58 protein-coding genes and 1 tRNA gene (1 of these 59 only partly in view) are annotated in these 57671 nt (G+C 42.1%); 28 read left to right on the forward strand and 31 right to left on the reverse strand.

Going from position 1 to position 57671, the window contains the following annotated elements; genetic code table 11:
- Positions 1-1025, forward strand: the 3' portion of a protein-coding gene (locus QTA56_RS15820; RefSeq protein WP_267981956.1) for an acyl-CoA dehydrogenase C-terminal domain-containing protein. It extends 757 nt beyond the left edge of the window; only the last 1025 of its 1782 coding nucleotides appear in the window; its start codon lies beyond the left edge, outside the window; the stop codon is at positions 1023-1025.
- A gap of 122 nt (positions 1026-1147) precedes the next feature.
- Complete coding sequence (locus tag QTA56_RS15825) at positions 1148-1645, forward strand: phosphate-starvation-inducible protein PsiE (RefSeq protein ID WP_267981957.1); 498 nt, start codon at positions 1148-1150, stop codon at positions 1643-1645.
- A gap of 41 nt (positions 1646-1686) precedes the next feature.
- On the opposite strand, the gene QTA56_RS15830 is transcribed toward QTA56_RS15825, so the two are convergent.
- Together QTA56_RS15830 and QTA56_RS15835 are read right to left on the reverse strand one after the other, a co-directional pair.
- Positions 1687-2046: an RcnB family protein gene (locus QTA56_RS15830; RefSeq protein WP_267981958.1), complete on the reverse strand. Its 360-nt coding sequence runs from the start codon at positions 2044-2046 to the stop codon at positions 1687-1689.
- Between the two features lie 149 nt (positions 2047-2195).
- Positions 2196-2687, reverse strand: a complete 492-nt coding sequence (locus QTA56_RS15835; RefSeq protein WP_267981959.1) for an RcnB family protein — start codon at positions 2685-2687, stop codon at positions 2196-2198.
- Positions 2688-2855: 168 nt separating this feature from the next.
- Here QTA56_RS15835 and QTA56_RS15840 point away from each other — a divergent pair, with 168 nt between their 5' ends.
- The gene (locus tag QTA56_RS15840; protein WP_267981960.1) at positions 2856-3302 is read left to right on the forward strand and encodes a hypothetical protein; all 447 of its coding nucleotides are present in this window, start codon (positions 2856-2858) and stop codon (positions 3300-3302) included.
- A gap of 104 nt (positions 3303-3406) precedes the next feature.
- Positions 3407-3922: a transposase gene (locus tag QTA56_RS15845; RefSeq protein ID WP_267981961.1), complete on the forward strand. Its 516-nt coding sequence runs from the start codon at positions 3407-3409 to the stop codon at positions 3920-3922.
- 96 nt (positions 3923-4018) lie between these two features.
- Here the strand turns inward: QTA56_RS15845 and QTA56_RS15850 are convergent, their stop codons facing one another.
- A complete protein-coding gene (locus QTA56_RS15850; protein WP_267981962.1) occupies positions 4019-5482 on the reverse strand; it encodes a phospholipase D family protein in 1464 nt (487 codons plus the stop codon).
- A gap of 79 nt (positions 5483-5561) precedes the next feature.
- A complete protein-coding gene (znuD, locus tag QTA56_RS15855; RefSeq protein WP_267981963.1) occupies positions 5562-7622 on the reverse strand; it encodes a zinc piracy TonB-dependent receptor ZnuD in 2061 nt (686 codons plus the stop codon).
- Between the two features lie 137 nt (positions 7623-7759).
- Here znuD and QTA56_RS15860 point away from each other — a divergent pair, with 137 nt between their 5' ends.
- The 4 genes from QTA56_RS15860 to QTA56_RS15875 all read left to right on the forward strand — a co-directional run bounded on the left by QTA56_RS15860 (position 7760) and on the right by QTA56_RS15875 (position 11681).
- Entirely contained in the window at positions 7760-8530 is a 771-nt protein-coding gene (locus tag QTA56_RS15860; RefSeq protein ID WP_267981964.1) for a DUF4184 family protein, read from the forward strand.
- A 143-nt stretch (positions 8531-8673) separates the two neighbouring features.
- Positions 8674-10455, forward strand: coding sequence for an aspartate--tRNA ligase (aspS, locus tag QTA56_RS15865; protein WP_267981965.1), 1782 nt, complete (start codon positions 8674-8676; stop codon positions 10453-10455).
- A gap of 138 nt (positions 10456-10593) precedes the next feature.
- The gene (locus tag QTA56_RS15870; protein WP_004675553.1) at positions 10594-10815 is read left to right on the forward strand and encodes a hypothetical protein; all 222 of its coding nucleotides are present in this window, start codon (positions 10594-10596) and stop codon (positions 10813-10815) included.
- A gap of 5 nt (positions 10816-10820) precedes the next feature.
- On the forward strand, positions 10821-11681 hold the full coding sequence (locus QTA56_RS15875; RefSeq protein WP_267981966.1) for a lysophospholipid acyltransferase family protein: 861 nt from the start codon (positions 10821-10823) through the stop codon (positions 11679-11681).
- A 1281-nt stretch (positions 11682-12962) separates the two neighbouring features.
- Here QTA56_RS15875 and QTA56_RS15880 read toward each other — a convergent pair.
- Positions 12963-13772 carry an acyl esterase gene (locus QTA56_RS15880; protein WP_267981967.1) on the reverse strand — a complete coding sequence of 270 codons (810 nt, stop codon included), beginning with the start codon at positions 13770-13772 and terminating at the stop codon, positions 12963-12965.
- Between the two features lie 162 nt (positions 13773-13934).
- Between QTA56_RS15880 and QTA56_RS15885 the strand changes: the two genes are divergently transcribed.
- Positions 13935-14822, forward strand: a complete 888-nt coding sequence (locus tag QTA56_RS15885) for a glycosyltransferase family 2 protein (RefSeq protein ID WP_267981968.1) — start codon at positions 13935-13937, stop codon at positions 14820-14822.
- A gap of 59 nt (positions 14823-14881) precedes the next feature.
- Here QTA56_RS15885 and QTA56_RS15890 read toward each other — a convergent pair whose 3' ends face one another.
- From QTA56_RS15890 to QTA56_RS15905, 4 genes are read right to left on the reverse strand one after another with little or no spacing between them, the layout of a single operon-like run.
- Positions 14882-15673: a glycosyltransferase family 25 protein gene (locus QTA56_RS15890; RefSeq protein WP_267981969.1), complete on the reverse strand. Its 792-nt coding sequence runs from the start codon at positions 15671-15673 to the stop codon at positions 14882-14884.
- A 2-nt stretch (positions 15674-15675) separates the two neighbouring features.
- Positions 15676-16446, reverse strand: a complete 771-nt coding sequence (locus tag QTA56_RS15895) for a glycosyltransferase family 25 protein (protein WP_267981970.1) — start codon at positions 16444-16446, stop codon at positions 15676-15678.
- Positions 16447-16451: 5 nt separating this feature from the next.
- Positions 16452-17459, reverse strand: coding sequence for a Stealth CR1 domain-containing protein (locus QTA56_RS15900; RefSeq protein ID WP_267982025.1), 1008 nt, complete (start codon positions 17457-17459; stop codon positions 16452-16454).
- Positions 17460-17484: 25 nt separating this feature from the next.
- Complete coding sequence (locus tag QTA56_RS15905) at positions 17485-18243, reverse strand: glycosyltransferase (RefSeq protein WP_267981971.1); 759 nt, start codon at positions 18241-18243, stop codon at positions 17485-17487.
- Positions 18244-18421: 178 nt separating this feature from the next.
- On the opposite strand from QTA56_RS15905, the gene QTA56_RS15910 reads away from it, so the two are divergent.
- Entirely contained in the window at positions 18422-19378 is a 957-nt protein-coding gene (locus QTA56_RS15910; protein ID WP_267981972.1) for a PIG-L family deacetylase, read from the forward strand.
- A gap of 49 nt (positions 19379-19427) precedes the next feature.
- Here the strand turns inward: QTA56_RS15910 and QTA56_RS15915 are convergent, their stop codons facing one another.
- The 4 genes from QTA56_RS15915 to QTA56_RS15930 all read right to left on the reverse strand — a co-directional run bounded on the left by QTA56_RS15915 (position 19428) and on the right by QTA56_RS15930 (position 25772).
- The gene (locus QTA56_RS15915; protein ID WP_267981973.1) at positions 19428-20588 is read right to left on the reverse strand and encodes a nucleotide sugar dehydrogenase; all 1161 of its coding nucleotides are present in this window, start codon (positions 20586-20588) and stop codon (positions 19428-19430) included.
- Between the two features lie 138 nt (positions 20589-20726).
- Positions 20727-21653 carry a branched-chain amino acid transaminase gene (locus QTA56_RS15920; protein WP_267981974.1) on the reverse strand — a complete coding sequence of 309 codons (927 nt, stop codon included), beginning with the start codon at positions 21651-21653 and terminating at the stop codon, positions 20727-20729.
- A 26-nt stretch (positions 21654-21679) separates the two neighbouring features.
- Positions 21680-24427, reverse strand: a complete 2748-nt coding sequence (gene glnE / locus QTA56_RS15925) for a bifunctional [glutamate--ammonia ligase]-adenylyl-L-tyrosine phosphorylase/[glutamate--ammonia-ligase] adenylyltransferase (RefSeq protein WP_267981975.1) — start codon at positions 24425-24427, stop codon at positions 21680-21682.
- A gap of 73 nt (positions 24428-24500) precedes the next feature.
- Positions 24501-25772 (reverse strand): sensor histidine kinase, encoded by a 1272-nt coding sequence (locus QTA56_RS15930; RefSeq protein WP_267981976.1) that lies wholly within the window; start codon positions 25770-25772, stop codon positions 24501-24503.
- 314 nt (positions 25773-26086) lie between these two features.
- On the opposite strand from QTA56_RS15930, the gene QTA56_RS15935 reads away from it, so the two are divergent.
- The 8 genes from QTA56_RS15935 to secF all read left to right on the forward strand — a co-directional run bounded on the left by QTA56_RS15935 (position 26087) and on the right by secF (position 34041).
- Positions 26087-26173, forward strand: a tRNA-Leu gene (locus tag QTA56_RS15935).
- Between the two features lie 102 nt (positions 26174-26275).
- Positions 26276-27313 (forward strand): tRNA preQ1(34) S-adenosylmethionine ribosyltransferase-isomerase QueA, encoded by a 1038-nt coding sequence (gene queA / locus QTA56_RS15940; protein WP_267981977.1) that lies wholly within the window; start codon positions 26276-26278, stop codon positions 27311-27313.
- Positions 27314-27490: 177 nt separating this feature from the next.
- Positions 27491-28519, forward strand: coding sequence for a hypothetical protein (locus QTA56_RS15945; RefSeq protein WP_267981978.1), 1029 nt, complete (start codon positions 27491-27493; stop codon positions 28517-28519).
- A gap of 63 nt (positions 28520-28582) precedes the next feature.
- Entirely contained in the window at positions 28583-29152 is a 570-nt protein-coding gene (locus QTA56_RS15950) for a LemA family protein (RefSeq protein ID WP_267981979.1), read from the forward strand.
- A gap of 387 nt (positions 29153-29539) precedes the next feature.
- The gene (gene tgt, locus QTA56_RS15955; protein WP_267981980.1) at positions 29540-30670 is read left to right on the forward strand and encodes a tRNA guanosine(34) transglycosylase Tgt; all 1131 of its coding nucleotides are present in this window, start codon (positions 29540-29542) and stop codon (positions 30668-30670) included.
- A 109-nt stretch (positions 30671-30779) separates the two neighbouring features.
- Complete coding sequence (yajC, locus tag QTA56_RS15960; protein WP_004675516.1) at positions 30780-31109, forward strand: preprotein translocase subunit YajC; 330 nt, start codon at positions 30780-30782, stop codon at positions 31107-31109.
- Positions 31110-31160: 51 nt separating this feature from the next.
- On the forward strand, positions 31161-33062 hold the full coding sequence (gene secD, locus QTA56_RS15965) for a protein translocase subunit SecD (RefSeq protein WP_267981981.1): 1902 nt from the start codon (positions 31161-31163) through the stop codon (positions 33060-33062).
- Between the two features lie 10 nt (positions 33063-33072).
- Entirely contained in the window at positions 33073-34041 is a 969-nt protein-coding gene (gene secF, locus QTA56_RS15970; protein ID WP_267981982.1) for a protein translocase subunit SecF, read from the forward strand.
- 60 nt (positions 34042-34101) lie between these two features.
- Here the strand turns inward: secF and QTA56_RS15975 are convergent, their stop codons facing one another.
- The 14 genes from QTA56_RS15975 to QTA56_RS16040 form a co-directional block, all read right to left on the reverse strand.
- Positions 34102-35070, reverse strand: a complete 969-nt coding sequence (locus QTA56_RS15975; protein ID WP_267981983.1) for a hypothetical protein — start codon at positions 35068-35070, stop codon at positions 34102-34104.
- 68 nt (positions 35071-35138) lie between these two features.
- Positions 35139-35786, reverse strand: a complete 648-nt coding sequence (locus QTA56_RS15980) for a 4'-phosphopantetheinyl transferase family protein (RefSeq protein WP_267982026.1) — start codon at positions 35784-35786, stop codon at positions 35139-35141.
- A gap of 64 nt (positions 35787-35850) precedes the next feature.
- Positions 35851-37260: a ribosome biogenesis GTPase Der gene (gene der, locus QTA56_RS15985; RefSeq protein ID WP_267981984.1), complete on the reverse strand. Its 1410-nt coding sequence runs from the start codon at positions 37258-37260 to the stop codon at positions 35851-35853.
- 175 nt (positions 37261-37435) lie between these two features.
- Positions 37436-38578 carry an outer membrane protein assembly factor BamB gene (gene bamB / locus QTA56_RS15990; protein WP_267981985.1) on the reverse strand — a complete coding sequence of 381 codons (1143 nt, stop codon included), beginning with the start codon at positions 38576-38578 and terminating at the stop codon, positions 37436-37438.
- Positions 38578-39276 (reverse strand): YfgM family protein, encoded by a 699-nt coding sequence (locus tag QTA56_RS15995; RefSeq protein WP_267981986.1) that lies wholly within the window; start codon positions 39274-39276, stop codon positions 38578-38580. Before QTA56_RS15995 ends, bamB begins: the two co-directional genes overlap by 1 nt.
- A 31-nt stretch (positions 39277-39307) precedes the next feature.
- Positions 39308-40600, reverse strand: a complete 1293-nt coding sequence (gene hisS, locus QTA56_RS16000) for a histidine--tRNA ligase (RefSeq protein WP_267981987.1) — start codon at positions 40598-40600, stop codon at positions 39308-39310.
- Between the two features lie 7 nt (positions 40601-40607).
- Positions 40608-41723, reverse strand: a complete 1116-nt coding sequence (gene ispG / locus QTA56_RS16005; RefSeq protein ID WP_267981988.1) for a flavodoxin-dependent (E)-4-hydroxy-3-methylbut-2-enyl-diphosphate synthase — start codon at positions 41721-41723, stop codon at positions 40608-40610.
- A 22-nt stretch (positions 41724-41745) separates the two neighbouring features.
- Positions 41746-42537 (reverse strand): helix-turn-helix domain-containing protein, encoded by a 792-nt coding sequence (locus QTA56_RS16010; protein WP_267981989.1) that lies wholly within the window; start codon positions 42535-42537, stop codon positions 41746-41748.
- Positions 42528-43328, reverse strand: coding sequence for a type IV pilus biogenesis/stability protein PilW (gene pilW, locus QTA56_RS16015; protein WP_267981990.1), 801 nt, complete (start codon positions 43326-43328; stop codon positions 42528-42530). The genes QTA56_RS16010 and pilW overlap by 10 nt, the downstream gene beginning before the upstream one ends.
- Before the next feature lie 17 nt (positions 43329-43345).
- The gene (gene rlmN, locus QTA56_RS16020) at positions 43346-44581 is read right to left on the reverse strand and encodes a dual-specificity RNA methyltransferase RlmN (RefSeq protein WP_267981991.1); all 1236 of its coding nucleotides are present in this window, start codon (positions 44579-44581) and stop codon (positions 43346-43348) included.
- 122 nt (positions 44582-44703) lie between these two features.
- Positions 44704-45135, reverse strand: coding sequence for a nucleoside-diphosphate kinase (gene ndk, locus QTA56_RS16025; protein WP_267981992.1), 432 nt, complete (start codon positions 45133-45135; stop codon positions 44704-44706).
- Positions 45136-45247: 112 nt separating this feature from the next.
- Positions 45248-45448: a Fe-S cluster assembly protein IscX gene (iscX, locus tag QTA56_RS16030; protein ID WP_005269171.1), complete on the reverse strand. Its 201-nt coding sequence runs from the start codon at positions 45446-45448 to the stop codon at positions 45248-45250.
- A 105-nt stretch (positions 45449-45553) separates the two neighbouring features.
- Positions 45554-46105, reverse strand: coding sequence for a phosphatase PAP2 family protein (locus tag QTA56_RS16035; protein ID WP_267981993.1), 552 nt, complete (start codon positions 46103-46105; stop codon positions 45554-45556).
- Positions 46106-46132: 27 nt separating this feature from the next.
- The gene (locus QTA56_RS16040) at positions 46133-47419 is read right to left on the reverse strand and encodes a glycosyltransferase family 4 protein (protein ID WP_267981994.1); all 1287 of its coding nucleotides are present in this window, start codon (positions 47417-47419) and stop codon (positions 46133-46135) included.
- Between the two features lie 141 nt (positions 47420-47560).
- Between QTA56_RS16040 and QTA56_RS16045 the strand changes: the two genes are divergently transcribed.
- Positions 47561-48466, forward strand: coding sequence for a hypothetical protein (locus tag QTA56_RS16045; RefSeq protein ID WP_267981995.1), 906 nt, complete (start codon positions 47561-47563; stop codon positions 48464-48466).
- On the opposite strand, the gene QTA56_RS16050 is transcribed toward QTA56_RS16045, so the two are convergent.
- Genes QTA56_RS16050 through QTA56_RS16065 form a run of 4 tightly spaced genes read right to left on the reverse strand, consistent with a single transcriptional unit; the run spans position 48463 to position 51792 of the window.
- On the reverse strand, positions 48463-49302 hold the full coding sequence (locus QTA56_RS16050) for a symmetrical bis(5'-nucleosyl)-tetraphosphatase (protein ID WP_267981996.1): 840 nt from the start codon (positions 49300-49302) through the stop codon (positions 48463-48465). The two genes, QTA56_RS16045 and QTA56_RS16050, sit on opposite strands and share 4 nt — an antisense overlap.
- Before the next feature lies 1 nt (position 49303).
- Entirely contained in the window at positions 49304-50116 is an 813-nt protein-coding gene (gene rsmA, locus QTA56_RS16055; protein WP_267981997.1) for a 16S rRNA (adenine(1518)-N(6)/adenine(1519)-N(6))-dimethyltransferase RsmA, read from the reverse strand.
- 32 nt (positions 50117-50148) lie between these two features.
- Positions 50149-51123 carry a 4-hydroxythreonine-4-phosphate dehydrogenase PdxA gene (gene pdxA / locus QTA56_RS16060; RefSeq protein WP_411956111.1) on the reverse strand — a complete coding sequence of 325 codons (975 nt, stop codon included), beginning with the start codon at positions 51121-51123 and terminating at the stop codon, positions 50149-50151.
- Positions 51124-51159: 36 nt separating this feature from the next.
- Positions 51160-51792: a hypothetical protein gene (locus QTA56_RS16065; protein WP_267981998.1), complete on the reverse strand. Its 633-nt coding sequence runs from the start codon at positions 51790-51792 to the stop codon at positions 51160-51162.
- 261 nt (positions 51793-52053) lie between these two features.
- Here QTA56_RS16065 and rplM point away from each other — a divergent pair, with 261 nt between their 5' ends.
- The 9 genes from rplM (at position 52054) to QTA56_RS16110 (ending at position 57657) form a co-directional block, all read left to right on the forward strand.
- Positions 52054-52482, forward strand: a complete 429-nt coding sequence (rplM, locus tag QTA56_RS16070; protein ID WP_004675486.1) for a 50S ribosomal protein L13 — start codon at positions 52054-52056, stop codon at positions 52480-52482.
- Positions 52483-52494: 12 nt separating this feature from the next.
- Entirely contained in the window at positions 52495-52881 is a 387-nt protein-coding gene (gene rpsI, locus QTA56_RS16075; RefSeq protein WP_004675485.1) for a 30S ribosomal protein S9, read from the forward strand.
- A 132-nt stretch (positions 52882-53013) separates the two neighbouring features.
- Positions 53014-53670 carry a glutathione S-transferase N-terminal domain-containing protein gene (locus QTA56_RS16080; protein ID WP_267981999.1) on the forward strand — a complete coding sequence of 219 codons (657 nt, stop codon included), beginning with the start codon at positions 53014-53016 and terminating at the stop codon, positions 53668-53670.
- Positions 53671-53684: 14 nt separating this feature from the next.
- Positions 53685-54110 (forward strand): ClpXP protease specificity-enhancing factor, encoded by a 426-nt coding sequence (locus QTA56_RS16085; RefSeq protein ID WP_267982000.1) that lies wholly within the window; start codon positions 53685-53687, stop codon positions 54108-54110.
- A 15-nt stretch (positions 54111-54125) separates the two neighbouring features.
- Positions 54126-54785: a hypothetical protein gene (locus tag QTA56_RS16090; RefSeq protein WP_267982001.1), complete on the forward strand. Its 660-nt coding sequence runs from the start codon at positions 54126-54128 to the stop codon at positions 54783-54785.
- A 385-nt stretch (positions 54786-55170) separates the two neighbouring features.
- Positions 55171-55530: a roadblock/LC7 domain-containing protein gene (locus QTA56_RS16095; RefSeq protein ID WP_004652550.1), complete on the forward strand. Its 360-nt coding sequence runs from the start codon at positions 55171-55173 to the stop codon at positions 55528-55530.
- Between the two features lie 165 nt (positions 55531-55695).
- A complete protein-coding gene (locus tag QTA56_RS16100) occupies positions 55696-56664 on the forward strand; it encodes a hypothetical protein (protein WP_267982002.1) in 969 nt (322 codons plus the stop codon).
- 8 nt (positions 56665-56672) lie between these two features.
- Positions 56673-57215 carry a GTP-binding protein gene (locus QTA56_RS16105; RefSeq protein ID WP_004800075.1) on the forward strand — a complete coding sequence of 181 codons (543 nt, stop codon included), beginning with the start codon at positions 56673-56675 and terminating at the stop codon, positions 57213-57215.
- Positions 57216-57237: 22 nt separating this feature from the next.
- Entirely contained in the window at positions 57238-57657 is a 420-nt protein-coding gene (locus QTA56_RS16110) for a roadblock/LC7 domain-containing protein (protein ID WP_249571255.1), read from the forward strand.
- Positions 57658-57671 lie beyond the last annotated feature (14 nt).

Genomic DNA, 57671 nt, shown 5'->3' on the forward strand with positions numbered 1-57671 from the left:
CAATTGAACACAAAATGGGCATCAAGGCATCTGCGACTTGCGTCATGAACTTTGACGGTGCCAAAGGCTACCTCGTAGGTAAAGAAAATGAAGGTCTTGCGGCCATGTTCGTGATGATGAACTACGAACGTTTGTCTATGGGTATTCAAGGTCTAGGTGCTTCTGAATTTGCTTACCAAAATGCGGCACAATATGCAACTGACCGTCTACAGGGTCGTAGTGCAGCAGGTGTGCAATCACCAAACAAACCAGCGGACAGTATTTTAGTGCATGGTGATGTGCGCCGTATGTTGCTCAACGTACGTGCCAACAATGAAGCATCTCGTGCCTTTGCAGTGTATGTAGGGCAACAACTGGACATCACCAAGTTCTCAACTGATGCAGAAGCAGTGAAAAAAGCCAATGACCGTGTTGCGCTATTAACACCGATTGCAAAAGCATACCTTACAGATACTGCATTCCAAGCAACTCTGGATGCGCAAATGGTGTTCGGTGGTCACGGCTATATCCGTGAGTGGGGTATGGAACAATGTATCCGTGATCTTCGTATTGCACAGATTTATGAAGGTACCAACGGCGTTCAGTCTCAAGACTTGATTGGTCGTAAAACCATTAAGTGTGGCGGTGCGTTCATTGCTCAATATATCGCTGAAATCCGTGACTTTGCCAATGCACTGGACACAGACTTGAACTTCATTAAAGATGCAACCTTAGATGCTGCAACTGAAATTGAAGCCATTACCCAGTTCATCATTGAACAAGCTGCTGAAAATGTAGATTTCCCGAATGCTGCTGCGGTGGATTATCTACATGCAGTTGGTCTACTGAGCTTTAGCTATATGTTCGCGAAGATCGCTGCTGCTGCAAAAGACAAGTCTGGTGATTTCTACCAAAACAAATTGGCTTTGGCGCAGTACTATGTTGAGCGTATCTTGCCAGAACTTGATTCTCGTCTTGCGAAAATCAAGGCAGGTTCTGACTTGATCATGAACTTTAGCGAAGATTACTTCACTAATCAGGCTTAATTTTAGTCTGGTTATGCAAACTGCCTAGACCAATTGGTTTAGGCAGTTTTTTTATGACCTTTGTAAAATCAGCATAAAAATTGCATCCATTTTTATGATCATGTTGAGTACATTAAATTTCCATGTCTAGTTCAAAAGAGAAACTTGAAGACCTACAACGTCTATTCGACCGTTTAGGTCACTATGCGGTTGAAGCCTTTCATTATTTGGCGCTGTTTATTATCGGCTGTATGATCGCATGGTCAGCCGTGCATACGGTGATTGAAATCCTGACCGTTAAGCAGTACGCAAGCATCGACGATATTTTGCTGTTATTTATCTATCTTGAACTGGGGGCAATGGTTGGGATTTATTTCAAGACCAATCACATGCCCGTGCGCTTTCTGATCTATGTGGCAATTACCGCACTGACCCGTTTACTGATTGCTGATATTCAGCACAATCATAAGGCCTCAATGGATCAGGTGATTATTACGGGTTCTATTTTAATCCTCGCCCTAGCCATTTTAGTGGTGCGTTTTGCTTCGTGGAACTATCCATCGGTGATTCGTAGCAAAGATCAGGAAAAGCAAATTCCTGCCAATAAAACACCTCAACCCCAAGATGATGAACTGGCATAAATAAAAAAAGCAGGCTTGATGCCTGCTTTTGATCACTCATGTTATGCAACCCGATAGACACGGTATTTTGAATCCACCAGTACATATTTGCCCTGTACCTGCATCCAGTTATAACCACGTGGTGGTTCATACAAGCGATGTAGGCGGTAGTTTGACACCACATAGCGGTTGCTACGGAATGCCGATGGTAACTGGTCACCACGTTTAAAAACAACACGCTGACCATATTTGTTGCCCCTGTCATTTGACCAGCGGGCTTCACGATGGTCATGGCGGTCATAACGATGGTCGTAACGATCTTTATAATCGTGATGATTGTTCCAGCGATTTGAATCTGCCATCGCAGATGCAGAAACACCAAGCATTAAGGTTGATACAAGTAATATTGCCGTCTTTTTCATTGTTTGATCCTCTGTTTGACCTGAATCCAGATTAAGAGAAACTCAAGGAGAAACCATGAACAAATCCAGCGACATTGCAAAGCTTTGTAATGAAATCCAAGAAATTATGGAGGTCATCATCAAGGAACAATTTCAAAAACACCCAAAAATCAGCGAATAATTTCAATGGTGAAATTATCATCAGTTACCAAGAGATAACGTCCATCCACCATGACCCAGTGTCGACCACGTGGCGGCTCACGTAAGGAATAATAGTCCCAGTCACGAACCACATAACGCTCACTACGAAACTCACCTGGCAGCTCATTCCCCACTACAAAAGACTCACGGCGATAACTGCCCTCATATTGGGTATCTGGATAATATTCAATCCGAACACCTGGTCGATGGTTGGGGTAAGGGTGGTTATTATTTTGATAGGGCTGATAATAATAGCCTTTTGGTGGCGCAGTGGGGGTATAGCGCTGGTTTGAAAAGGCAAAGGGGTCCTGTGCAGGTTGTTGATAAGATGGCGAAGCCTGATGCGAGGAGCGGCGCTCCACCCCACTATAACCACTCCAGGCATTATCGGCATAAACCATTGCGGGGAGACAGCTCAACACACCAATAAAAGCATAAACATCGTATTTAGATCGCAACATTGCCCTCTCCCATCATCAAATCCTAATTTTTATTTTAGAGCAAAAAAACAGCAATGACTGTTACCATTCGATACCATTCAGGGCAAATCAAGGATGAAATAAGGAGGGATTTTCTTGCTCAGATTAAGAATATGCTAGAATCCATTTTTCAATTTTGAGGCAATGTCAGTGTCTGAAATGAATTTTGATCGTCTCTATCAATTTTTCTGTAAGGTTCCAAGTGTGCAGGAATCCAGAATCGTGGCGCATGGTACAGATGGTCAACATGCATGGTGGTTTAAGTTCAATATTGATGTTGAACATCCTCTGGCATGGCAGACCGTTCAGGAACTTGGGCATGTACTGAATTATTTATCCACCAATGAACGCCTGCCAACCCAGTTCTTTCCTGTTTCACCGCCACCCTACATGAATGGTGAAGCCAAAGACTTTCTGGCCTGGGTGATCCAGTGTAATCATGCTGAGTTTAGTCCCGATGTGGTCTGTGACTGGCTAGAAGCACGACTTCCAACACCTGTGGAAGATGAAAGCCAGTGGAAAATCAAAACGGATCTTAGTGAACTCGATCAGTTGGCAGGTAAGGATTTAGATCAGTTGATTCCACCGAATCTGTAAATTTAAGAGTAGGGGCGAACTGTGTTCGCCTAAATAAGCAATAAACAGAAATATCATAATTTTTATAATAAGGCGAACACAGTTCGCCCCTACAGACCAATAATATGAATATTGCTAAACAACGTAAATCTAATCGTTTAATGGGCTATGACTATAGTCAAAATGGTGCTTATTTTATTACAGTCTGTATTCAAGATCGGCAAACTTTATTGGGGGAAATTTCTGTAAAATCAAATCCAACCCATCCAGAAGATACTGCTGTTTTAATTCCCTCCGAACTAGGTAGATTGGTGATCCAAGAAACAGAAAAATTAATGACGATTTATTCACATATAACTTTAGATTGTTATGTCATCATGCCAAATCATGTACATATGATCATTGCGATTGATAATGTGGCATACCATGAACAAATGCCTTACGAAACTCTAGTGCTCCCTACAGTGTCACGGATTATTAAACAATGGAAAGGTGTCATTACGAAAAAGGCAGGGTTTTCACCTTGGCAGAAATCCTTTCATGATCATATTATCCGTAATACAAGAGATTATATGCACATTCGTGAATATATTGAAAATAATCCCGCTCAATGGGAATTAGACTGTTTCTACAAAAAGTAGGGGCGAACTGTGTTCGCCCGAATGAGCAATAAACATCAATATGATGATTTCTATAACAAGGCGAACACAGTTCGCCCCTACAATTTCATCCTACAATTAAAAAGTCGACAATCCCGACCATTCCATAAAACGATATAGCCAGTATTTTGTTTTCGATTCATCTGCATATTTTGCATAATCAACCGTCACCTGACGAGCATTGGCATTGCTCCATGCCGCATCAAAATATTGTCCTGCATCTCTAAATACCTGCGCCTGTGCTGAGCCAACCACTCGCATATCAGTTTCAAGGTTATAGTTTTTCAGGTTACGTGCAGTGAGGTTCGCTGAACCCAAAATTAGCTCAGCTTGCTGGGCATTGTATTTGACCAGCATTTTGCTATGACACTGTTCGCCATGCGTATCACACCAACGGATCGGGATGCCTGCGGCATGTAGCTCCGAAGCCACCTGACGATTTGGAATGCCATTTTTTTGACGACCAAAGGCATCCTTGTTTGGGTCAATCATTAAACGAATATTCACACCACGTTGCTGTGCCTGTTTCAGTGCGTCAATAATGTTGCGCTCAGACAGATAGAACATGGCCATATCCAGATGTTCTTTAGGCTTAGCCTCATGAATCATGTTGAGTACAGCATCATAAATGGCTTTTTCAGTCAGCACCTGAATTTGTGGCAAGCTTTTATCTTCAGTGAATCCACCCATAATCACAAAGGGACTGGAACCCTGCGACATTTGTGCAACCGCCTGCTCCGTTTTCAGCACATCAATTGCTGTTGACCCATCAACTACCAATGCCACATTACTATGATGCGAGCTGCCATCGTGTGGATTGGCGGAAGTCACCAGACTTTTCCAGCCTTGCTCTGTATCCACCACCAATGTTTTACGGTGATTCGCCTTAAAGTTAAACAGTTCCAGATAACTGCGCAGAGTAATCTTTTCATCGCCAAATGGATTGCTTAGCCAGCCTTTTTCTGGGTTATTGCCCAGACTTTGGCAGCAGATATACCAGAAGCCCGACCACAATGGATTCGATGCACGCAATGGTTTTAAATCGGTTTCAATGACTTCCACGCCTGCCTGACGTAGCTGACGGTAATGCTTTGGTGCAATCCCACCATAAACAGAATTGATTGGATCAGTAATGACAACCACCTGAATATTTGGGTCTTGACGACGCTTTGCGATCAATGCATCAGTCAGTTGTTGCATTAAAGGAAACTGTTTAACTTTGGATTTTCCAACTTCCTGATTAAACAGGAACATATCCAGCACAATCGTGGTCTGTGCCTGATCAATCAGTTGAAAGACTTCCCTGAAAATATGCTGGTCTACCTGTTGCTGACCCTGCGCATCCATATAGGTTTGATCTGCCAGAAATTTCACATTGGCATGGCGCAGTTGTCCCGTAAAATCCAGCCCTTGTGGGAGCGGTTTTACAGTGTGGTAAATTGCCGAAGCAATGTACCCCATCACCACAATACTCAATATGACTGCCATGTAACGCCGACCTGACCAGTTTAATTTTTGATGGATTCGTTGGAAGATACGCATATAAACAGAAAAAGCCCTAGCCTAATGGGTTAAGGCTAGAGCTTATGCTTTGATTTTTCAATAAGATTTAAGTGACAAATTAGAAACTAAAATTAACACCTACAGTAAAGTTACGTCCCACCTGTGGAATGGTCGAGAGGAATGACGCATGTTGATAGACCTGATCATCCAGCAGGTTGTTGGCATTCAGGAATACCCTATAATCGCTAAGATTACTATACTTACCTGAGTATGCCACACCCAGATTCAACATATTATAGCTTTGGGTATCGGTTTCGTAAGCCGCAATCTTGTCCTGCTGGAACACATGGTAATACTCAGCCGAACCACTCCAGTGATCATCAAAATTAGCATTGACCTTAGTCCCTAAACGGCCTGCGGGTACACGTGGCGCATTGTCATTGTCGATCTTGCCACGTACATAATCACCAAATACGCCCAGCTTATAAATTGGTGAAATTTGATAGCCTGCTTCCGCTTCCGCACCATAGAACTTGGCTTTGTCCTGTGCATATTGCACCAGACGGAAGTCCTTATAACGGTCTAAGGTTTGGGCATAGATATAGTCATCAAACCAGTTATGATACACGTGGACATGATAGTCAAAGGTCTGATCATCATAATGGAAACCCAGTTCCACATTATTTGATTTCTCTTTGCCAAGTTGATCATTGCCCAGCTCATAGGTATTGGTCGCGAAATGTCCACCATCTGCATAAAGCTCCTGCGCCAAAGGCAAACGCTCCTGATGAGACGTTACCAAAGAAAGCTTGTAGTTTGGCGCAAACTCCCAGTTGGCTGCACCAGAAACAGAAAAGGCTGAACCGTCGAAATCTTTTTTGCTTGCATCATCAATATCAATTTTTTGCTGATCTGCACGTGCCGCCAGTTCCACATGCACATCATTAAACTGGGCATGTTCCAAAGCGAACACACTCCATTTCTTGGTGGTGTTTGGTGCCAAAAAGGCTTCTTCACCCGTAAGTTCCAGTTTTTGTTGTCCGTACTGTGTACCAATCACACCCTCCCATGCACCCAGTGGATTGTGTACCAACTCTAAACGTCCATCATAACCCTTGTTTTTAAAACGGGTCGCAATGGTATCTTCCTCGATTTCATCATGTTGGTAATCGGTATAACTGGCCTGAGCACGCAACTTTTTAAAGCCCGCAAATGGATCATCCAGTTCAGTACGCAGGTCATAACGTTCAGATTTCAGGTCAATCCAGGGACCTGCTTCATGTGCATGATCATGGTCGTGATCTTCGTGGTCATGCCCCTCTTCATCATGGTCGTGTTCGCCACAATGCAGGCTGAGTCCATGTAAATGACAGCTTTCATATTCATGGCTATGTCCTGGCAAACCATATTGATCCTGACGGTTGCTATAAGAAATACCCGTAAAGCCACGATCATAAATCCATGACAAACCGACATTTACGGTCTGGCCTTTGGCAAAGGTGTTGTCAACACGGCGTTCCTTTTCGCCCTCATGTACATAATCTGGTGCGATATAGTCATTGGCCTCACGCTTTAAGCACTCAACACGCAAGGCAACCTGATCGCCCAAGCCCAGCGTTACACCCGCACTTGCCAGCTTCTCATCACTGCCCGTGTTGTAACGCAGGCCAACATTGCCCTCATAGCCCTTTTCTGGCATTGCTGTTGGAAGTTTACTATCAGTGACATTCACCAGACCACCCACTGTTCCAGCACCAAACAACAAGGTGGATGGCCCACGAATCACTTCAATCTGTTTTGCCAGTGCTGGATCAACCGTTACCGCATGGTCTGGAGAAAGTGTGGATACATCAATATTTTCAGATGAGTTTTGTAGAATTTTTACGCGAGGACCATCTTGCCCACGGATCACAGGTCCGCTAGAGCCCGCTCCAAACTGATTGGAGGAAATTCCCGTTTCACCACTCAATGCCTCGCCAATGGTCACTGCCCCTTGCGCCAAGCGTTTTTCGTCTACCACAGTGTCTGCAACTGCAAAGTCCTTTGAGGTTTGCTCAAGTGGATGCGCCTTGATGCGGATGGTGTCCAGCGTGGTCGCCTGCTCATTTTCTGCGGCAAATACAGATACAGACGCAACAGCCAAAATGGATAAGGTCAGAATATTTTTCGGAAATGACATACCGTGTCTCAAATCAGTCGATCTTTATTTTTGTTATATTATAACATTTCATTTATTTTGCAATAAAAAACATACATGCAAACTTCATTTGTTAAACTGCCACTCCATGATTTAAGCATTCTTCATGATTCAAGCTTATGCCCTTTACCCTTTCCCATGCGGTGCTTGCCCCACCCTTATCCAAACTTAGTCGGGGTCATTTACCGATTGCAGCCTTAGCCATCGGCTGTATGACACCAGACCTGTATCGCCTGTTTACAACAGAAACCATTGCCTTAACCCATCAATGGTCAGGGATTTTATTTCCCAATCTTCCGATTGGCTTATGCTTTTGCCTGTTGTGGTATTTACTGTATCGTCCAGTGATTTATCGTTTTTTAGGCATCAAGCACCCTTTAAAGATCAAATCCTTTGATGAGACGGTGGCTTTTATACTGATGTGTTGTTTAGCCATCATTTTAGGAACAGCAACACATCTCATCTGGGATGGATTGACTCATTTAGACTTCCGCACTTTTGCCTTTCAAGACACACTCTCCCAAAATGTTTCCCTGTGGAATGTTCATTATCCCCTGCATTTTATTCTGCAAATTGCATCATCCATTCTCAGCTTGCCTTTATTATTGTGGATGTGTCTAAACTATTACCAAACCTACAAACAGGGCACACCTGTATCACGGAAAATAAAGCTGTTTGCCTTGCTGAGTATGGCCATTGCAGTGACTGGCGGCATATTGGCAGTTTGGAAATACAGCCACACCATTTCGGCTGAACTGTGGAATACTGAGCGTTATTTCTTTATTGGCAAAGCCATCAACCAGTTCTCCCAAAATGGACTCATACTATTTAGTATTTGCTGTTTAATGAGTTTGTTGCTGCATCGAAAAGCCTATATGGCAGAATTTTAACCCAAAGCATTGAATTAGGATTGTCCCCAAAGCATTAAGACTTGAGACTGGACGTTCAACAAGGCATAATCTTCGCTCCATTGATGCTGCGCTGTTTACGTATGCATCTTCTACAGCCAATATAGTTTGGATAATAATTCAATATGATGCGCACTCATTACTGTGGCTCTTTAACTGAAGCCCAAATCGATCAAACAGTGACTTTATGCGGTTGGGTTCACCGTCGCCGTGACCATGGCGGTGTGATTTTCCTGGATATGCGTGACCGTGATGGTCTGGTTCAGGTGGTAATTGACCCTGATACCCCAGAAGCATTTGCAACTGCAGATAAGGCGCGTTCTGAATTTGTATTAAAAATTACAGGCCGTGTTCGCCGTCGTTATGAAGGCACTGAAAATGCCAATATGGTGAGTGGCCAGATTGAAGTTTTGGCAAAAGAAATTGAAGTTCTTGCTGCTTCTGAAACGCCTCCATTCCCATTAAATGACGAAAACACCAATATTTCAGAAGAAATTCGTTTGAAATACCGTTTCTTGGACATTCGCCGTCCAGAGATGCTGGATCGTTTACGCTTCCGTTCAAAAGTGACCAACCTGATCCGTAATTATTTTGAAGATCATGGTTTCCTCGACGTTGAAACACCGATTTTGACCCGTGCCACCCCAGAAGGTGCTCGTGACTATCTCGTGCCAAGCCGTGTGTCTAATGGTAGCTTCTACGCACTTCCACAATCACCACAATTGTTTAAACAGTTGTTGATGGTGGGTGGTATCGACCGTTATTACCAAATTGCCAAATGTTTCCGTGACGAAGACTTACGTGCCGATCGTCAGCCTGAATTTACCCAAATCGACGTTGAAACATCGTTTATGTCTGACGATGACATCATGGATTTAATGGAAGGCTTAACGGTTAAAATGTTCAACGAATTATTGAATGTGAAATTCGATAAATTTGAACGCATGACTTATAACGATGCAATGCGTGACTATGCATCTGACAAGCCAGATATGCGTATTCCATTAAAACTTGTTGACGTTGCAGACTTGATGCAGGACGTTGAGTTCAAGGTATTTGCAGGCCCTGCAAAAGATCCTAAAGGTCGTATTGTCGCTTTACGTGTACCAGGCGCGGGTTCACTTCCACGTAGTGCGATTGATGAATATACCAAATTTGTAGGTATCTACGGTGCAAAAGGTTTGGCTTACATCAAAGTCAATGAACTTGAAAAAGGTATCGAAGGTCTACAGTCCCCTATCGTGAAATTCATCGAGCCAATCGTACTTGATCTATTAAAACGTGTTGGTGCTGAAAATGGTGACATCGTGTTCTTTGGTGCAGATAAAGCCAAAGTTGTAAACGATGCGATGGGCGCACTTCGTGTCAAAATCGGTCATGATCTGAAGCTTGCAACTTGTGAGTGGGCTCCACTTTGGGTTGTAGACTTCCCAATGTTTGAAGAAACTGATGATGGCAAATGGACTTCTGTGCATCACCCGTTCACACTACCAAAATCTAGTGTTGAAGAAGTGAAGAGCAATCCAGGTGCAGCACTTTCAGTTGCATACGACATGGTACTGAATGGTACTGAAATCGGTGGTGGTTCACTGCGTATCTATACTCTGGAAATGCAAAAAGCAATTTTTGAAGCGTTAGGCATTGGTGAAGAAGAAGCAGAAGAGAAATTCAGCTTCTTATTGAATGCGTTGCGTTACGGTGCGCCTCCGCACGGCGGTTTGGCATTTGGTCTTGACCGCTTGATCATGTTGATGACAGGTGCATCTTCGATTCGTGATGTGATTGCATTCCCGAAGACCAAGACTGCTGAATGTCCATTGACACAAGCACCTGCACCAGTTGAAGTAAACCAATTGCGTGACTTAGGTATTCGTTTACGTGAAAAAGTAAAAGCTGAAGAGAAATAAACTTTAGGTTTATGATTCAGGAGCCCTGCTTGATGCAGGGTTTTTTGATTTTATAGGTTTCTTATATTACATGGTTTTACTTTGCGATCATGCCTGCTAGTGGCATAATAGGCTGCTTTTTATTGAGAGGTCAGTCTTATGGCAATGCGTCCTGATGTACGTCGACACACAATTGTAATTATTGTGTTTTCACTGGCTCAGTGGTTCTTTATGCGTTACATCCTCGCCAATGAACTCTTCAATATGACCACCAACCAGCGTATTCTATATTTCTGTATCAGTAGCCTTGCGGGCGCACTTCTGATTTTTGTGGCACTGATCTATATGGTGCTCAAGGGCAATACCGATAAGCAAGACTGATCGTCATGCCGTTTTACATTACCCTACTTCGTATTTTACCTTTAGCATTTTTGCGTAGTATCGCCAAAGTGGCAGCCTACTTTATCAATCAAAATCCTAATAAAAGTATGCTATGGAAAACTCGAGTCAATATTGGTCTCGCCTATCCAGAACTTAGCCCAAAACAAAAAGAACAATTGGCACGGGAAAGCGTCACCAAACAATGCCTAAGTTATATTGAGTCTGGAAAATGCTGGGCAATGCCACCTGAATGGAGTATCCAGCAAATCCATACTGTGCATAACTTAGAAGTCCTGACGGATGCGCTAAAAGACCCGAAAGGTGCGCTGATTATTACTCCACATCTGGGTACATGGGAAATGATGAATGCATGGGTACATCAATATGGTACACCAACCATTATGTATAAACCCATGAAAGATAGTGGTTTTAATGCATTTGCCTTACATGCCCGCCAGCGGCTCAATGCGACACTTGTTCCCACTGATGCCAATGGAGTAAAAGCACTGTTTAAAAACCTAAAGCAAGGTGGTTTCAGCGTGATTTTGCCTGATCATGTTCCACAACCGTCTGGTGGTGTAGTGGTTCCTTTTTTTGGAATTCCTTGCCTGACCAGCACCCTCGCCAGCAAGATGGCACAAAAAACCCAATGTCGTTTAGTGGGTTTAAGTTGCTTCCGCCGCGAAGATGATGAGGGCTTTGATGTGTATTGTGATGATCTGAATGATCCTGAGCTTTATGACAAAGATATTGAAGTGGCAACCACAGCACTCAATAAAGCAGTTGAACACATGATCAACCGCTTTCCTACTGAATATATGTGGGGGTATAAACGGTTTAGGGGAGATCAAAAAGATTATTATTAAAAGGCTGAATAAAAAATATGGAACTATTGAGTTAAAATATTATTATATTGTATTTAAAACAGATAACCAGAACTTGATACAATGAATCGATCTCAACCCAAGGTAATAAAAATGATGATCAAAGTAAACTATTGGGGAAGCTTATTAAAAATAAATTCATTATAGAAAGGATTGCGTTCAGAATCTATAAAACATATATACTCTACTAAGAAAAAATCCAGTCAATCGATTTATCAAAATATTTAGCCTTATATCTATTGGAAATATATAGAAACATAGATCAAAAATACTAAGGCTCAAAAATTATGAATTATTTTATTAATCATAATTAAACTTAAAGTAGAATTTATCCATTGCTTCAACTCAATAAAACCAATAAAATTTCTACAATAAATCATTTATAAATTTTATTATTCACTTCCTAATTCCAGATCATTATATTCTTACATATAATTACAATATTGCAGATATAAACAACATGATTCAGTTACACATCTGGAGAAAATTATTAGTTTAGTCTTAAAATGAAAAATTATTTTTTAATTCATTATTATTCCTATGATAAAGATTAAATGATCAAAAATGACTACTTAATTTATGATATCAAAGAGATTTTTTCAAGTTCCAGCACACTAAAAAAATATATACATAGAACATCTACTTACTTTTTTGATTATAATCATTCTTAATCGAGGTCATTTATAGATGGTTATGTTTATTATTATTAAAATGAATCATATGAGCAGTGTCGCTACTTCTTTGAAGAAGCAAGTCGAAGAGAAGACAATGGTAGATTTTGACCTTATTCAGGATATTGCCACTTTAGATTTTTTATAAAGGACTTAGCTGGATTTGAACGATTATGGCTTTTAACAAATGAATGTGTACCCGATTTCTTTATTTTACATGTGTTAAAAAGAAAGTTAGAAGATGATAATATTAGTTCAGTAGATATGTTACAGATTTTATTCAAGAGAATATACTTATAGATATCTTTAACTTATTTCTTTACTATAGGGTCACATTCAAAAACACTATAAGTTTAATAAATATCAAAAAGAACTACTACAATACAACATTTATATCTGATTATATCTTTACTTATTCAATAAGCAAGATAAGATAATGATTATTACAATAAAATTACTGCTGGACAGAAAAATAGCTGGAGTATATTTACACTTTAGAATTAAAAACTTAATAAAATTTTTATGAAAATCTACCTTTGCTTTTGACAAGTTTAGACAATTCATATCTACAAGAGAAAATTTCTATTTTTCTTCACGCCTGTAAATTACCCAATCTCTTATAAAAACTCCGCAACCATTTAAGTAGGATTTTTTTATTAAATAAGTAAGTAAGCAATGAATTACTTGAAACAAAAAAAATGGAACAACAGGTTGAATAAAACTGGGCTTTTTTTCTTTTCTGCTGTAGATAAATATATCGCTTCTTGGATAACATATAATTTTGATCAATATTTCCTGAACTTTTATGATATAAATGAAAATCAATTACATAGTTTCTTAAACCCAAATATTGGGCATTCTGACATAAATCAGTAGCATACAGATGAAAGCCCGATAACAAACTGCTACATGCAATATTTTGTTTACGGTTAATCACTAAAAAGTTTTCATCAAGACTCATCACTTCATGTGGAAAGTTGCCTGCTTTTTGATTTGCTCCATATGGGTCAGTAATCCGAGTAAATGCCCTGCCTGTCTGGTCCCGCCCTGCATTTCCTACAACCGCCCATTCCACATTAATTTGATTTAATTCCGCTATTCTGTGATCTAAAATCTGACGATCATCAAATGAGAATAAAATATCTTGATGACAAAAAATTAAATATTCGCCTTTTGCTTGTAAAAGTGCATGATTAATACCAGTATAACCATCAAATTCATTACTGTTGTTATTATCAAAATACAAAAATTCAATATCGCTACCATCAAAACCAGCATTTTTTGCACTTTCGACCATTTCTAAATATTCATCAAAACGTGTAACCAAAGTACAGAAAGTATATTTCTTTGCAAAAATAAGATCTTTCTTACTGATCTTCTGCGGGCTATTGATTCCTCCCATAAGTCATGTTCTCCAAACCAAGAAATAAAATATAAGCAATGACGATTTCCACATCATATAGAATTTACAAGCTAATATCCATATTTAGCACAAAGACATAGTCTTATCAAAAGACCATGATTCCAATATAATCAGTAGTCAATGTCTAGTCTGAGCTTAAAAATGAAACTTTCCATTCTGATGGTCAATTACAATACAGAAGCGTTTATTGCAGACTTTTTACACGATTTGGTTCAACAGCCCCTCTCAACTCAAGACTATGAAATTATCATCACCAATAATGTACAAAACAATGCACTCGCTGAAATGATTCAAGCCAATCAGTTTGAGCAAAAACTTAATATTCAAATCATTCAATCCAATCAAAATATTGGTTTTGGTCGGGCAATGAACCTTGCTGCTCAAATTGCCACAGGTAAACATTTTTTGATTGCGAATCCTGATTTACGCATTCAGCAATCACATTTTTTACAGGAATTATTGACACAAGCAGAACATCAACAACATTATGGGCTCATATCTACACAAATCCTGAGTGATAAAGCTGGCTATAAAACTGAATATTTAAGTTATGAATTTAATCAGGATTTAGGCTATCCTAACCAAGTATGCTGGATTAGTGGAGCATTGCTCCTTATACGTTCTGAAATTTTTCAGCAACTTGCAGGTTTTGATCCAGACTTTTTTATGTATTGTGAAGATGAAGACCTGAGTTATCGAGTTAAACAATTAAACTTACCTTTAATCACACTTTCTGAATTACAGGTCTATCATTATGGTGGTGCAAGCGAGCCGAACCAAAGTTATGATTTTTATTATCGTTGGTATCGCTCGAGATTACTTTTTGCTTATAAACATTTCTCCCAAGATACTTTTGAAAAACTTTTACCACAATTACAAAAACAGTCCAGCCGAAAAATAAAAAAATATCAATTATTCAAAATTTTCTATCTTAATAATCAAGCTAAGATCGTGAAATGGCAAGTCATGCAAGATATTATTGAGAAAATTCAAAAACAAGGCACGAATTGGTTATATTTTAAACCTTAACTCTATTGTTTAAATCATGACAGCCTTATAAATAGAATATATTAAAAATTTAATCTATTTTATCTAAGCCCAATTTTTTTTCGTTGATATAATATTGTATTTTTAATTTTTAGTAATTGTAAAAATACTCTAAGTAATTCTTTTTTTATTTTAAATATAAACCCTTGTTTTTTCGTTTGACTTTTAAATCGTGTTCTACGTTCTATTTCTAATGCACTATACAGATTTTTATCAAAATCTATTTTTCGGTCATCCTGAATACATATCGCAGGTAAAATCTGAAATACTTTTAATTCCTGATTAAAAATATAGTCTTCAAATATAATATGATCTAATGGTTTTAATGAAAAATTATTCTGTACGTCTTCTAATAAAAATTTTGCTGCATGTTGCGATAAAATATAGCCTGCTGCACCAACGTGTTTAGATTTAAGTACATATAATGCTCGATCATCTTTTAATCTAATTTGTTCCGATCGACTAACAAAAACATGCTGATAAAAAGCTTCTAATTTTATAATATCACAATCTTTTGGAATCCAATTTGACTGATTAAGAAATTGAGCCACTTGCTGACCAATATGTATATCATCTTCATATATTGCAATATAATCCATATTTTCATCAATGGCTTTTTTCCATAATGAAATATGGCTTAATAAACATGAAATCTCACCTTGTGTTAATAGCAAATTTTCAATATGAATTTTTAATTTTTTGGCTATCTCCTGATTATATTCTGGTGTAATGGCATCAAAAAAATCAAAATGAATATTTTGTTTGTTAAATTCCTGTTGAATATGCTCACGACGTTTGGTTTCAGTTTTTAAGCTAATCACACAATTTTGCATTTTTATGATCCGCCTAATAAATGTTTAACTGCATACATCCGATCACGCCACATCCGTTTCTGCTTTTTTAGGGAATAGGATAAGCTACGCGCTTCCTTATCATTACGCTTTTTACCTTGCGTAGCGATCACACCATCAATATCACTATCCGCGCCATTTGGTTTAACTAATGGTGGCCAAATAGAAAGCCCTTTACCATTTTGTGACAACCAAGATTGAGCCAAATTATCTACTGGCATATACATTTCATTCACAGAATATTCAAAAAATGCTTGTGCACCCTGTCTACTCCAAATCATTCCAATAAAGCGAATAGGATAATAATAAGCCTTAACTAAATCATGGCCTTTGGTATGAAAAATTTTTTTCGAGAGTTTATTCTTTTTAGCACCCAAATTTATGGCATACCATTCAATTTCAGGATGTTTAGAAAGCCAATTTAACACTTCATCAAGAATTGCTTTAAATTGATCTACAATGATTTGTATATCATCTTCTAAAACAATCAAATAATCAGCATCCGTTTTTAAAAATTTTTCGATACACCTTAAATGACTCTTATAACAACCCAGCTCGGAACCAATTAAACTACGCCCCATTATATCTATGGACTTTTCATCATTATATTCTTTAAATTCTGATAATAGCTTACCTCTCCCATCATATGCAGGAAAACGTACAAATGGAAAGTTTTGTTGATTTAACTGTCTAGTCGCATTGTCTAAGCGTTCATGACTACCATCAAGGTTAATTAAATAGGTTTCAACTTTCATTTATGCTATCCCACTTGTATCATGTTCATTTGATTCTTGATCTGATCAGGTAAAAAGTCTTTAAACTTGTCTACCATCACCTCACAAATTAACACCTGATCAACTTCATTCATCATATCAAGGCTTTGAATACAACCATACTGAATGGCTGTATTCTTTAAAGCCTCAATAAATTTTCCAGTATCTCCTTCAGGCTTTATGTAAGCAACGTCCACATCAGGTTTAAGTATCGCCTGTTGTTTTTTAATACTGAGGTGATTTGCCAAACCCACAGGTAAGAATTGATCAATGTGACGAAACTTAAATCCAATTTGATGTTTCAGCACGTCTGGATGCTTTACAAAATATTCTTGAAGAATATTTTTCTTTATAGAATGAGGTCGATGATGCAGTGCGTAATATTTATTCAGTCCTGCTATTTCCGCACTTAATACTTGAGCAACTGTAAATTTTGGCTGTAACTGTTTCCCTGTCCAATGACTCAAGAACTTTCTAAACAAATACTTTAACTTGGTCATTCCATTACTTTTCCAGTGTCCATAAATCATCACCTTGTCCTGTTCAAAACAATCCAAATGAGAAAACGGGGCATTGAAAAAAAAATCATCATTCATGTAAACAAAATGATTTCCAAGCTCGGAAATATTCCATAACATCGTTTCGATGGACAGAGAGTTGAAAGTAGGCAAATACGTTTCATAGCCTTTAAATAATTGACTGTGATCAATTATTTTAATCTTATTCGCATCACATAACCCTTGCCTTACAAACTCATCAATCCATTGCGGCTTTTGTTGGTCAGTAACAAGATAAATCGTCCGAGCATCAGGCATATATTTTAAAATTGAGGCGATACAAAAATATATTTCATTATTGCTTGCGAAGCGTGTCAAGCTAACGGCATCCTGTGCCATTTGTTGACTCATATATTGTTGGCGTTTCTGTTTTAAATGGATATCCTGCCCATCTACCCAGGTAATGACCACATCTATAGGCAATATATTTCCCATAATAAACTAACTCGAAAAGATTAATCTGTTACTGCCAAGCCTCTTTAATCCAGTCCGATGGCAATACATAACGATACCATTTACCACCACCGCCATTCACAGCATCAGGTGGATTAATTTCGCCATGGAAAATAATAATTTTGGCATCTTTAGGTTTTACTGGCGGCTTAAAATACGCCAATGGAATTTTTTGCAGACAATGATATTTATAGCTCTTACACCAGGCATCATTCCAATAGCTTAATTTCCCCTCTTTATGCACAAACCATGATAAATAGGCCTGCTCATTACGGAACTTTTGACGGATTTCATCAAAATGCTCACGAAAATAAGGCAAGATTTCAGGGAAAGCACTCAATTTAAAACGATAGACTGAGCTATTGCCTGTGATGCGCCAAGGACGTTTCCAGTCATGAATAATCAGAAACTCTCCTTTTTCCTGAAAGAAGCAGTCAATATTATCAATAATCACGACATCAAGATCGAGAAACAGCGCATTACCTTTTAAGCCATATAAATCAGGTTCAAAGGTTGAAAGCTTGTTCCAGCCACGTTCAGGTGCGCCTGCTGGCAAATCTAAAGGTGGGATTGGGAAGCATTGTACATTGGGGTCAATTCCCTCTGTACGATCAGTCAAACATACCATTTTAAATGGCAAGGTCACATGGCGTTTCACCATATTATACAAACGATTAACGTATTCAGCTCCATACTTCGTTCCCCATTTCATACATAAAATGATATTTTGATTTTCTACTTCAGGGGCAGCTTGTTGAATACGATCCATATTCTCGACCTTTTGAATTACTCAGACACATGGATGCCTAACACATCCCTGCATTGTGTTATCTTAACATATCCACAGAATATGCAATTGTAATAAATTGAGAGCTTTCTTCTACATGACTCAAAAATCTTTTCTTTCTTTAAGTTAAAATAGGTCAAATTTTTAAGGTCAAATCCTGATGAAGAAATTTTTTCTTGTTTTATTACGTTTTTTCTTTGGTTATGGTCAACGGCAATTTGTCCCCTATGCTGCATCCCCTACTCCCACAATTATTAAAAATAATAAAGCCATTCAAAATATCTCTTTTTTTATTGTAGCCCACCCAGATGATATTGAGCTATTTATGGGAAAAGAGGCACGTCATCAGGTATTAAACAGTGATATTGAAAGAAAAGTTTTTATTGTACTAAGTGCTGGGGATGCGAACCGAAAAAACCGCAAGAAACCATTTCGTAAAGTCTCTTGGTGGCAAGCACGGGAACAGGCTCATACCACAGCAATTTCATTTTGGAATGATCATAAAAATGAAGTGTTTGAGCAGGAAATTACTATCAATGGCCGTTATATTACAGAGATCACCATCGGTTCAGACATCAGCCTATATAACTTTAGATTTCCTGATGCAGATAAAAACACTTCACTCGCCGAACTGGTTTACCTAGAAAAAGACTCAATTTCAGACTTAGCTCATCAGCAGCGCTATTCACTTGAGGATATTAAACAATCTTTAATTGAAATTATTGAATTAGAAAGCAAATATGCTCAAAGAGCATCTTTTTATATTATGGATTGTGACCATGAACGCAACCCTGACGACCATAAAGATCACCAAGCAACATCGCTTATTGTTCTAGATATTTTACCTAAACTCTCAATTAAGGAAAAATCCCTTTCTGGTTATCTCACTTATTTTATTAAAACCAAACCAATTAACCTTGAGGGTGAAGATAGAGAAAAAAGCTTTGAAACATGGGCCTTAATGGGTGAAGTTCTAGATTGTTGTGGGTATAAAAAAAATGATGATGAACACCATATGCAATGGGTCGGCAAAGAATATAAAAGTTTTAGTATTCAACCTGATCATGATCTTGACGAGATCAACAACCTCAATAAACTACGGATACAAAATAAATAATTGTGAATATTCTTACAAAGAAACCTAGAAATCCTTTGTAAGATTTTTTCTAATTCACCCCAAACAAGTCTCTGGTATAGATCTTTTCCATCACATCACTGAACATGGGCACCATCCGATTGACAATGATGAGATCAGACAGTGATTTAAACTTTTGTAGGCTAAATTCAACAGGATGACCTAGATATTCACTCACATCCAGAGTTGGTTCATAAATAATGATTCTAATTCCCTGATCGGCCAGTCCTTGCAACACATCATGTATCGCAGACTCCCTAAAATTATCGGAATCGGCTTTCATGGTGAGTCTGTAGATGCCAACACAGGATACGTCTCGACTTAAAATATCATCAACAATCGCCTGCTTGCGGGTTTGGTTGGATCGGATAATGGCTGAAATCAACTCTTGTGGCGTTTCACGATAATTGCCAAGCAGCTGCTTGGTATCTTTTGGCAGGCAATAACCTCCATAACCGAAAGATGGGTTGTTATAGTGATCACCAATGCGTTGATCTAAACCCACGCCCGTAATAATGTCCAAAGCACTTAACCTGTTTTTTAAGCAATAGGTATCCAGCTCATTAAAGAAAGCCACACGCATGGCTAGGTAAGTATTGGAAAATAGTTTAATCGCCTCAGCTTCTGTCGAATCCACACATAGAATCACCGCATCTTTTTTGATGCTTGCCTTAAGATAAAGCTTGGCTATTTTTTCAGCCCGCTTTGACTTTTCCCCCACAACGATTCGTGATGGATAAAGATTATCCTGTAGCGCCTGCCCCTCCCTCAGAAACTCAGGTGAGAAGATCAGGTTTTTAAAACCTAGGCGCTTGCATAGCTCGGCAGTATAGCCAACTGGAATGGTGGATTTAAGTATTATCAAAGCCTTGGGATTGATTGCCTGAATATCAGCAATCACGTTTTCTATGCTTGAGGTGTCAAAATAATTGGTTTCAGGATTATAGTTGGTTGGGGTCGCAATAATGATCAGCTTGGCATGTTGATAAGCCAGCGCTTTATCACAAGTTGCATCAAGGTTAGATTCGGATAAATAGTTTTGAATACAGGAATCACTGATCGGTGAAATTCGCTGGTTAATATTTTTCACTCTAGCTTGGTCAATATCAAGCACAGTGACATCGTGTTGTCTTGAAAATAATAATGCATTTGATAGACCCACATAGCCTGCTCCAACCACCGTAATTTTCATTGCCGCTCTATTTTGCCTCGGTTTAGAGACAACTTAGTTCAGTTAAATGAAAGATTGATGATGCTTTGATTGCAGTCTATTGACAATTCGGCAATAAAAAAAGCGAAGCCTAGGCTTCGCTTCTTCAAGCATTTGAGCTTACTTCACATAAGTCAGCCAATGTGCATATTTCTCATTACGGCCTTGAACCGCATCAAAGAAAGTCTTCTGAATCACAGTGGTGATTGGACCACGTGAACCACAACCGATTTCACGGTCATCATATTCACGGATTGGTGTCACTTCCGCTGCTGTACCTGTAAAGAATGCTTCATCAGCAATGTAGAACTCATCACGGGTGATGCGGCGTTCGATCACTTCATAACCCAAATCTTTAGCAATGGTAATCACGGTTTGACGGGTAATACCCTCGAGTGCACCACCAGCCAAGTCAGGCGTATGTAACACGCCATCCTTGATTAGGAATACGTTCTCACCTGCACCCTGACATACAAAGCCTTGCGGATCAAGCAACATGGCTTCGTTATAACCTGAACGCGCTACTTCCTGATGTGCCAGAATTGACACTGTATAGTTACCACAGGCTTTTGCCTTACACATGGTCACGTTTGGATGGTGATGGGTAAATGATGAGGTTTTAACACGAATACCACGTGCCATTGCCTCTTCACCAAGGTATGCACCCCAGCCCCACGCGGCAACCGCAGCATGGATGGTATTGTCAGTCGCGGCAATTCCCAGCTTCTCAGAACCAATCCAGATCAATGGACGCAAGTAGCAAGATGCCAATTTATTTTCACGTACAACGTCAATTTGTGCCTGTTCCAATGTCGCTTGATCAAATGGAACATTCATTTGATAAATTTTTGCTGAATTTAACAAGCGCTTGGTATGGTCTTGTAAACGGAAGATTGCAGTACCATTTGGGGTTTCATAAGCACGGACACCTTCAAAAACACCCATACTGTAGTGCAGTGTATGGGTTAAGACGTGGATTTTCGCATCACGCCAATCAACCAATTTTCCATCTTGCCAAATAAAACCATCACGATCAGCCAAATTCATGGCACATACTCCAAATTTTTACACAATCATTCACTTTCCAATGCTGTCGCAGTTGGATCAATTAACCTTTGCCATAACTTGCAAACGATCTCTCGGGTATCGTGCCAATCCGCAGCATTGACTTGCATAGATTGATTTGCAAGCGCTAGACGGTGGCTCTCAGCTCGTTCACGGAGATAAGCGTGTATTAATGCTGTGGCATCTTCACTGGATAAGCAGCCTGCTTGAGCAGCATCTTCTAGAATTCTTACATTGTCGGAAAAATGGGCGAGATCTGGATTCGTCCCACTCCATGCAAGCACTGCATACTGTGCCATAAATTCGATGTCAACGATACCACCTGAGTCCTGTTTTAAATGAAAAATCCCATGTTTTTTTTGCTCTGTCGATGAACCCAGGTGATCTTTCATTTTTTGACGCATTTTCAGCACTTCCTGACGAACTTCATTTTCATCACGGACTTGGGTCAGAATCTGACAACGAATCTGTTCAAACTGCTGGCATAAATCGGTATCACCCGCGATTGAACGTGCCCGAACCAGCGCCTGATGTTCCCATAACCATGCGCTTTTTTGCTGATAGTGTTCATAGGCTTTTAGGCTGGTGACCAGCATCCCTGCCTCACCCGATGGTCTGAGACGTGTATCAATTTCATAAACCCGTCCATCCAGCGTTTGCGTGGTCATCAGGGACATAAACTTTTGTGCCACCCGAATGGCGAACTCAGCACCACTAATGCTTTTCTTGCCATCAGTTTCACTTTGTTCCTCAAGGGCATGAATAAACACCAGATCAAGGTCAGAACCATAGCCCAGCTCAATCCCACCCAACTTGCCATAACCAATCACCGCAAAGCCTTTGGCATCGAGACGACAGCGCTGGCCATTGATTCCGACAGGATAACCATGTCGTTCCACAACCGCCTGATAAGCCAAGTTTAAAGTTGCCTGAACGCTGACTTCCGCAATATCAGTTAAGGCATCGGAAACCTTCATCAATGGACTTTCAGCCAGTACATCACTGGCGGCAACAGTCAATACATTGCTCTTTTTAAATAGCCGTAACACCCGCATCTGGTCTTCGACCTGATCAATCTCAATGCGCAGTAATTGCTGACGCAATGAATCTTCCAAATCCTTACGTTGTGGCAAGCCAAAATCCATCGACAAGAATTCATCCAGCAACACTGGATATTGTGCCAGTTCCTCACAAATCCACGGACTGACGGTTGCCATTTTGACCAGTCGCTGCAAGGCACCACGGCTTTCCATCAACATGACCAAATATACGGTACGGCGCAGCACTGACTCCACCAAGGGCATCAAACGCAACAAGGCGACTTGTGGTTGTGGTGACTGTAAGATTGCCTCGATCAAATGCGGCCAGAATTTCTTTAAACGTTCCAGGGCACTGGCTGGAATTTTGCGTAAAGCCTGCCCATGCCAGAAGTTCTGAATCAGGTTTGTAGCATCATCATCCAATACCGCATTAAGGCGCTGTTCCAACTGTGAAAAATCATCAATCGGTGCAGAAAATTCCTGTTCCTGAATCAGCTGCTTGAACTGAACTTTCACCTTGTCACGTTTCTGGTTCAGCACATCAACAAAGGCTTGCCAATCTGCAAAGCCCAAAGTCTCAATCATGCGCTGCCTTAACTCGGGTTCATTTGGCAGAGACTGGGTTTGCTGATCATTGAGTGCCTGAATGGCATGCTCAACCCGTCTTAAAAATAGGTAGGCATCTTCAAGATCAATCACCGCTTGCTGATCCAGCAATTCCGCTTCCCCGAGATGATGCAGATTGACCAGACATTGACGGTCCTGCAACTCGCGTTTTGATCCGCCATAGATCAACTGAAAGACCTGCACAATAAACTCAATTTCACGAATGCCGCCAGCACCGAGCTTGATATCATCCTCAATATTACGGCGCATGACCTCACGTTCGATCATGGCTTTCATTTCACGCATTGCTGCAAAGGCGGAATAATCCACATAACGGCGGAACACAAAGGGACGTGCCATTTCCATCAGTTCAGCGCCCGCCTTGCCCCCTGTAATTACCCGCGCCTTGATCCAGGCATAACGCTCCCATTCACGCCCGTGCTGGCTTAAATATTTTTCCAGTCCCGTATGACTAATTGCCAAGGCTGAACCATCTCCCCAGGGACGCAGTCGCATATCAACACGGAATACAAAACCATCCGCACTAATGTGATCCAGCAGGTAAATCAGCTTTTGTCCCCAGAGAATGCAGAACTGTTGCACATCAATACACTTACGACCATTGGTTTCGCCCTGTTCATCAAAGGCAAATATCAAATCAATGTCGCTGGAAAGATTCAGCTCCTGCGCGCCTAATTTACCCATGCCAATCACAATCAAGTCCTGAACCTGACCTGAATAGCCTATCGGTTCGCCATGTTTGGCAATCAGGGGAACAAGTGCAAATGCCTTGGCTGCACAGATACAGGCATCGGCAAAATCAGAAAGTTCACGGGTCAGGGTAACGACATTGGTGAGTTGATTGGCATCCTGCCAAATCCAGCGAAACATCAGTCTGGCACGTAGAACACGCAAGGCTTTCATCCAGGCCTGCTCATCAGTTAAATCTATGACAGCATGCTGGACTTTCTGGTGGATACTTTCAGTTGAAAGCGAATCAAGAAATTGATCTTCCAGGTAGTCTTGTTCTAATTGTGTCTGGTATAAATTTAAAACTTGCTCAGCATATTGGCTTGCAACCAAGGTTTTTTGTCGCTGTTCCACATTCATATAAAAAAGCTCGACTAATGTCATGTCATCTCAGATCATTTATATCAGTTACGAGCTTATCTTTAAAATCTCTTTAGGCTAATTTTGCCTTGGTTTTAGGTTGTTCAACGCATACATCCATGTGCTCACTTGCGGCTGGCAACAGCACCTTAAAGGTGGTTCCCTCACCCTCTTTCGAGCTGACGCTAATTTCGCCATGATTTAAATCAACAAAACGCTTGCACAAGGTCAGGCCTAAGCCTGCACCCTTTTCACCCGCTGTACCTTTTAAACTGACGGTTAGGCGAGGATGGAACAACTCTGCCATTTGCTCATCTGTCATACCCAAACCCGTATCCTGAATATAAATGGCAACATGGCGACCCTGCTCTTCCGCGCGAATCGACACCACGCCTAAACCATCTATATCGGTAAATTTCAAGGCATTGGACACCAAATTCTGAATCAGGGAAGTAACCATATTCATATCAGCATACGCCTTGATATGTTCTGGCACATCATTGATCAGGTTTATATTTTTCTTGACTGCAAGTGTCCTTAAAATATCCGTGACAATGGTGGTCACTTGTCTTAACTTAAATTCAATAGGGTAAGCGCTAAAGCGTCCACCCTCGGCCATTGACCAATTTAACAGACTTTCCAGCAGGTTATAGGTCGACTGGGCAGTATCATAAAGATAGTCTGCAATATTCTGGACACTTGCCTCATCCAGTGTGTCACGCTCTTTTGCCAGAATCTCGGAAAAACCCAGCAAGCCATGAAATGGCGCACGGAGGTCATGGGAAATAATGGAGAAGAACTTGGTTTTACTAAAATTAAGCGCCGCTTCCTGTTGGTATAATTCTTTTAATTCGTCATGGTTAAACTTCAATTCCAGTTGCTGCATGAAACTGACACAATGGGCCTGCAACAATTGTTTTTGTAAGTCGGTAAATTCCTGAGCCGATTCATCGAATAAAATCACATAACCCAAGGCAGTCTGATTGGGATGTCTGAGTTGCAGGGCGATCGCAGTTTGCGCTTTTCGCTTAAGTGAAGCCAGAAAAGCCAGCAATGTTGGATATTGTGGATGTTTACAGTCAATCAGGTCATCATTCACAAATAAGGTGTTTAAGCTCTTGGTAATTTTTGAAGAATCAATTACTTTTAATTTTTCAGGGCAACGATGCCAAAGATAAGGTTCCTGATGAAAAACAAGCAATGCGGTATTGGCCTGCATCAGGTTTCGGTTAAACTGCAAAAATTGCTCAAGCAAGTTCTGTTCTGAAGTTACACCTAAAGAAAGAGAAATTTTACAAGCACTTAACTTATCAGCCTGATGTAATTCTAATAGTTGAATCGCCATGCTCGCCTCTCGAATATTATCGTTATGACATGTATGTAGGTTTTATTTAAAAAAAATGAGAAAATCATCACCCACTATTAACAAACTTTAACATAAAAGGCAATTGTTGATTCGATCAATTCGCAACAAAACGTGATTTTTCAACAAAATTTTATTTCTGCTTATAAAACAAGCAACTTCACTGTTTCTGAACATTTTTATAAAAACACATAAAAAATCTATAAATTGCTCTAAAATTCAACAATTGATCAGCAGGCATGATTGACAACTGTTTTAAACAGGGTATTATACGCAACACAAAGCATCGCACTCTTCCCGAGGTGGTGAAATTGGTAGACGCGGCGGACTCAAAATCCGCTGTCAGAGATGACGTGTCGGTTCGAGTCCGACCCTCGGGACCAAGATTTCAAAAACCCCAAACTGGCATTAAAAGTTTGGGGTTTTTTATTTTAGGGATAAATCTTAGAAAGATGCCGTTCTGATTCAGTGTGGAAAAGAAATCTATGCAACTCTCTGACTTTTCGTTTGACCTTCCTGATGAACTGATTGCACGATATCCATTAGAAAGCCGTAGCGCCTCACGCCTACTGCATATCGATGTGCGGGGTCATTATCATGATCATGCCTTTACCGATATTCTGGACTTACTGGAAGATGGTGATTTATTGGTACTGAATGACACCAAGGTCATGAAAGCACGTTTAAAAGGAAAGCGTGCCACAGGCGGTGCAATTGAAGTGCTGGTTGAACGGATGTTGGATGCCCACACAGCTCACTGCCACATTAAGTCAAGCAACTCACCCAAGGCTGGTGCAGAACTATATATTGGTGAAGATGCCATTCCTGTGACAGTACACGGTCGCCATGAAAACCTGTTTATCGTTGAGTTTTCACAACCAATTTTATCTGTGCTTGATGAATACGGTCAGCTCCCGATTCCGCCTTATTTCAACCGTGAAGCTGAAGAAATTGATACCGAACGTTATCAAACGGTATTTCACGACCCTGAAAAAATTGCCAGTGTAGCAGCCCCAACAGCAAGCCTGCATTTCGACCAAGGCCTATTGGAAAAATTGGCAGCCAAAGGTATTCAAAAAACCTTTGTGACCCTGCATGTCGGTGCTGGGACATTTATGCCTGTGCGTACCACAGATATTACCAACCACATTATGCACAGTGAATGGTGTGACGTACCACAGGCAACCATTGACCTGATTTTGGAAACCAAGGCGCGTGGCAATAAAGTCATTGCTGTGGGTACAACAGCCACCCGTGCACTGGAAAGTGCAGCACAAGCCAACCAAGGCAGAATTGCAGCATGGACAGGCGATACACAAATTTTTATCTATCCAGGTTATCAGTTCTGTATCGTAGATCGTTTGATCACCAATTTCCACTTACCAGAATCGACCTTGCTGATGCTGGTTTCGGCTCTGTCCAATCGAGAGAATATTTTAGCGGCATATCAACATGCTGTTGAACAGCGCTATCGTTTCTTTAGTTATGGCGATGCGATGCTGGTTGATAAACTAGAAATTTAAAAAATATAAAGATAGGCTAAATCAAGGTTTAGCCTATTGCCTCATAAAAATAAATTGAACGATAGGAAATTTATTTTGGGATAAAAAACAATTAGATTCACATGCCACTTCTTAGTTTATGAAACTTAAAGCATAATTAAACGATCTTAGCCTTATTACAATGAATTGATCCTCTCCATGCCGATCGACACCGTCCAAGAAGCCCTACATATAAGACGTAAAAAAAATGCCCAGGTTTTTCGCAATATTGCCCGACTTTGGGAGATCGGGCAAAAATCACATAACGATCAAGAATTGCTGGATGCCCTGCATCCTTGGCGTGAGGATCATGGTTTACGCTTTTTTAATGTAATGCCTTATCTATTGGCAATTACCAGTATTAGTACACTCATTTTTGGCTATTTTCTTCATCCCCACATTCAGTTTATCTGGAGTTTTCTGGGGGCTTTTTTGACAGGCTTTTTAGCCTATTTACTCTATGAACCCAAAGAACCATTGACACAGGTCATCAATTATCTGGAACAGCGCATGACTGTATTGCGTTATGGTTTACAGTTTCAACAGTTGCCTGCCTACCTGCCAATACAGGCACAACCCCTCTTGGTGATGAGCAGGTTAAAGCAATACTTTCCCCTGTTTAACCGTGGCACTGAATCAAATGAAATCACGCAATATGCATCTACCACATGGAATGATGGCATAACAGAACATCAGGTTCTGCTTTTTCAATATCACTACATCAGTGAAATGCCGATTTTTCAGGAAGAACATACCAATAAAAAAGTTGCCAAAGAAATCCACAAGGACTTATGGGGCGCTTTTATCTTTCAGATGCCTGCATTGGGTGTCGCGGTGAGCAATCAGCGTTCACGTTTTTTTGCACCCTATACCAGCTCATGGCAAAGTAGCGATATTTTAATCAATCAAAAACTTAAAATTTTCGGTCTTGACCAGCATCAGATCGCCAAGGAAGTTGGCCCCAGTATGACCTTAAAATTACATGATTTTTTTGAACATTTTACAGGTGATTTAATTTATCATCATGAAGAGCAAATCTTGTGTTACGTGGGCGAACAAAATCTTTTCCAAACAGCCAGTAAACGTAGTGAAATTCATGATATTCCCGCATTGCGTGGTCATTTACGTACCATGACCATGCCGCAATATCAAAAATTTCAGCAATTGATGCTCAACTTAATTCAATAAATCCCTCTAGTCCTTTTTAAAGAAAAGGAAATTGATGGGGGAATAACAATAAGGGGAATGGCGATGACAGGTTTACTGATCTTCCTGGGAATTTTTGTTGTGATCATCGTGTGGGGTGTTTATACACGCAACAACATCGTGCGTTATTTTAACGCCACCAAACGTGCTTGGTCTGAAGTTGCAAATTTTGAACGTCAAAAAGTCAAAACGCTAGAAGCCTTAGAGGCAACGCTGGCCCAATACACCCAGTTTGAAAAATCGACATTGGAAAAAGTCACTGAGCTACGTCAACAAATTCTCAATTTAAATGTGAATGACACGGATATTTCCCAGTTACAGAATATTGAGAAAATGAGCAAAGAACTGATTCGCAGCCTGAATGTCGTGGTTGAGAACTATCCTGAACTCAAAGCTGATGCACTGTATAGCAAGATGATGGATGACATTCAGGAACAAAATGAAAATGTCGGTGCTGCAATTACCATCTTTAACCGCAATGTTGAGTTGTTTAACAACCAGATCGAGGTGTTTCCAAACAACCTGATCAATACACTGACCTTATCTAAAAAGAGTATTCGTCCATTTAAAGACAATCTTGCAACGGAAAATTTTGACTATAAGCCGAATTTTTAGAATTCCCCTCAGTCCCCCTTTTTCAAAGCAGGATCATCAAGTTCTAATTTTACCCCCTCTAAATCTCCCCCTTATCAGGGGGAGACTTCCCACGAATCCTATAAAGAATTGATTTAAATGGTGTTCCTCCACCTTTTCAAGGGGGAGGCTAGGAGGGGGTTACAGATTGTAGATACCTATGCTTTTTCAAAGGGGGGACTTTTCCACACATCACCAACCAATATTCAGCCACTTCATACAGAAAACTTTTTTATTTTATCCCTCGCTACATTTAGTAGTAGAACTACACGTCATAATCAAGGAAAATACCCGCTTTTGATCAGCGAACTGTTTTTTCGCCTTGCGCTGCGCTCAAAGCAGTGCTTCGATCTTGCTCAGGATAGTGTCATGAAATTTGAAAAATTAGGCCAGTCGGGGCGCGCCCGTCGTGGTCGACTCACTTTAGAACATGGTGTGGTAGAAACACCTGTGTTTATGCCTGTTGGTACTTACGGTACAGTGAAAGGTATGTTACCTCGTGACATAGAAGAGATTCAGGCACAGATTATTTTGGGAAATACGTTCCACCTGTATTTACGTCCTGGTCTGGAAGTCATTAAAGAGCATGGTGGTCTACATGAGTTTATCCAATGGGATAAACCGATTTTGACCGACTCAGGTGGTTTTCAGGTGTTTAGCCTGGGTGCAATGCGTAAAATCAAGGAAGAGGGCGTGACTTTCCGCTCGCCTATCGACGGTTCGAAAGTGTTCCTGTCTCCTGAAATTTCAATGGAGATTCAACACGTGCTCAACTCAGACATCGTGATGATCTTTGATGAGTGTACCCCCTACCCTGCAACCCATGAAGAAGCGCAAAAATCATTGCAGCTTTCCTTACGCTGGGCAAAACGTTGTAAAACCCACCACCATGATGAACTCAACAATAAAAATGCCTTATTCGGTATTATTCAGGGTGGCATGTACGAAGACCTGCGTGATGAGTCACTTAAAGGCCTTTTAGAGGTTGGCTTTGATGGTTATGCGATTGGTGGTTTATCGGTGGGTGAACCGAAAGAGGAAATGATCAAGGTACTGGATTATTTACCCAACAAAATGCCACATAACAAACCACGTTACCTGATGGGTGTCGGTAAACCAGAGGACATCGTGGAGGCGGTGCGTCGTGGCGTGGACATGTTTGACTGCGTGATGCCAACCCGTAACGCCCGTAATGGTCATTATTTCGTGACCGATGGTCTGGTCAGAATCCGTAACAGTAAATATCGTCATGATAAAGGGCCTTTAGACCCACATTGTGACTGCTACACTTGTAAAAATTTCACCCGTGCCTATTTATATCATTTAGAGAAGTGCGGTGAGATGCTGGCCTCCATGCTTGGCACCATCCATAACCTACGTTACTACCAGCGCCTGACACAGGGCATGCGTGATGCACTGGATAATGGCACATTTGATGACTATGTTCAGGACTTTTATGCGCGTCGTGGACTGGAAGTTCCACCCTGCCCTGAAGACTGATGTGAAGTAAATGCATCAAGATTTGCGCCTGACCGCAAGACAGGGTACATTGCAAAACGAATTGGAATTTATTGTTAATTTTTTGGCTTTTTAACTTTAGGAAATCGAAATGAGCTTTTTAATTTCTACTGCTCACGCTGCACCAGCGGCCCAGCAAGGTCCTAGCCTGATGGCAAACTTATTGATGATTGCGGTATTTATCGCGATCTTCTATTTCCTGATCTGGAGACCACAGGCGAAACGTGCCAAAGAACATCGTTCTTTGATCGAAAGTCTGGGTGTTGGCAGTGAAATCGTGTTTGCTGGTGGTTTGATGGGGAGAATTACCAAACTTGATGGGGACTTTGCCGTTGTTGAGCTTTCTCGTGGCGTAGAAGTCAAAATCCAGCGTGCCAGTGTCATTTCAGTATTGCCTGAAGGCACTTTAAACAACCTTTAATCATAAGATCGTCGTGCCTCAGCACGACTTTTTCATTTAAGAAGAAAGCGAATGCGTTACCCTGCATGGAAATATTTACTGATCCTTGTGGTACTTGTGATCAGTACGTTATATGCACTTCCTAGTCTGTATCCAGATGAACCTGCTGTCCAGATTTCTGGGGCAAAGGCAGGTACCCAGATTGATCAGAGTATAGTGCAAAAAGCTGAGCAGATTTTAAAAGCTGCCAACCTCAGCAGTCACGACAACAGCTTCACCAACAACGCGGCACTATTACGTTTAGACTCCTCAGAGGCCCAGTTAAAGGCCAAGGAAATGCTGCGCCGTGATTTGGGTGATGACTACGTGGTTGCCCTCAACCTTGCACCAACCACACCAGAATGGCTGCAAAAGATTGGGGCCAAGCCGATGAAACTCGGTTTGGACTTGCGTGGTGGTGTACATTTCCTGCTTGAAGTCGACATGGATAAAGCAATTAGTCAGCGTATGGAAACATCTGCGACTGATCTGCGTCGTCAATTTCGTGACAACAAAATCAAGTTTAACAACCTTAATTTAAGCAACAACACCATTACCATCCAGTTCGCAGACAATGCTGACCGTGATGCAGCGACAGATTTTCTGCGCCGTAATAGTAATGAGTTTACCCAGCAGGCGGTTGCAACTGCTACAGGCGCGACCTTAAAACTGAATTACACCGATGCACGCCGTCAGGAAATCCAGTCTTATGCGGTGAACCAGAACTTAACCACCCTGCGTAACCGTATTAACGAGTTGGGTGTGGCTGAAGCACTGGTACAGACACAGGGTAACAACCGTATTGTGGTTGAATTGCCAGGCGTACAGGATACTGCCGAGGCAAAACGTGTTCTTGGACGTACCGCAAACCTTGAGTTCCGCTTGGTTGCTGATAGCAATGATCAATATATTGACAAATATACAGGTAAATATAATGGTCAGCCGCTTCCTCCAGGTACAGAAGTATTTGCCTATGAATCACTGGATAGTGGCCGTCAACTGCTGTTAAACCGTAGCCGCATCCTGACAGGCGAACGCGTACAGAATGCAAGCTCTGGCTTTAGTCAGGACTCAGGTGGCGCGGAAGTCAACATTACGCTGGACACTGCTGGTGGTAAGTTGATGGCAGACGCAACACGCAATGCCGTTGGCAAGCGTATGGCGGTGCTGTTTATTGAGAATAAACAAAAAATCAGCTATGTCACTGATCCTCAAACAGGAACACAAACTGAAGTTCGTACACCATATACTGAGTCTGTGGTGATCAATGCCGCAACCATTCAAGCAGTGTTGGGTTCACAGTTCCGTATCACAGGGCTTGACTCTCCACAGGAAGCGGCTGAGCTTGCCTTGATGCTTCGTGCAGGTGCACTGGCTGCGCCGATGTACTTCGTGGAAGAGCGTGTGGTTGGACCTAGCCTTGGTCAGGAAAATATTGATAAAGGCGTGTTATCGACCCAAATCGGCTTCCTGTTGGTTGCCATCTGGATGATCGTGTTCTTCCGTTTATTCGGCTTGATTGCCAACTTTGCGCTGGTGTTTAACCTTGCCATGATTCTCACCGTGATGTCATGGATTGGCGCTTCCCTCACCCTGCCAGGTATTGCAGGGATCGTGATCACCATTGGTATGGCAGTCGATGCCAACGTCCTGATCTGTGAACGGATACGGGAAGAAATGCTCTGGGGCGCCTCGCCCAAACAGGCCATTGTCGCGGGTTATGATCGAGCCTATAACACCATTTTTGACTCGAACTTAACCACGTTCCTGGTTGCGTTTATCTTATTCGCAATTGGTACAGGCCCGATTAAAGGCTTCGCCGTTACCCTGATGATTGGTATTGTCTGCTCGATGTTTACCGCAATTACGGTAACACGTGCAATCGTACAGCTCATTTATGGCAAACGCCGTAATTTGACCAAGTTGAGTATTTAAGGAGATTCACATGACTGATCTGACTCAACAGGACTCAAAACAATACGGCCGTCCAGATGACCTAAAAATCATCCCGTTTATGAAGATTGCCAAACCTGCTGCAATCTTCTCGATTTTGCTGACCATTGCCAGCATCTTCTTTATTGCGACCAAAGGCCTAAATCTCGGTTTGGACTTTACAGGAGGTATTTCTGCTGAGTTGAACTACAAACAGGCGGTTCAACCTGCCCAGGTGGTTCAGGCACTGGATCGTGCAGGATTCAAGGATGCCGTGGTACAAACACTGGGAAGCAATACCGACCTGATCGTGCGTATGCCCGTGCAGGAAGACCTTGAGGTTGAAGATTTAAGCAACACCATTACCAAAGCGGTTCAATTGCCAAACAACTCCGTAGAAGTCCACAAGGTGGATTCTGTTGGTGGTGCGGTCGGTAATGAGCTGTATATCCGTTCTGCGGGTGCGGTGGCGCTTGCATTGATCCTGATGCTGATCTACGTGACCATCCGTTTTGAGTTTAAACTTGCGATGGGTGCGGTCATGTCGTTATTCCACGACATCGTCATTATTATCGGCGCATTTGCATTGTTCCAGTGGCCTTTCGACCTGACAGTTTTGGCTGCGGTCCTTGCGGTGATTGGTTTCTCACTCAACGATAACATCGTTGTCTCAGACCGTATCCGTGAGAACTTCCGTAAGATTCGTGGTGCAACCCCGCGTGAAATCGTGGATATTGCCCTTACTGAAACTTTACGCCGTACTATCCATACCTCGATGACCCTGTTACTCGTGGTGCTTGCCATGATGTTCCTAGGTGGTGATGGCCTGCACTGGTTCTCTGTGGCGATGTTTGTCGGTGTATTCGTCGGTACTTACTCATCGATTTATATCGGTACAGCTTTCGCATTATGGCGTGGCCTGAATCGTCAGGACTTTATTGTCCAGGTTAAACCTGAGTTTGAAGAAGAAGAGATTCCTTAAACTTTCCACTTCTCTTGATTCAAATAAAATGCCAGCATGATTGCTGGCATTTTTTATGACCTACAAAAGTGCCTGACTGAGTTGCAAAACCATTTGTTTATTTATGCGTTGCTGCTCTGCGGTAAGCTGATTGGAAAGTTCAACGCCTGTTTTAAAATCCTGTTGTTGCATCGTTTTATTGAGGGCCTTGATATTCTCCAAAGCCTGCTGGGCATTTGTAGGTTGCTTAAAATCAGCAAAAATCTGGAGGTTTGATTGTATAGATTGCACATTGAGCTGTTGAATCTTTTTAAAAGTCGCTGTACGTGGTTGCAAGGCCTGATAAGCTTGCAGTTCCCGTACATCATCATATTCTGTTCGTTGCGATAGCTTTTGAAGATTTCCAAAAGTATCCCACTCGGCATCTCGTGGATAAAGTTGATGCTCAAGTATTGAGTAATCCAACCAGTCCGAGAACAGATCAGCATCAATATGCCTTAAACGTCTATCTTTCTTAATAGCCAAGATTCTTAACTGTTCCAGAACTTTCATTTCTGCTTGCTGTGCCTGATATTTACTGACAGTCTCTATTTTGAGTGCAGGCTCTCTTAAAAATGTCTGAGTATCACCATGCTTGGCATAATAATCAATGACGTTGTCCTGAAAAAGCTGATTCATTATTGTTAAGGTCTGCATATCCAGACTTTGAATATTTCGGTAACTTTCCGTGGCAAAAGTGGCTTGCCGAATTCTTGCAATATTTTGATTATTGGCATCAATAATCAACTTGGCATCTTTAACATAGTTTTGTCTAAATTTTTCTCTTCCTGCTGATGAACTTAAATCTATTTTCTCAGTATTGAGACGGGGAATTTCCTGTTGTTGTATGAGGTTTTGGTATTTAAGCCAGTCTTGAATTAAAAGCTGCTCATATTGAGGACGAAATGCTTGAGTAATGATTCTGGGCAATAACTGTGCATCTGCATAATGATGTGTAGCAGCAATTCCCATTCCCCCCAATAAAACCACAACCAAAAAATTTTTCTTCATTGTTTTCAATTTTTATTCGCTTTTGAACCGAGAGTATAGAAAAAATCATCTCCACAAGTCAAAGCAGACTAAGCTTGAATCACCTGAATCTGTGGAAACTGAAAACCACGACAGGACTGCTCTGCCCGCCATGCCACTGTCAGCACAATCTTCTGATTTAAGATAAAATTCTGATAGGCAAAAGTCCCCAGTAGCGGATGGGAACACATTCCTCCATGACTGGTTGGGTGAACTTGGGTATTTAAACTGTTGAGGTCCAAACGAATCCCCAAACCCGATGCCTTTAAAATTGCTTCCTTGGTCGTCCAGACCCTAAACCAATATTCCTCATCCTCACTTGCTTGCCATATCTGATATTCTTCGGGATGAAAGGCATGTTGTGCCAGGGCATCAAAGCGAACCTTTCGATCCAGTTCCTCAACATCAATCCCAATGTCTTTAACACGTTCACTCATGGCCAAAGCATAATATTGCTGACTATGTGAATGGTTAAAATGTAGCGAATGAGACGTTAAAAAAGGTTTACCATGTTCATGCTGGGCAAAAGTCAAATCTTCTATTGAGCAATCCAACTGATTAGCGAGAAAGTGATTACGCCGAGCTTGAATCTGCTGTTTTTTATAATGATTAAAACTGCTTAAATCAGCAAAATCTGTTTTATTCTTTTCAAACAGTTGAGCCAATGCCTGAACATAAATCTGGATGACACGCGCCATAACAGCCCCCATTGCAGATAAAAAAGCCCAAAGCAGACTTTGGACTTTTGACATCAAGAAAAACTTAACGCTTGAATTTCTTTTCCGCCTTTTTAAATTTCTGGATATAACGACGTTTACGTGCGGCAACACGCTCATCCACTTGAGACTTACGCCCTTCAAATGGGTTTTCGGAGGTCTTAAAGTCGATTTTTACAGGTGTACCCTCAAGCTTATACACTTTACGGAACACGTTCTCTAAATAACGACGGTAATCCGCAGGGGTTTTATCAACCTTGTTGCCGTGAATGACGATAGTGGGTGGATTCTGTCCGCCCATATGCGCATAACGCATTTTAATACGGCGGCCACCAATGGATGGCGGCTGATGCGCTTCAGTGGCATCATTTAAAATCTGGGTCAGTTTCGCTGGTGAAACCTTTAAGTTTGATGATTCATACGCACGGTGAATGGATGGATATAACTCTCCCACCCCAGTTCCATGCAGTGCAGAAATCAAGTGGATTTTTGCCCAGGGAATAAAGTCAAAACGGCGTTCAACATCAAGCTTACATTGCTTGCGGTCATACTCGCTCATATTGTCCCACTTGTTGATCGCAATGACCATGGCACGACCTGCTTCAAGCGCATAACCAATTAAATGCAGGTCTTGCTCTACAATCCCCTCACGGGCATCAACCACCACGACCACAACATTGGCATCTTTCATCGCCTGAAGGGTCTTAACGATTGAGAACTTCTCAATCATTTCATCCACCTTACCTTTACGACGCACACCTGCGGTATCAATCAGGGTATATTGGCGGCCATCACGCTCAAATGGAATATAAATCGAGTCACGTGTTGTTCCAGGCTGGTCAAAAGCCACCACACGCTCTTCACCGAGTAAACGGTTAACCAGCGTTGATTTCCCCACATTGGGACGGCCAATGATTGCTAAACGCAAGCCCGTGTTTTTATTGTGTTCTTCTGGATTTTCATCTTCTGGGACTTCCGCCAGGACTTCTTCCAGCATTTGCTGCACACCACGACCATGACTGGCTGCGACCTGCATTGGTTCACCCATACCGAGCTTATAAAACTCAACCAAGGCTGCTTCCGCATGTACGCCATCGACCTTGTTGGCAACGAGGTAGACTTTCTTGCCAAGGGTACGCAACTCACGCGCAATTTGCTCATCTGAAGCCAATAGGCCTGCGCGGGCATCCACAACAAAAATAATGATATCGGCTTCATTGATGGCAGTTTTTGACTGTTCCGCCATATAGGTGTCGATACCACCCTCATTCTCACCGATACCACCTGTATCGACCACAATGAATGATTTGTTCTGATAAACCGCATCACCGTATTTGCGGTCACGGGTTAAACCAGCGAAGTCAGCAACCAAAGCATCACGACTTTTGGTGATTTGGTTAAATAGCGTTGATTTTCCGACGTTTGGACGACCAATGAGCGCAATAACGGGTTTCATAGATTAACCTTAATTCAGACGAGCCATCTTGATGACATCGTATCAGAAACAGTATGGAAGATTTTGGTGATCAAGTAATCACAATAAAAATTCGGGGCTTTGATAATCAAATACCCCGATCAATGTTCTGTTTAGCAATCGCTAATTGATTATTTTAGCACAAGCGGAGCTAAAATTAACGATTCTGCCAAATGCTTAATGCACCTTTCCGCGTAGCAACATAAAGCTGGTTATCAATCACGCGTAGTGACTGCACTTCACCACTGGTTTTGGCACGCCCAACCAGTTTACCCGAAGCAGGATCAAGCAGATGGATCACACCATCCAGATCACCCACCACAAGGCTCTGTCCCAACATGACAGGATTGCTGAGCTGACGATTCAGCAACTCTTCATTTTGCCAAGCCAACTCACCTGTACTCAGGCTATAGGCATTCAGCTTACCATCCACCGTGGAAACAAATACCTTATCACCCGATACTTCTGGGCGGTTGGTACTGCTGGCATCTTCACTCCACACTACACGTTGTGTAGCCAGATCAGTGACTGTGACCTGTCCCTGGAAACTGGTGGTGACCAGATACTGACCCGCAACCACTGGATCGCCCACAATGTCAATCAGGCGCTGAATGTCTGAACGTCCTTCACTGATCGCAACACGGCGCTGGAAACGTGGCACACCACTAATCACATCCAATGCATAAACATAAGCATTCGCTGATGCGACCAAAATAGTACGGTCATCCAAACGCACAGGTGCAGGTTGACCACGTAAACTAAACTGAACGCTTGGTAATTTATATGCCCAAACCTGTTGCCCAGATACAGCGTCATGTGCAAATACAGTCCCGTCATTTGCAATCGTAATAACTCGTCCCGATTGAATCAGTGAAGGAGAAAGAATTGCACCAGACAACTGAGTTGTCCACTTTTGTTCACCCGTGGCCTGATCCAATGCAAACAACTGTCCCTTACGGTTGCCCACCACAACAATTCCCTCAGCTGCTTCTACACCAGCAGTGAGTTCTTGTTTGGTAATCTTGCTTTTCCAAAGTCGTTCCTTGCCCTTATAGGCAGAAACCTGACCATCAGGATCAATCGCAAAAATCACGCCATTGTCGGTATCCAACTGTAGGCGTAAAGCCTCAGCCGCATTTGTAGATGAAACACTTTGCGAAAACACAAGGTTCAAGCCTTGTTGTTGCTGAATTTTCGGCAATGGATTTGGTTTGGCCTCTTTAACCTTATTACTTGAACATCCAAGCAATAAAGCTGAAGCAACTGCAATTGCCAAAGGTAGTTTTAGTTTATTCTGCATTAAGACTCATCCACTTTGGTATCTAAGATCGGGCGCTCAATTTCAGGATCATCTACTAAAACGCCAACACTTTCGAGTTTAATTTGTAAAAGCTGACGCTCCTGCTTACGCTCAAGCAGGTTATCCCAGGCACTTTGATAGGCCTTACGCGCGGATGCATTGTCTTTTTTCGCAACAAAGATATCGCCACGCAACTCATCTGCAGTTGCCTTAAAGGCAGGCTCTGTCACACCTGACAAGGTTTTCAACGCCTCATCAAACTTCTTCTGTGCCAGTTGTGCATCAGCCAAACGTAATTTAACAATCTGCACCAAACCCGCATCCTTGACTTTCGAGTTTTCGACTTTCTTCAGGGCTTTTTCAGCAGCGACATAGTCCTGCTTGTCATAAGCCAGCTTTGCCAGAATAAACTGTGTCTGGATCGCCTGCACAGAATCCGCATCATCCTTGACAATTTTGTCTGCCGCTTCAGAAACTGTTGCAAGGGCATTTGGCTGACCTGATGCAGCTTTCGCCTCATCCATCAGTTTTTGCACCTTGGCGGTTTGATTCTGGGCTTCAGCCAGATTTTTCTTTTGCCAGTATTCCCATCCGAAAAAGGCAATCAGGGCAATGAGAATTCCGCTAATCATGGCAGAACCATATTTTTTGGCAAACGACTTTAACTGGTCGAGTTGTTCTTCATCACTTAAACTCATGTGATTGTCCTTTTCCTAAATATTGTGCAATTTATTGTTTAAATTTTTCGATAAAAAATGGAGTCAGCTCAGTCAGGCTCACCTGTGACTGTTCAGCCGTGGCAAGCTCTTTCACCAAAAGCTGCTGTGATTCCCATTCACGTTCGCCCAGAATCACGGCATAGACCGCACCTGACTGGTCAGCCTTTTTCATCTGGCTTTTCATGCTGCCCTGAGAACCTGTTTTTAGGCGAATATTGCTGTTTGCAGCTTCCAGCTGGTCACGGATTTGCTCTGCCAACACCAATGCCTTTGCCTGATAGTCAGGCTCAGCCACAAGGAACACTTCACAGTCACGCACCACTTTCGCCTGCTCAACCTGCTCAAGCAACAGCAACAGGCGTTCCATCCCCATGGCAAAACCGACTGCTGGCACAGACTGATCAGCCTTGCCTTTGAGTTGCCCAACCAAGCCATCGTAACGGCCACCCGCACAAACCGTCCCCTGTGAACCCAACATGGTGGTGGTCCATTCAAAAACAGTCTTGTTGTAGTAGTCCAGACCACGAACCAATTTCTGGTTAATCACGAACTCCACGCCAGCATCAGTTAAATACTGCTGTAATTGCTGGAAGTGCTGGATTGAATCTTCTTTTAAGAAATCATGCAATTTGGGTGCATTTTCCAGAATCTTTTGGGTGGATTCGCTTTTAGAATCAAGGATACGCAATGGATTGGTGGTCAGGCGACGTTGCGAGTCTTCATCCAGCGCGTCTTTATGCTGGTTTAAAAACTCAACCAGTGCAGCACGATATTCTGCACGCTCATCGGTTTCACCCAAGGTATTTAATTCTAAACGGACATTGGCTGACATACCCATACGTTTCCATAAACGAGCAGTCATTAAAATGAGTTCAGCATCAATATCAGGTGTTGCCACACCAAAGGTTTCCACACCAAACTGGTGGAACTGGCGATAACGGCCCTTTTGTGGTTTTTCATAACGGAACATTGGACCAAGATACCAAACTCGTGGAGCCCCACCCCTGAGTAGGTTGCTTTCCAAAATCGCACGAACGCAACCTGCTGTTCCTTCAGGCCTCAAGGTAATAGATTCTGGTGGTATACCCTTATCTTCAAAAGTATACATTTCTTTTTCCACAATATCCGTCGCATCACCAATCGAGCGTTTAAATAGTTGTGTTTTTTCTAATAATGGCAATCTAATCTGTTGGTAACCATAGCTATCCATCAAAAAAGACAACTCCGACTCCAACTTACGCCAAGCATGGGTCTGATCAGGAAGAATATCTTTAAAACCAGTTAAAACTTTAATTGAACTCATGACCTACTCAAAAACTTGTGCGGATAATTTCTTTAGATTTTGCTTCTTCAAGCTCTTGAACACGTTGACGAACCATTGTTTCAATTTCATCAACCAACTGATTGGTGTCAATCAAATGACTCTTTTCACCATTACGGTAGACCAGCGAACGAGGTGATGCACCGACAATCCCGATATCAGCCTCTTTGGCCTCCCCAGGTCCATTGACCTTGCAGCCAATCACTGAAACATCCATTGGGGTACGAATGTCTTCCAGACGCTCTTCCAGCGCCTGCATCACCTGAATCACATTGAATTCCTGACGCGAACAGCTTGGACAGGCGATAAAATTGATTCCATTGGAACGTAGACCTAACGATTTCAAGATGTCGAAACCAATCTTAATTTCATCTTCAGGTTCGGCCGCCAATGAGATACGCATGGTATCACCAATGCCTTCCATCAACAGACCACCCAGTGCAATGGCCGATTTCACCGTACCTGTACGATAAATCCCCGCTTCAGTCACACCTAAATGCAGTGGATTATCAATCTGCTGGGACAGCAAACGGTAGGCATCCATGGTTAAAAATACATTTGATGCTTTCACACTGACCTTGAATTCATGAAAGTCTAAACGATCAAGAATGTCGATATGACGCATGGCAGACTCCAGCAGGGCCTGTCCTGTCGGCTCACCATATTTGACCTGTAGGTCTTTTTCCAGTGATCCCGCATTCACCCCAATACGGATTGAGATGCCATGATGTTTGGCCGCAGCCACCACTTCACGGACTTTCTGGTCTGAACCAATGTTTCCTGGGTTGATCCGTAGACAGTCCGCACCATAATCGGCAACCGCCAAGGCAATACGATGATCAAAGTGAATGTCCGCCACCAACGGTACGGAAACACGCTTACGGATGGCACCAAACGCCTCCGCCGCTTCCATTGAAGGCACAGAAACACGCATGATGTCGGCACCTGCATCGGCACAGCGCTGAATTTGCGCAACCGTTGCATCGACATCACAGGTTTCGGTATTGGTCATGCTTTGAACACTAATCGGGGCATCACCACCGACATACACCGACCCGACACGGATTTTACGTGTTGGACGGCGTTTAATTGGGTTCACAATCATCGTATAGCTCTACTCTTTGGCATTAACGAGACAAACGGAATTCTGCCCTGCCATTGACCGTATATGGAGACAGGGAAATCTGTTCCTGATTTAAGGTCAATGATACGGCGGTCGCGTCATCAAGACGAATCTGGAATGGTGACTCACCACTCAGGGTCAATGTCGATGCCTGACGACCTGTAGCCAATACTTTACCTGTTGCATCCACAATATGCACAGAGGTTGGTCGGCTAAAATTCAATACAAGCTGGTCACCCGTTGTTACAACACTATTCCCCATTGGGAGAATCTCAACATCCGAGTTGGTGATTTTAGGCACATCCGCCTCATCCTTATGGCTGGAGGTCCAGTTCTGCACTGCCATCACAGCCAACCATGCCAATAATGCCACCACAGCCAGAATTGCAATGCGCTTTAACCATTTACGGTTACGCACACTTTTCGACCCAGCCAGTTTACCCATCGTTTTGATCGGCGAGTTGCTCAGAGCATGATTCGCCTTGAGACCCGTGTCATTGACATAGATTTCATCAAAACGCTGGATGATGGCGCTGGCGTCCGCATTCAGCAGTTTCGCATAGGCACGGTAATAGCCTTTGATGAATGTGGCTTCAGGCAATGACTTGTAGTCATCCTGCTCCAATGCCGTCAGGGTTTTGACAGGCATGTTCAATACGTTTGCAATCTCTTCAAGTTCTTTCTTTTGTGCAATACGAATTTGACGCAAATACTCACCAGGTCGTTGAATATTTCCTAACGTTGACGAAAGTGAGTTTGAGCCAGTTGGCTGATGTGAATTTGGATTTATTTCCATACGGCCTCAGTACTGTACTGTAATTGCAAATAACGTTGATATTCTGGACTATCAGGAAACAAGGCACGCATTTGGTTGACCAACACCTGCATTCCCAACTGATCCGCATTGGCTCGAGCAATGCGTATACCAATCCAGAGTGCACGGGCACCCTGATTCTTCTGCCCCACATTACGAACATATTGTTCATAAAGCTGTGATGCATCTCTATTGTTCTGCTGCAAATAGAAAATTTCCGCCAACTCTAACATGGAGATGGTGGCATTTCGATTCGCCTGTAGCGCCTGTTTGAATGATTTTTCGGCATTCGCAACATCGCCCAGTTTTAAATAGATCCGCCCCAGATTCTCCAGCGACTGATAGCGCTGGTCATAGCCCAGGGTTGCACCCGCACGGGTAAATTGCTCAATGGCATCATTATAACGTTGCAGCTGGTACAAATATGTACCGTAATTATTACGGGCCTGTGCATTATTCGGCTCAGAGGAAATCGCACGCTTGAAATAGGCATCCGCTTTCTCCATATTGGGTTTACTGCCCTCTTGTTGCAGCAGGATGCCCATCATCATGTTGGCGTTTGCATCACGAGAATCGACTTTCAACGCCTGATCAAGAGAGCGTTTGGCTGAATCCAAGTCACCTGTACGGATATATTCTGCGGCGAGCTGGGTACGCACCTGTACCCCTTTTTCTGGGTCTTTCTTCAGTGTTGTTGATTGGCAGGCGCTTAGGCCCAATACAGTAAACACAACAGCTGTCGCTATAATCGTTTTTGGTCGAGTTGTATTCAACGCTTTACCCTCAAGTTTTATCCTTGTGTGCGCAAAATTTCTTGTTGCTGCGCCACTTTCTTTTTCCACTGTTCGGCACGACGGGTACGGTCAGCCACCTGCCCCACCAATTGACCACAGGCAGCATCAATATCATCGCCACGTGTCTGACGAATCGTACACACAAAACCCGCATCAGACAAAGTTTTTTGGAATGCAATAATACGGTTTCGGCTTGAACGCCCATAAGGCGCATGCGGGAATGGATTAAATGGAATCAGGTTGATTTTACTTGGCAGGTTTTTCAATAGTTTTAATAACTGCTGTGCATGTTCAGGCTGGTCATTGACCCCATCCAGCATCACATACTCAATGGTGACATGACGGCGGGCACTTTCGTTGCCATCCTTTGCCAGATAACGCTGGCATGCAGCGATCAATTGTTGTAATGGGTATTTTTTATTAATCGGCACCAGTTCATTACGTAGCTCATCATTTGGCGCATGTAGTGAAATCGCCAGTGCCACATCTATATCCTGTGCCAACTGGTCAATCTTGGGAACCACACCTGATGTTGACAAGGTCACACGGCGCTTCGACATGCCATAGGCAAAATCATCCAGCATCAACTGCATGGAGCTCAGGACAGCATCATAGTTGAGCAATGGCTCGCCCATGCCCATCATCACCACATTGGTCACGGTACGTTCACGCTCAGCAACAGGCACATCCTCCATATAGGAATAGTTTGCCATCCAGAGCTGACCGATAATTTCAGCAGGCGTCAGGTCACGCTGGAAACCTTGCTTGCCCGTAGAGCAGAATGAACAATCCAGCGCACAACCAACTTGCGAAGAAATACACAGAGTCTTGCGTGCACCTGTTTTATCTTCAGCAGGAATCAGCACGGTTTCAACCAGGGAACCCTCGCCATCACCAACACGGAACACCCACTTACGTGTACCGTCTTTGGAATAGTTGCGGTGCACCACTTCAGGCGCCTTGATCTCACAAATCTTTTCCAGTTTTTCACGCAGCTTACCTGAGATATTGCTCATCTCAGCGAAATCGGTTACGAAATACTGGTGAATCCATTTCATTACCTGACCAGCACGAAACTTTTTTTCGCCCAGGTCTTCAAAGAATTTTTCCAGTTCAGGACGAGACATACCCAATAGGTTCACTTTTGCAGCAGCAGCTTGAACCACAGGCGTAGAAACAGACTGTTGTTTTTCATCCATATTTTCTGATGAAACTACGGCTACAGAACTCATGTGAATTTACCTAAAAGATGTCAACGCTAGAAAAGGCTGTGCATTATTTACACAAACTGATCTATAAGAAAATAAAAAACCAGATAAGCAGTATACCACTTATCTGGCCTGAATGCTTTGGATTAACGAGTGCGTGGGCAGATCTCGTTGTCAGCAAAGAAGTAAGCGATTTCACGCTCAGCAGAAGCAACTGAGTCAGAACCGTGAGCTGCGTTTTCGTCGATGCTTACAGCGAAGTCAGCACGGATTGTGCCAGCAGCCGCTTCTTTAGGGTTTGTAGCACCCAAGATTTCACGGTGAGCAAGAACTGCGTTTTCGCCTTCAAGAACTGAAACAACCACTGGACCAGAAGTCATGAATGCAACGAGGTCAGCAAAGAAACCACGTTCTTTGTGCTCAGCATAGAAACCTTCAGCATCTGCCTGAGAAAGGTGTTTCATTTTAGTTGCAACAATTTTTAGGCCATTTTTTTCAAAACGGGCAAAAATGTCACCGATGTGGTTTTTTGCAACTGCATCTGGTTTTACGATTGATAAAGTACGTTCAACTGCCATGATTGGCTCCCTAATCCAGGTCTAAACATTAAAAAAATTTGCCGCATTATACCGATGTCAGCACCAATAATCAGCTTGAATCTGTAAAAGTTCGCTAATTTCTGATGAATTTTTATCGAACTTCATCCAACCATGCCATTTGGATGGCTTCCAGCAAGCCCTCTGTTGACTTGTTTGGGTCATCACTAAAGTCAGGCAAGGCACAGACCCATGCGTGTAAATCGGTAAAACGAATCCATTGTGGATCAACCTCTGGATGCGCTTCGGTGAGTTCAATCGCAATATCAATCGTATCTGTCCAACGTAAGCCCATATGACAACCTGAATGTAATGAATGTGATTCAGCCTACTTTAGCAAATCAGCAGATTTAAGGGATAGTGCTGTTTCGGTAAATTCACCCGAAATTTACTGTTATATCTATAAAAGAATATTAAAGCTTGGTGCCAGCAGGATAATTGCACTTGCAACCGATGCCCCAATGATCGCCCCCACAATCACATCACTTGGATAATGTAGTCCAAGAATCATTCGTGACAATGCAACCAGAATCGTAAATGGCAACATCAACAATAATAAGATGGGTTGAATATAGCCCAAGGTCATCGTAACCATCACCGCATGCAGGGTATGGCCTGATGGAAAACTAAAATGGTCTAGTGGCCGTTCACCTAAAACGATGACTTGATGGACCTGGTAAGGTCTTGGACGTGTGGTTTTGTGTTTGAGGAATTTATAAATTAAGGTGCCTGCTGAACCTGCCACAATCAGGTACAGAATTTGTAGGCCGTATGCCAACCCCTGCATGGCCCATACAGACAGCAGCATCACATACCAAAAAGGTCCATCTCCCAAACGACTGATGGTTTTAAAAAACAGTGCAACTGCTTGCGTCTGGGAGAGATGATTGAGATATACACAGCCTTTTAAATCGAGATCGAGCATTTTTATTTTTGCATTTTGAAATTTCATACTTTTTCTCCTCTTGTTGAGAATACTTTAGGTAGAGGTCATGGGAGACTCCTTCACCACCTGATAAAGTGCTTGTTCAAGTTGCTGTACAGGAAACTGCCAACTGCTGTGCTGCACACTTTCACTGGCCAGCAGGCCCATTTGCCGCAATTGCAGAAGCGCAGGTAAACGGCAAATGGACTGAATCAATTCGGCTGTATGCCCCAAAGGACTCAACCATCCTGTTATATTATGTTTGACGTGCTGGTGTGCGCAGACGTAGTCATAGGCAATCACGGGCAAACCACTGGCGATTGCCTCCAGCACCACGTTGCCAAAGGTATCGGCCTGACTGGCAAAGGTAAACACATCTGCACTTGCGTAGGCTGTTGCCAACTCATGCCCGCTGAGACTCCCCATAAAGATCACGTCTTTGGATGTGGTCATCTTGCTGAGTCGGACACGGTCAGGCCCATCCCCCACAATCACAAACTTGATATTTACACCCTGCTGGGCCTGCAAGGCATGAAAGCTTTTAATCAGCACATCAACTTCTTTTTCGGGTGATAAGCGCCCGACATACAGCATCACACGGGTATCAGCATCAACACCCCATTGTTGGCGGAGTTGCTGGGAACGATGTTTTGGAGAGAACCGTGCTGTATCGACACCACGACCAACCACAACCAATGGACAGGTCACGCCAAAACCACGCAGTGCCTGTTCGGTATGCTGGCTCGGCACACAGGTCACATCGGTACTGTTATGAAACCAGGTTAAGTAACGCTGGATAGGCTTGACCAGAAAGGCTAGGTCAAAGAAGCGGCTAAAATCCTGAAAAGGTGAATGGAAACCACTGGAAACCGCAATCTTCTTTGCCTTGGCTGCCTGTAATGCAGTGAGTCCTAAAGGTCCTTCAGTCACAATATGCACCACATCGGGTGAGAATTTTTCAAAGGCCTTGGTGACTTTCAGATATTGTGGCCAGCCAAATTGCAGGCTTGGATATTTTGGAATCGGCTGGGACAGCACCCGACATTCCTGTTCAGGATGGAATTCCGCACAGGTTTCTTTCTGCACTGGACGAACCAGCAGGATTTTATGCCCAAGACGTTGCAAGCCCTGACATAACTGCATCATGGATAAAGCCACACCATTGATTTCTGGTGGCCACGTTTCAGTTACAATTGCAATCCTGAGACGTGGACGAACCAAATCCCGCAGCTCGGCTCGTTCATAAGAATAATCGTTTTGCTGCTTCCTCTTAAAATAGAATTTAAAATTTTCAGGAAACTGATCTTGCTTTAATAGAGATGTCGCGTATGTACTCTGCATATCGCCATCCATTTGTGTCGTTATTTTCATGCGTTTAGCTTATAAATATTTTTTGACACTTTAATGATCAGTGTGTGACAGTTTCATGAATCGAATGATATGATTCAACACATTCATATAAAATAAAAAGATTTTAAAATCATGCAAATACTTAAAGCCAAACACAGAACTGAATTTAGCGAATATTTGCGTTTTACCATTCCCAATAAAATGAAAGCAATTGGGGTTTATGTGATTTTCTTATTAGGTTATGGCTTATTATTCACCTTACTCATTTATATTATGGATTGGGTAAAAGGTCATCCTTATCAATTTCATTTTGCTTATCTCATTGTTGGTTGGATCTGTGCTTTGGCATTTACTGCACCAAGCAATAGCTTTCAAGACCATCGGCTCCCTTTTTTTGCTGAAAAATACATTATTGACCAAGATTTACGTCAGGATCTAACCCAACTGAATTATATCAAAGCCAACGCCACTATTATTGAGGTGCAGATTCAACCGAAACGTTTATTTAGAACACAATTCCATACGCTTCGTTTGCAATTAGAGGATTCAGAAGAAATCATTTGCGATCAATATATACATTTAAACCTACTATTCCCCTCTATTTTTTTGTTAGGAAATGCACATTTTTTAAAGGCAGCAACCACATGGATTGGACAACAAGTCGAAGTCTGTTATTTACCACAGTCCAAACGCATTTTTCGACTACAAGCCAAACAAAGTTATGAAAACTTCCAACTGCTTTCCGAAGCTTTTTCTGAACGTTTCTCACTACAACAACTTAAAAATCAAAGTTTGCCAACAGTACCCTCTGCTTTAGCACAAAATTTTATTCATATTTGCCGAGTTGATACCGTTCGTCATGACCATCAAAATTATGAATTGCAGATGATCACTAACCATCAAACTTATATTGTTCCATCTTCAGCACAAGGTTTTAATATATTGGAAAAAATGTTATGCCGAATTGATCAGAAAAAATATCGGGAGTTTAAGCAAAACCCCCAACTGCAATCACTATTGCTTTATCCCAAAAATTAAGCAAGTGGATTATCCACAGCAAAAATTTTCTGATCCTCTAAACGCAAGGCAACCAGTTGCTGCCCCCAGACACAGCCACCATCGACATTTTGAATTTGAGAGCTAATGGTTTTACCCTGCAAGGCCGCCCAATGTCCAAAAATAATTTGATGAGTTTGTGCAGCCTGACTATCAAACTCAAACCACGGCTGAAAGCCTGTTGGCATCGGTGCATCCAGTGCATCCTTGAATTCAAACTCCAGCCTACCCTCTGCATTGGTTAAGCGCATACGGGTTAAATAATTGGTAATACAGCGCAAGCGAGCCTGCCCAGTCAAATCATCGGACCAAAGATCAGGTTGCTCACCATACATTTCTGCAAGGAAAGCATCCAATACCGTAAGATCGTCATGCCCAACCACCTGTTGCACTTCGCTTGCCAACTGCACAGTTTGTTCTGCCGACCAAATACAAGGCACACCCGCATGGGTAATCAAGGTGTGATCATTCGGACATAAACTTAGAGGCTGTTTACGCAACCAATCAACCAGTTCATCACCATCAATGGCGTCAATAATCTCTTGTGTACGGTCTTTGTCCTTGATTTTTTTCAAGCCACGCGCGCAGGCGATCAGGGTTAAATCATGGTTGCCTAAAACGGTTGCAGCAGCGCCTCGGTCAGCCAGCTTTTTAACAAAGCGCAAGGCACCCACCGAGTTTTCGCCACGCGCAACCAAATCACCTGCAAACCATAAAAAGTCCTGATCTGGGTCAAAGCGAATTTCTTTTAATAACGCTTTTAAAGCTTCAAAGCAGCCCTGCACATCACCAATGACATAATTGTAGCGCTTGGACATTTTAAGACACCATTTGATCGGACAATGCCACAAAATCAGCCAGACTCAATGTTTCTGGACGTGCCATCGGGTCCACACCTGCTTTTTCAAAACCCTCTTCAACCAACATGCCTTTTAAGCTGTTACGCAAGGTTTTACGGCGCTGGGTAAATACATGACTGACCAAACGTGCCAAAGCTTTTTCATTTTTTGCAATAATTGGCTTAATCTCATAAGGTTCTAAACGGAATACCGCAGAAGTCACTTTCGGTGGTGGATTAAATGAGCCTGGCGGTACTTCAAACAAAAAGGTTGGTTTACAGAAATACTGGATCATCACCGATAAACGCCCGTACTCTTTGGTATTTGGCACAGCGGTAATACGATCAACCACTTCTTTCTGCAACATGAAATGCATGTCTTTGACTTTGTCACCAAACTCTAACAGATGGAACAAGAGTGGGGTTGAAATGTTATAGGGCAGATTTCCTACGACACGTAGTGGACGGCCTGCCTGAAACAACTGGGTGAAATCATATTTTAAGGCATCTGCCTCAACAATGGTCAAACGTTCAGGATGTGGCACGCGAGCAGGCAAGCCTGCTGCCAGATCACGGTCCAGTTCAACCACTGTGAGCGCATCGCACTCACCAATCAGGGGCGATGTCAGTGCAGCCAAACCTGGGCCGATTTCAACAATATTATCGCCCGCACGTGGATTCACTGAGCGTACAATTTTGGCAATCACACGCTGGTCATGCAAAAAGTTCTGACCAAAACGTTTTCGAGCCTGATGCCCTTCATCTTTAGGGTTTAGGGCATTAATTTGATACATAATAATTCCAACGTGAATAATTTATCCGCCAATCACTGACGGGCTAAATCAAGTGCTAAATCAACCGCAACATGCAAACTCGACGATTTTGCCTGTCCAGTGCCTGCAAGAGAAAGTGCCGTACCATGATCGACAGAGGTTCGAATAAATGGCAGGCCTAATGTAATGTTTACCGCTTCACCAAAGCCCTGTGATTTTAACACAGGTAAGCCCTGATCGTGATACATCGCCAGAACCGCATCTGCATCTTTCAGGTTTTCAGGAGTAAATAGGGTATCAGCAGGCAAACTTAAACTCATATCAATACCTTGCGCCCGATAGGTTTCCAGCACGGGATTGATGACATCAATTTCTTCCCGCCCCAGATAACCATCCTCACCTGCATGTGGATTTAGACCACAGACCAAAATACGGGGTTTGGCTATTTTAAATTTTGTTTTTAAATCATGAATCAGGATGTCAATCACCTGATGCAGGCGTTGTTTGGTAATCGCATTAGGTACATCACGTAAGGGTAAATGTGTTGTCGCCAGAGCAACCCGTAATGTTTTAGTGGCCAGCATCATCACCACACGATCAACATCCGCAAACTCCTGATAATATTCTGTGTGCCCACTAAAGGTAATGCCTGCATCATTGATCACGGATTTTTGCACAGGTGCCGTTGCAACACCCACGCTACGTCCAGACATCGCATACTCGGCTGAACGTCGTAACTGCTCAATCACATAAGCCGCATTGGCGGGATTTAATTGTCCTAGTTCAACAGGTTCAACTAAAGGGATATGCTCCACAAAAAGCTGTCCTGACATACTTGACTGCTCCTGTCCCTGATATGCAACCAGTTCAACAGGATTGCCCAGTTGTTTTGCCCGCTGCCGCAACATCTGCATATCCGCCAAAACCACCACTGGGCACTCATCCACTCGCCCAGCCAAACTTAAACAGATATCAGGACCAATCCCTGCGGGTTCACCTGACGTGACATATAAAGGAAGCATAATCATCTGAGTTCCCAAGCTGTATCACGTTCAGTATGGCGATTATTTCTCAGGATTACCACTTGATGTTCTAGGTAGATTTTCAGGAACCAGATTTGATGGAACGGCATCCACCGTACGTGTCCACGGATTAACCTTGATTTGTACTTTTTTCTCTGCTGGTACAGTCGCCGCCACTGGTTCTTCTTTCACTTTTTCTACAGTTGCAACAACTGTACTCGCTGGTCTTTCTGCAATTGCAGTCGTTCCCTGTTTTTCAGGGCTAGTTGACTGATGTTGTGTAATAACCGCTTCTTTTTTCTCTACAGATGGCTGGGTTGCCACCACGCCACTTGCTGGGCGCGTATACGGCTCAACAATCGCTCCCTGTTTATAAACCGTTTGCGAGTTGGGGTTGGTTGCCACAGGTGAACTGGCTGGATTGACCATATCCACAGGAATTTCGATCGGCTTCATTTCAGCAGTTACCGCCATGGCTGGGTCAACATGATCATTACCACGGCTTTCCAGAACCTCCAGCTTACGTTCTGTCCCCTCTTTAGGCTTAAATTCTGAATAATTGGTCACGCTGCTCTGGTCTACCCACTTATACAGTCGCCGTGCGTTTGCTTGTGTAGAGCAAACACCGATTAACAGGCTGACTACAGCAATTTTTGCAGCAAACGACAGTTTCATGGAGGGTTCCTAAGAGAGCTAGATACTTCTATTTATTTCAATTAATTGATGTAAAAATGATAGGGCAAATCCCATACCCTCACAAGGCAAATAATGTAGCCTAAAATTCGCGACGCTATAGTTACAAAATCAGTCACTTTACAGCAAAATATGGCATCCTCATCGAATTGTTCTTGTACACTTTTTCAAATTCATATAGAATTCGGTCTCCTTTTGTTTGGGCGATTCCTTGCCCAAACCAACTATAATAGGTAGTGGTTAATGAAAACTCTCAGCGCTAAGCCAGCTGAAGTTCAACACGACTGGTACGTTGTTGATGCTTCTGGCAAAACTTTAGGTCGTCTTGCGACTGAAATCGCTCGTCGTTTACGCGGTAAACACAAAACTTCTTATACCCCTCACGTTGACACTGGCGACTACATCGTAGTGATCAATGCTGAACAAGTTCAGGTGACTGGTAACAAATCACTTGATAAGAAATACTATCGCCACACTGGTTTCCCTGGTGGTATTCGTGAAACTAATTTTGAAAAATTAGTTGCGCACAAACCAGAAGAAATCTTCCAACGTGCTGTAAAAGGTATGTTGCCAAAAGGTCCTCTTGGTTACGCGATGATCAAGAAGATGAAAGTGTACGCTGGTAGCGAGCATCCTCATACTGCTCAACAGCCACAAGTTTTGGACATCTAAGGGATACAGCACATGGCTACTAATTATGGTACAGGTCGCCGTAAGACCGCAACTGCACGTGTTTTCTTATCAGCTGGTACAGGCAAACTCGTAATCAACAATCGTACTTTAGAGCAATATTTCGGTCGTGAAACTGCTCGTATGGTTGTGCGTCAGCCTTTAGAGCTTTTAGAAGCAACTGAAAAATATGACCTTTACATCACTGTTAAAGGTGGTGGTATCGGTGGTCAAGCTGGCGCAATCCGTCACGGTATTACCCGTGCGTTGATCGCTGCTGACGAAACTTTAAAACCTGCTCTTCGTCAAGCTGGTTTCGTTACTCGTGATGCTCGTGAAGTTGAACGTAAGAAACTTGGTTTACGTAAAGCACGTAAACGTCCTCAATTCTCTAAACGTTAATCGTTTTACGAATTGGACAAAAAACCTCGGATTTTTCCGAGGTTTTTTATTTGCATAGACTTTCATTCCACAAAGATGCTTTTCTAGCATTTTTTTAGTATGCTAATCCGTTTATATCTCTAGCTTTGTGATATGTCATCGGTTGAAAATACGCCTGTTCAAGGTATTACGCTTTATAGTCATGCAGATGATTTCCGTTCACACTGGATTCGTTTTTTACTTGCTGAAAAACAGATCAAGTATCAGCTCATCATTACCGACCATGAAGATGAGGACTTAGCTGACCTGAATCCATACAACCAGTTGCCGATGCTCATTGAGCAGAACCTAAAACTCTTCTCGGCAAATGTGATTGCAGAATATCTTGATGACCGTTATCGCCAGAACAAGCTCTATGCAGATGCGCCAATGGCAAGGGCTGAGCAGCGTCAATATATCTGGCGTTTTGAGCAGGACTGGTTTCAACTGGCTGACCACATGCTCCGCCATGCAGACACACTCAATCCCGCACAAAAACAGAAAGCACAGAAAGAGCTGAGAGATACCCTGATCTCACTGACCCCTTTATTTCAGCATTTTCCATTTTTCATGTCTGAAAATTTCTCCATTCTGGACTGTATGCTTGCACCCATTTTCCTGCGCTTAAGGAGCATGGGGATAGAGCTTCCCCAACAGCACTGCCGCCCCATTTTCTTGTATTGCCATCGTATCTTTAGCCGACCATCTTTTATTAAATCAATGACAGCTCAAGAAAAAAACAGCTACAATGACTTAATTTCTACGATTTAATAAGTTTTTTAATTATGTCTGAGCAAATAACCTTTACCCCGACACGTCCCTATCTTGCCCGCGCCATTTATGAATGGATTTGCGATAACCAATTGACACCCTACTTATTGGTTGATGCCACACAACCCCATACCGACGTTCCACTACAGTTCGTAAAAGACGGACAAATTGTCCTGAACCTTGCCCCACATGCCATCCATGCCCTGCATATGAGTAATGAGGCCATCACGTTCTCGGCACGTTTTGGCGGCGTGGCAAAAGAAATTTATGTGCCTGTTCGGGCGATGTTGGGAATCTACGCCAAAGAAAATGGACAGGGTTTATTTTTCGATCCAGCTGAATATGCTGACATTGAAGATACAAACACTCCTCAGATGACTGAAACAAAGCAAGAAGCAGAACCAAGTAAAAAGAAACCTTCTCTTAGAATTTTAGATTAAACGAGGAAATACACGATGGCATTTGACTTAGTTCAATACTTTTCCGAACAAATTAAGCTTCAAAAACCACAGCTTTTTAGCCAGTATTCTCCCAAAGAAAAGCAATCTTATATTCATGAAGTCAATGTGCTGACATTGGGGCAACTGATTAGTCTTTGGAGACAAAATCCCCAAAAACTTTATCAAGAGATCAAGGCTGCCGACCCGCTTTATATTCAGGAAATTGCCCGACACCTGACCACTTCCAAACATAATAAATCTACACTTAGCCCAGCCGAGCTAGAGTCCAGTATCTCGGAGGTATTGAGTCTACAGTTTACTGAACTGAATCAACTTGACCAGACAGGAAGCTTTGGACAAACAGGACTCACAGAGCTTTTGCTTGGACAAATCGAGCACTTGTCTGGACAGGCAGAAGACTGGGTTTGGTCAACCAACCAGCTTACCGAACTGAAAGGTTCCAAACCTGTTGAGCAGCAAGATATTTCACTGGAAACCACCATGCAGGAGTTCAATCAAATGGTTCATCAGGCACAACCTAGCATCCATCACACTGAAGAAATTGAGGTTGAACAGCCAGATGTTCCAGCCTGGTCCTATCTGCTTTCCCCACTCATTGCATTGGTCATTTTACTATTCATGTATTGTTCTTACAGTCAATTACTTGCACATTAATTAAACAATAATTGATAAAGAAAGTTTAAAAACTTTCTTTATCATGTACTTATAATAAATTTAAATTTCATAAAATATGTTTTAATACAGTTTAACAAGAAAAATATTTACATTTATTTACAATCAAAAGAGGAATTTAAAATAAAATATTAGTGTGAATAAAGTCACATTAAATTTAGATTATTATCTTTAATTGGTATTTTAAGTTGTTTATTTGAAAAAAATTGTCAATTATTAGCACTCCTGTGATTTCAACACTTTTAAAGTATTATTGATTTAATAAAAGAGTTTCCTATAATAAGGTTATCTACTTTTGAAAACTAATCAAAAGCAAAAGTAGGGAATATAAATTCATAAACAAGATGTATTAAGTAGAGATAAAATCATGGCTAAAATTTCATTAGAAAGCTTAACAAATATTGATGGTTTCGTTGCAGCAGCGTTGGTAGATACAGAAAGCGGTTTGGCGCTGGCAACTCAAGGCGGGGGTGCACTTGATTTAGAATTGGCGGCTGCGGGTAATACTGAAGTTATTCGAGCTAAACGCCGTGTTGCTAACTCTCTGAAATTGAATGATGATATTGAAGATATTCTCATCACCCTTGGTAAGGCATATCACTTGATCCGCCCTCTGGAAAGCAATGGCAACCTGTTCCTCTATCTAGTATTGGACCGCAGTAAATCTAATCTGGCAATGGCTCGACATGAGTTAAAAACATTTGAAAAAGAGTTAGACTTTGCTTAATTGGCAATTACACAATATTTAATATAATTAGACTTCTTGTATATATCTTTATCTTCTTTATTTATAATAAGAAGATAAAGATAATACAAGCGGTCTATTATTAGTCTCTATTATAAAGACTAGTTTTGTGCAGTCCAATATTTTATAAATTATTAAAGTGATACTATGAATGGACATTGCATTAATATCGCGATTTCGGGTATAAGTTTAAAAGTTTCAGATGAATTAAAAATAGAACTTAGAAAAACAATACCTCATGAATTTGGCATTAACTGGATTAACATTGCCGATCCAAATATCGACCTACTACTAATAAATGAAAATTTTTTTGATACTGAAGGCATTCAACGTATTTTAGAACAAAAACAACTTCCCTGCTTAAAGGTTTCCAAAGGGCAAGGAACTTGCAATATAGAAGAACACAATACACTTTACCTACCCTTTCAACAAACCGACGCCTTGAAAAACTGGATTCATCTTCGTCTTTTAAGTTATCTATCCAATCAACAATCGCAACACATTAAGGTAGAGCCTGTTTCAGGACATGATGCGGTCAATGAAAAATTTTTAACTGACATGCTGAATCCAGAAAATGCCCGACTTCATCTTTTTGATGATCACGGCACCCTGGCAATTATTGACACACGTAGCCAGATTGCCTGGCTGGAGCCAACACGAACCCAGACCCAAACCAACCACACTTTTAATTATGAGTTTGCGACCACCTCAGACTTCACCAAGGTGTCCCGTAAGGTCGAATATAATTTACAGGACTGGTTATGGAACCTGTTTTGGCATTCTCTTGAATTTCAGCGTTTAGCGCCAAACGAAAGTGAGTACTATAAAATCGAATACTGGCCTCAACCAGCGCAAAGTAGCGATCGAAAAATTACACTGCATCTTTCAGCCTGCTTTATACAAGGAGCACAACTTTCCCAAGTCGCCACACAATTAAAACTTCCCATTCAAACGGTTCAACAGTTTATTGCTGCCTGCATTGTTTCCAACAATGGCGGCATTATCACTGCATCAGAAAGCCATTATTTACAAACTGAAACTGCTGAACAACCAGCTGAACAGCAAGGTTTTCTGAATAAATTTTTCGGCAAAATCAGACGCCGCTTTGGGCTTTAAGGAACAATATGATTCTTCAACAATATAAAATTGTGTTTGCAGGAAGCATGGGTGCAGGTAAAACAGAAGCGATTAAGTCCCTTTCTGAAATTCCAGTCCTTGCCACCGAAGCACTCAATACAGATAGCCAGGCCCATAATAAGATGCAAACGACAGTTGGTATTGATTATGGTGAAATTACATTAGATGATGGGGTAAAGATTGGTTTATATGGAACACCAGGGCAATCGCGCTTTGACTTTATCTGGCCTGTTATTTGTCAGGGTGCTTTAGGTGTTATTCTATTAGTCGACCATAACAGCAAGGTTCCCCTTGAAGAACTTGAAGGCTATCTTGACACGTTTAAGGACTATACCAAGAATATTTCCATTGGTATTACGCATGTCGATGAAAACAAGGAACATACCACCTCTATTTATCGGGAGTGGCTAATACAGAACGAGTATCAATATCCCCTGTTTTTTATTGATGCCCGTAAACAGGAGCATGTGTTGCTCATGATTGAATCACTCATTGCAGCACTAGAAGTCAATTTAAAAGCAACAAATTAATCACTTTATAAAGAGAAGAATTATGTTCAGTATTCCGAGTCAACAACGTACGGCGCCCAAAGAACTCATTCAAATGGCGAAAGCCCAGGCCAATGATATTTTAATGAACATTCGGGGTATTGATTACATCATGCTCTGTTCAACAGATGGATTTGAACTGGCTTCCGTTTATAAGAAGAATCCTTATAACAGTACCAAGCTTGCTGCTGTCAGCAGTTCCATTCTGGCAATGGTCAGTGCGTTCCTGAATGAAATCCAGTTGACTGGATGTCAAAGCATCACTCTGGATGCGGAGAATGGCAAGGCAATCCTGACCTCTATTCCTGCACCACATCATCCGATGGTCATGGTGACGCTGAGTAATAAGGATGTTCTACTCGGACAATTGCTTTATAGTTTAAAACAGGCAAGTGCAGCAATTGTTGCCGCTGATCAAACATAATTCTTAACCTTAAC

The sequence above is a fragment of the Acinetobacter thutiue genome, from assembly GCF_030385805.1.
Lineage (GTDB): Bacteria > Pseudomonadota > Gammaproteobacteria > Pseudomonadales > Moraxellaceae > Acinetobacter > Acinetobacter corruptisaponis.

Bases quoted from the DNA above. Each gene is read 5' to 3' on its own strand.
- yajC (WP_004675516.1), top strand. From the start codon at position 30,780: ATGAGCTTTTTAATTTCTACTGCTCACGCTGCACCAGCGGCCCAGCAA.
- QTA56_RS16065 (WP_267981998.1), bottom strand. From the start codon at position 51,792: ATGAAACTGTCGTTTGCTGCAAAAATTGCTGTAGTCAGCCTGTTAATC.
- QTA56_RS15995 (WP_267981986.1), bottom strand. From the start codon at position 39,276: ATGAGTTTAAGTGATGAAGAACAACTCGACCAGTTAAAGTCGTTTGCC.
- QTA56_RS16045 (WP_267981995.1), top strand. From the start codon at position 47,561: ATGCAAATACTTAAAGCCAAACACAGAACTGAATTTAGCGAATATTTG.
- glnE (WP_267981975.1), bottom strand. From the start codon at position 24,427: ATGAATGTGGAACAGCGACAAAAAACCTTGGTTGCAAGCCAATATGCT.
- QTA56_RS15920 (WP_267981974.1), bottom strand. From the start codon at position 21,653: ATGAATTTGGCTGATCGTGATGGTTTTATTTGGCAAGATGGAAAATTG.
- QTA56_RS15880 (WP_267981967.1), bottom strand. From the start codon at position 13,772: ATGGGAGGAATCAATAGCCCGCAGAAGATCAGTAAGAAAGATCTTATT.
- ispG (WP_267981988.1), bottom strand. From the start codon at position 41,723: ATGATTGTGAACCCAATTAAACGCCGTCCAACACGTAAAATCCGTGTC.
- QTA56_RS15845 (WP_267981961.1), top strand. From the start codon at position 3,407: ATGAATATTGCTAAACAACGTAAATCTAATCGTTTAATGGGCTATGAC.
- rsmA (WP_267981997.1), bottom strand. From the start codon at position 50,116: ATGTATCAAATTAATGCCCTAAACCCTAAAGATGAAGGGCATCAGGCT.
- QTA56_RS15950 (WP_267981979.1), top strand. From the start codon at position 28,583: ATGACAGGTTTACTGATCTTCCTGGGAATTTTTGTTGTGATCATCGTG.
- QTA56_RS16105 (WP_004800075.1), top strand. From the start codon at position 56,673: ATGATTCTTCAACAATATAAAATTGTGTTTGCAGGAAGCATGGGTGCA.
- QTA56_RS15915 (WP_267981973.1), bottom strand. From the start codon at position 20,588: ATGAAAATTACGGTGGTTGGAGCAGGCTATGTGGGTCTATCAAATGCA.
- QTA56_RS15860 (WP_267981964.1), top strand. From the start codon at position 7,760: ATGCCCTTTACCCTTTCCCATGCGGTGCTTGCCCCACCCTTATCCAAA.
- znuD (WP_267981963.1), bottom strand. From the start codon at position 7,622: ATGTCATTTCCGAAAAATATTCTGACCTTATCCATTTTGGCTGTTGCG.
- rpsI (WP_004675485.1), top strand. From the start codon at position 52,495: ATGGCTACTAATTATGGTACAGGTCGCCGTAAGACCGCAACTGCACGT.
- QTA56_RS16090 (WP_267982001.1), top strand. From the start codon at position 54,126: ATGGCATTTGACTTAGTTCAATACTTTTCCGAACAAATTAAGCTTCAA.
- QTA56_RS15885 (WP_267981968.1), top strand. From the start codon at position 13,935: ATGAAACTTTCCATTCTGATGGTCAATTACAATACAGAAGCGTTTATT.
- QTA56_RS15875 (WP_267981966.1), top strand. From the start codon at position 10,821: ATGCCGTTTTACATTACCCTACTTCGTATTTTACCTTTAGCATTTTTG.
- secF (WP_267981982.1), top strand. From the start codon at position 33,073: ATGACTGATCTGACTCAACAGGACTCAAAACAATACGGCCGTCCAGAT.
- queA (WP_267981977.1), top strand. From the start codon at position 26,276: ATGCAACTCTCTGACTTTTCGTTTGACCTTCCTGATGAACTGATTGCA.
- tgt (WP_267981980.1), top strand. From the start codon at position 29,540: ATGAAATTTGAAAAATTAGGCCAGTCGGGGCGCGCCCGTCGTGGTCGA.
- QTA56_RS16095 (WP_004652550.1), top strand. From the start codon at position 55,171: ATGGCTAAAATTTCATTAGAAAGCTTAACAAATATTGATGGTTTCGTT.
- bamB (WP_267981985.1), bottom strand. From the start codon at position 38,578: ATGCAGAATAAACTAAAACTACCTTTGGCAATTGCAGTTGCTTCAGCT.
- QTA56_RS15850 (WP_267981962.1), bottom strand. From the start codon at position 5,482: ATGCGTATCTTCCAACGAATCCATCAAAAATTAAACTGGTCAGGTCGG.
- QTA56_RS15945 (WP_267981978.1), top strand. From the start codon at position 27,491: ATGCCGATCGACACCGTCCAAGAAGCCCTACATATAAGACGTAAAAAA.
- QTA56_RS15835 (WP_267981959.1), bottom strand. From the start codon at position 2,687: ATGTTGCGATCTAAATACGATGTTTATGCTTTTATTGGTGTGTTGAGC.
- QTA56_RS15870 (WP_004675553.1), top strand. From the start codon at position 10,594: ATGGCAATGCGTCCTGATGTACGTCGACACACAATTGTAATTATTGTG.
- QTA56_RS15895 (WP_267981970.1), bottom strand. From the start codon at position 16,446: ATGAAAGTTGAAACCTATTTAATTAACCTTGATGGTAGTCATGAACGC.
- QTA56_RS15930 (WP_267981976.1), bottom strand. From the start codon at position 25,772: ATGGCGATTCAACTATTAGAATTACATCAGGCTGATAAGTTAAGTGCT.
- QTA56_RS16035 (WP_267981993.1), bottom strand. From the start codon at position 46,105: ATGAAATTTCAAAATGCAAAAATAAAAATGCTCGATCTCGATTTAAAA.
- pdxA (WP_411956111.1), bottom strand. From the start codon at position 51,123: ATGATTATGCTTCCTTTATATGTCACGTCAGGTGAACCCGCAGGGATT.
- iscX (WP_005269171.1), bottom strand. From the start codon at position 45,448: ATGGGCTTACGTTGGACAGATACGATTGATATTGCGATTGAACTCACC.
- QTA56_RS15890 (WP_267981969.1), bottom strand. From the start codon at position 15,673: ATGCAAAATTGTGTGATTAGCTTAAAAACTGAAACCAAACGTCGTGAG.
- QTA56_RS16085 (WP_267982000.1), top strand. From the start codon at position 53,685: ATGTCTGAGCAAATAACCTTTACCCCGACACGTCCCTATCTTGCCCGC.
- QTA56_RS16110 (WP_249571255.1), top strand. From the start codon at position 57,238: ATGTTCAGTATTCCGAGTCAACAACGTACGGCGCCCAAAGAACTCATT.
- secD (WP_267981981.1), top strand. From the start codon at position 31,161: ATGCGTTACCCTGCATGGAAATATTTACTGATCCTTGTGGTACTTGTG.
- QTA56_RS15910 (WP_267981972.1), top strand. From the start codon at position 18,422: ATGAAGAAATTTTTTCTTGTTTTATTACGTTTTTTCTTTGGTTATGGT.
- QTA56_RS16080 (WP_267981999.1), top strand. From the start codon at position 53,014: ATGTCATCGGTTGAAAATACGCCTGTTCAAGGTATTACGCTTTATAGT.
- aspS (WP_267981965.1), top strand. From the start codon at position 8,674: ATGATGCGCACTCATTACTGTGGCTCTTTAACTGAAGCCCAAATCGAT.
- rlmN (WP_267981991.1), bottom strand. From the start codon at position 44,581: ATGAGTTCTGTAGCCGTAGTTTCATCAGAAAATATGGATGAAAAACAA.
- der (WP_267981984.1), bottom strand. From the start codon at position 37,260: ATGAAACCCGTTATTGCGCTCATTGGTCGTCCAAACGTCGGAAAATCA.
- rplM (WP_004675486.1), top strand. From the start codon at position 52,054: ATGAAAACTCTCAGCGCTAAGCCAGCTGAAGTTCAACACGACTGGTAC.
- QTA56_RS15980 (WP_267982026.1), bottom strand. From the start codon at position 35,786: ATGGCGCGTGTCATCCAGATTTATGTTCAGGCATTGGCTCAACTGTTT.
- QTA56_RS16050 (WP_267981996.1), bottom strand. From the start codon at position 49,302: ATGTCCAAGCGCTACAATTATGTCATTGGTGATGTGCAGGGCTGCTTT.
- QTA56_RS16100 (WP_267982002.1), top strand. From the start codon at position 55,696: ATGAATGGACATTGCATTAATATCGCGATTTCGGGTATAAGTTTAAAA.
- hisS (WP_267981987.1), bottom strand. From the start codon at position 40,600: ATGAGTTCAATTAAAGTTTTAACTGGTTTTAAAGATATTCTTCCTGAT.
- QTA56_RS16040 (WP_267981994.1), bottom strand. From the start codon at position 47,419: ATGCAGAGTACATACGCGACATCTCTATTAAAGCAAGATCAGTTTCCT.
- QTA56_RS15825 (WP_267981957.1), top strand. From the start codon at position 1,148: ATGTCTAGTTCAAAAGAGAAACTTGAAGACCTACAACGTCTATTCGAC.
- QTA56_RS15830 (WP_267981958.1), bottom strand. From the start codon at position 2,046: ATGAAAAAGACGGCAATATTACTTGTATCAACCTTAATGCTTGGTGTT.
- QTA56_RS15905 (WP_267981971.1), bottom strand. From the start codon at position 18,243: ATGGATCGTATTCAACAAGCTGCCCCTGAAGTAGAAAATCAAAATATC.
- QTA56_RS15975 (WP_267981983.1), bottom strand. From the start codon at position 35,070: ATGAAGAAAAATTTTTTGGTTGTGGTTTTATTGGGGGGAATGGGAATT.
- ndk (WP_267981992.1), bottom strand. From the start codon at position 45,135: ATGGCAGTTGAACGTACTTTATCAATCGTAAAACCAGATGCAGTTGCA.
- QTA56_RS16010 (WP_267981989.1), bottom strand. From the start codon at position 42,537: ATGGAAATAAATCCAAATTCACATCAGCCAACTGGCTCAAACTCACTT.